At 73.3% G+C, this 56,134-nt stretch carries 51 protein-coding genes and 2 rRNA genes (1 of these 53 cut by a window edge); 15 read left to right on the top strand and 38 right to left on the bottom strand.

Annotated elements, in window-relative coordinates; translation table 11 throughout:
- Positions 1 to 384, top strand: partial view of a DUF402 domain-containing protein gene (locus tag ACIQ8B_RS10255; RefSeq protein ID WP_106414938.1) — the 3' portion only. Its footprint begins 117 nt before the window's first position; 384 of the gene's 501 nt are visible here — the last part of the coding sequence; its start codon lies beyond the left edge, outside the window; it ends in the stop codon at positions 382 to 384.
- A gap of 47 nt (positions 385 to 431) precedes the next feature.
- On the opposite strand, the gene ACIQ8B_RS10250 is transcribed toward ACIQ8B_RS10255, so the two are convergent.
- Positions 432 to 1,052, bottom strand: coding sequence for a class I SAM-dependent methyltransferase (locus ACIQ8B_RS10250; protein WP_403546422.1), 621 nt, complete (start codon positions 1,050 to 1,052; stop codon positions 432 to 434).
- A 139-nt stretch (positions 1,053 to 1,191) separates the two neighbouring features.
- Here ACIQ8B_RS10250 and ACIQ8B_RS10245 point away from each other — a divergent pair, with 139 nt between their 5' ends.
- Both ACIQ8B_RS10245 and ACIQ8B_RS10240 read left to right on the top strand, forming a co-directional pair.
- Positions 1,192 to 1,326, top strand: a complete 135-nt coding sequence (locus ACIQ8B_RS10245) for a hypothetical protein (protein ID WP_106416484.1) — start codon at positions 1,192 to 1,194, stop codon at positions 1,324 to 1,326.
- A gap of 596 nt (positions 1,327 to 1,922) precedes the next feature.
- On the top strand, positions 1,923 to 2,963 hold the full coding sequence (locus ACIQ8B_RS10240; RefSeq protein WP_403546421.1) for a lytic polysaccharide monooxygenase: 1,041 nt from the start codon (positions 1,923 to 1,925) through the stop codon (positions 2,961 to 2,963).
- Between the two features lie 100 nt (positions 2,964 to 3,063).
- Here ACIQ8B_RS10240 and ACIQ8B_RS10235 read toward each other — a convergent pair whose 3' ends face one another.
- Positions 3,064 to 3,927, bottom strand: a complete 864-nt coding sequence (locus tag ACIQ8B_RS10235; RefSeq protein WP_403546420.1) for a lipase family alpha/beta hydrolase — start codon at positions 3,925 to 3,927, stop codon at positions 3,064 to 3,066.
- A gap of 524 nt (positions 3,928 to 4,451) precedes the next feature.
- Between ACIQ8B_RS10235 and ACIQ8B_RS10230 the strand changes: the two genes are divergently transcribed.
- A complete protein-coding gene (locus tag ACIQ8B_RS10230; protein ID WP_403546419.1) occupies positions 4,452 to 5,510 on the top strand; it encodes a DUF3533 domain-containing protein in 1,059 nt (352 codons plus the stop codon).
- A gap of 79 nt (positions 5,511 to 5,589) precedes the next feature.
- Here ACIQ8B_RS10230 and ACIQ8B_RS10225 read toward each other — a convergent pair whose 3' ends face one another.
- The 3 genes from ACIQ8B_RS10225 to ACIQ8B_RS10215 form a co-directional block, all read right to left on the bottom strand.
- The gene (locus ACIQ8B_RS10225; protein WP_403546572.1) at positions 5,590 to 6,636 is read right to left on the bottom strand and encodes a S1 family peptidase; all 1,047 of its coding nucleotides are present in this window, start codon (positions 6,634 to 6,636) and stop codon (positions 5,590 to 5,592) included.
- Between the two features lie 497 nt (positions 6,637 to 7,133).
- Entirely contained in the window at positions 7,134 to 8,039 is a 906-nt protein-coding gene (locus tag ACIQ8B_RS10220; RefSeq protein WP_290008249.1) for a S1 family peptidase, read from the bottom strand.
- Between the two features lie 314 nt (positions 8,040 to 8,353).
- A complete protein-coding gene (locus ACIQ8B_RS10215) occupies positions 8,354 to 9,514 on the bottom strand; it encodes a DUF5685 family protein (RefSeq protein ID WP_403546418.1) in 1,161 nt (386 codons plus the stop codon).
- Positions 9,515 to 9,805: 291 nt separating this feature from the next.
- On the opposite strand from ACIQ8B_RS10215, the gene ACIQ8B_RS10210 reads away from it, so the two are divergent.
- Positions 9,806 to 10,243, top strand: a complete 438-nt coding sequence (locus tag ACIQ8B_RS10210; protein WP_290008244.1) for a cell division protein SepF — start codon at positions 9,806 to 9,808, stop codon at positions 10,241 to 10,243.
- Positions 10,244 to 10,282: 39 nt separating this feature from the next.
- On the opposite strand, the gene ACIQ8B_RS10205 is transcribed toward ACIQ8B_RS10210, so the two are convergent.
- Together ACIQ8B_RS10205 and ACIQ8B_RS10200 are read right to left on the bottom strand one after the other, a co-directional pair.
- Complete coding sequence (locus ACIQ8B_RS10205) at positions 10,283 to 11,473, bottom strand: acyl-CoA dehydrogenase family protein (protein ID WP_403546417.1); 1,191 nt, start codon at positions 11,471 to 11,473, stop codon at positions 10,283 to 10,285.
- A 115-nt stretch (positions 11,474 to 11,588) separates the two neighbouring features.
- Positions 11,589 to 13,454, bottom strand: a complete 1,866-nt coding sequence (locus tag ACIQ8B_RS10200) for an MFS transporter (protein WP_403546416.1) — start codon at positions 13,452 to 13,454, stop codon at positions 11,589 to 11,591.
- Between the two features lie 276 nt (positions 13,455 to 13,730).
- On the opposite strand from ACIQ8B_RS10200, the gene ACIQ8B_RS10195 reads away from it, so the two are divergent.
- A complete protein-coding gene (locus tag ACIQ8B_RS10195) occupies positions 13,731 to 15,011 on the top strand; it encodes a glycosyltransferase family 39 protein (protein WP_403546415.1) in 1,281 nt (426 codons plus the stop codon).
- A gap of 229 nt (positions 15,012 to 15,240) precedes the next feature.
- Complete coding sequence (locus ACIQ8B_RS10190) at positions 15,241 to 16,245, top strand: phosphatase PAP2 family protein (protein WP_290008237.1); 1,005 nt, start codon at positions 15,241 to 15,243, stop codon at positions 16,243 to 16,245.
- Positions 16,246 to 16,309: 64 nt separating this feature from the next.
- On the opposite strand, the gene ACIQ8B_RS10185 is transcribed toward ACIQ8B_RS10190, so the two are convergent.
- The gene (locus ACIQ8B_RS10185) at positions 16,310 to 16,525 is read right to left on the bottom strand and encodes an I78 family peptidase inhibitor (RefSeq protein ID WP_290008236.1); all 216 of its coding nucleotides are present in this window, start codon (positions 16,523 to 16,525) and stop codon (positions 16,310 to 16,312) included.
- A gap of 746 nt (positions 16,526 to 17,271) precedes the next feature.
- Between ACIQ8B_RS10185 and ACIQ8B_RS10180 the strand changes: the two genes are divergently transcribed.
- Positions 17,272 to 18,111, top strand: a complete 840-nt coding sequence (locus ACIQ8B_RS10180) for a hypothetical protein (protein ID WP_290008235.1) — start codon at positions 17,272 to 17,274, stop codon at positions 18,109 to 18,111.
- A gap of 162 nt (positions 18,112 to 18,273) precedes the next feature.
- Positions 18,274 to 18,648 (top strand): hypothetical protein, encoded by a 375-nt coding sequence (locus ACIQ8B_RS10175; RefSeq protein WP_106414924.1) that lies wholly within the window; start codon positions 18,274 to 18,276, stop codon positions 18,646 to 18,648.
- Between the two features lie 71 nt (positions 18,649 to 18,719).
- Here ACIQ8B_RS10175 and der read toward each other — a convergent pair whose 3' ends face one another.
- The 5 genes from der to aroH form a co-directional block, all read right to left on the bottom strand.
- On the bottom strand, positions 18,720 to 20,210 hold the full coding sequence (der, locus tag ACIQ8B_RS10170; RefSeq protein ID WP_403546414.1) for a ribosome biogenesis GTPase Der: 1,491 nt from the start codon (positions 20,208 to 20,210) through the stop codon (positions 18,720 to 18,722).
- A 76-nt stretch (positions 20,211 to 20,286) separates the two neighbouring features.
- Positions 20,287 to 20,934 carry a lysophospholipid acyltransferase family protein gene (locus ACIQ8B_RS10165; protein ID WP_403546413.1) on the bottom strand — a complete coding sequence of 216 codons (648 nt, stop codon included), beginning with the start codon at positions 20,932 to 20,934 and terminating at the stop codon, positions 20,287 to 20,289.
- Positions 20,931 to 21,617, bottom strand: a complete 687-nt coding sequence (cmk, locus tag ACIQ8B_RS10160) for a (d)CMP kinase (protein WP_290008228.1) — start codon at positions 21,615 to 21,617, stop codon at positions 20,931 to 20,933. The genes ACIQ8B_RS10165 and cmk overlap by 4 nt, the downstream gene beginning before the upstream one ends.
- A gap of 137 nt (positions 21,618 to 21,754) precedes the next feature.
- Positions 21,755 to 22,840, bottom strand: a complete 1,086-nt coding sequence (locus tag ACIQ8B_RS10155; RefSeq protein ID WP_403546412.1) for a prephenate dehydrogenase — start codon at positions 22,838 to 22,840, stop codon at positions 21,755 to 21,757.
- Complete coding sequence (aroH, locus tag ACIQ8B_RS10150) at positions 22,837 to 23,199, bottom strand: chorismate mutase (RefSeq protein ID WP_106414919.1); 363 nt, start codon at positions 23,197 to 23,199, stop codon at positions 22,837 to 22,839. The genes ACIQ8B_RS10155 and aroH overlap by 4 nt, the downstream gene beginning before the upstream one ends.
- 192 nt (positions 23,200 to 23,391) lie before the next feature.
- On the opposite strand from aroH, the gene ACIQ8B_RS10145 reads away from it, so the two are divergent.
- Positions 23,392 to 23,799 (top strand): Rieske (2Fe-2S) protein, encoded by a 408-nt coding sequence (locus tag ACIQ8B_RS10145; RefSeq protein WP_365416623.1) that lies wholly within the window; start codon positions 23,392 to 23,394, stop codon positions 23,797 to 23,799.
- Positions 23,800 to 23,821: 22 nt separating this feature from the next.
- Positions 23,822 to 24,565: a DNA polymerase beta superfamily protein gene (locus tag ACIQ8B_RS10140; protein ID WP_403546411.1), complete on the top strand. Its 744-nt coding sequence runs from the start codon at positions 23,822 to 23,824 to the stop codon at positions 24,563 to 24,565.
- On the opposite strand, the gene ACIQ8B_RS10135 is transcribed toward ACIQ8B_RS10140, so the two are convergent.
- The 12 genes from ACIQ8B_RS10135 to ACIQ8B_RS10080 all read right to left on the bottom strand — a co-directional run bounded on the left by ACIQ8B_RS10135 (position 24,491) and on the right by ACIQ8B_RS10080 (position 38,165).
- Positions 24,491 to 25,243, bottom strand: coding sequence for a DNA polymerase beta superfamily protein (locus ACIQ8B_RS10135; protein WP_403546410.1), 753 nt, complete (start codon positions 25,241 to 25,243; stop codon positions 24,491 to 24,493). The two genes, ACIQ8B_RS10140 and ACIQ8B_RS10135, sit on opposite strands and share 75 nt — an antisense overlap.
- Entirely contained in the window at positions 25,240 to 26,268 is a 1,029-nt protein-coding gene (locus tag ACIQ8B_RS10130) for an ADP-ribosylglycohydrolase family protein (protein ID WP_290008218.1), read from the bottom strand. The genes ACIQ8B_RS10135 and ACIQ8B_RS10130 overlap by 4 nt, the downstream gene beginning before the upstream one ends.
- A complete protein-coding gene (locus ACIQ8B_RS10125; RefSeq protein ID WP_290008378.1) occupies positions 26,265 to 26,984 on the bottom strand; it encodes an NUDIX domain-containing protein in 720 nt (239 codons plus the stop codon). The genes ACIQ8B_RS10130 and ACIQ8B_RS10125 overlap by 4 nt, the downstream gene beginning before the upstream one ends.
- A gap of 101 nt (positions 26,985 to 27,085) precedes the next feature.
- Positions 27,086 to 28,201, bottom strand: coding sequence for a pseudouridine synthase (locus ACIQ8B_RS10120; RefSeq protein WP_290008217.1), 1,116 nt, complete (start codon positions 28,199 to 28,201; stop codon positions 27,086 to 27,088).
- On the bottom strand, positions 28,201 to 28,854 hold the full coding sequence (gene scpB, locus ACIQ8B_RS10115; protein ID WP_290008216.1) for an SMC-Scp complex subunit ScpB: 654 nt from the start codon (positions 28,852 to 28,854) through the stop codon (positions 28,201 to 28,203). The genes ACIQ8B_RS10120 and scpB overlap by 1 nt, the downstream gene beginning before the upstream one ends.
- Positions 28,851 to 30,113, bottom strand: coding sequence for a segregation/condensation protein A (locus tag ACIQ8B_RS10110; RefSeq protein ID WP_403546409.1), 1,263 nt, complete (start codon positions 30,111 to 30,113; stop codon positions 28,851 to 28,853). Before ACIQ8B_RS10110 ends, scpB begins: the two co-directional genes overlap by 4 nt.
- An 18-nt stretch (positions 30,114 to 30,131) precedes the next feature.
- Positions 30,132 to 30,638 carry a hypothetical protein gene (locus ACIQ8B_RS10105; protein WP_403546408.1) on the bottom strand — a complete coding sequence of 169 codons (507 nt, stop codon included), beginning with the start codon at positions 30,636 to 30,638 and terminating at the stop codon, positions 30,132 to 30,134.
- A 41-nt stretch (positions 30,639 to 30,679) separates the two neighbouring features.
- Positions 30,680 to 31,816 carry a ParA family protein gene (locus tag ACIQ8B_RS10100; RefSeq protein ID WP_106414910.1) on the bottom strand — a complete coding sequence of 379 codons (1,137 nt, stop codon included), beginning with the start codon at positions 31,814 to 31,816 and terminating at the stop codon, positions 30,680 to 30,682.
- A gap of 413 nt (positions 31,817 to 32,229) precedes the next feature.
- Positions 32,230 to 33,354 carry an alanine dehydrogenase gene (gene ald / locus ACIQ8B_RS10095; RefSeq protein WP_403546407.1) on the bottom strand — a complete coding sequence of 375 codons (1,125 nt, stop codon included), beginning with the start codon at positions 33,352 to 33,354 and terminating at the stop codon, positions 32,230 to 32,232.
- A 136-nt stretch (positions 33,355 to 33,490) separates the two neighbouring features.
- Positions 33,491 to 35,548: a tetratricopeptide repeat protein gene (locus tag ACIQ8B_RS10090; RefSeq protein ID WP_403546406.1), complete on the bottom strand. Its 2,058-nt coding sequence runs from the start codon at positions 35,546 to 35,548 to the stop codon at positions 33,491 to 33,493.
- A gap of 215 nt (positions 35,549 to 35,763) precedes the next feature.
- Positions 35,764 to 36,390 (bottom strand): NUDIX hydrolase, encoded by a 627-nt coding sequence (locus ACIQ8B_RS10085; RefSeq protein ID WP_290008204.1) that lies wholly within the window; start codon positions 36,388 to 36,390, stop codon positions 35,764 to 35,766.
- A 107-nt stretch (positions 36,391 to 36,497) separates the two neighbouring features.
- Positions 36,498 to 38,165 (bottom strand): CTP synthase, encoded by a 1,668-nt coding sequence (locus tag ACIQ8B_RS10080; RefSeq protein WP_106414906.1) that lies wholly within the window; start codon positions 38,163 to 38,165, stop codon positions 36,498 to 36,500.
- Between the two features lie 463 nt (positions 38,166 to 38,628).
- Here ACIQ8B_RS10080 and ACIQ8B_RS10075 point away from each other — a divergent pair, with 463 nt between their 5' ends.
- Complete coding sequence (locus tag ACIQ8B_RS10075; RefSeq protein ID WP_403546571.1) at positions 38,629 to 40,428, top strand: glycoside hydrolase family 15 protein; 1,800 nt, start codon at positions 38,629 to 38,631, stop codon at positions 40,426 to 40,428.
- A gap of 84 nt (positions 40,429 to 40,512) precedes the next feature.
- Positions 40,513 to 42,144, top strand: a complete 1,632-nt coding sequence (locus tag ACIQ8B_RS10070; RefSeq protein ID WP_403546405.1) for a PucR family transcriptional regulator — start codon at positions 40,513 to 40,515, stop codon at positions 42,142 to 42,144.
- A gap of 25 nt (positions 42,145 to 42,169) precedes the next feature.
- Here ACIQ8B_RS10070 and ACIQ8B_RS10065 read toward each other — a convergent pair whose 3' ends face one another.
- The 5 genes from ACIQ8B_RS10065 to ACIQ8B_RS10045 all read right to left on the bottom strand — a co-directional run bounded on the left by ACIQ8B_RS10065 (position 42,170) and on the right by ACIQ8B_RS10045 (position 47,533).
- Positions 42,170 to 43,309 (bottom strand): glycosyltransferase family 4 protein, encoded by a 1,140-nt coding sequence (locus ACIQ8B_RS10065; protein WP_403546404.1) that lies wholly within the window; start codon positions 43,307 to 43,309, stop codon positions 42,170 to 42,172.
- A gap of 207 nt (positions 43,310 to 43,516) precedes the next feature.
- On the bottom strand, positions 43,517 to 45,259 hold the full coding sequence (recN, locus tag ACIQ8B_RS10060) for a DNA repair protein RecN (RefSeq protein ID WP_403546403.1): 1,743 nt from the start codon (positions 45,257 to 45,259) through the stop codon (positions 43,517 to 43,519).
- 192 nt (positions 45,260 to 45,451) lie between these two features.
- Positions 45,452 to 46,357 carry an NAD kinase gene (locus tag ACIQ8B_RS10055; RefSeq protein WP_106414901.1) on the bottom strand — a complete coding sequence of 302 codons (906 nt, stop codon included), beginning with the start codon at positions 46,355 to 46,357 and terminating at the stop codon, positions 45,452 to 45,454.
- On the bottom strand, positions 46,354 to 47,169 hold the full coding sequence (locus tag ACIQ8B_RS10050) for a TlyA family RNA methyltransferase (RefSeq protein WP_403546402.1): 816 nt from the start codon (positions 47,167 to 47,169) through the stop codon (positions 46,354 to 46,356). The genes ACIQ8B_RS10055 and ACIQ8B_RS10050 overlap by 4 nt, the downstream gene beginning before the upstream one ends.
- 7 nt (positions 47,170 to 47,176) lie before the next feature.
- A complete protein-coding gene (locus ACIQ8B_RS10045) occupies positions 47,177 to 47,533 on the bottom strand; it encodes a hypothetical protein (RefSeq protein WP_290008192.1) in 357 nt (118 codons plus the stop codon).
- A 42-nt stretch (positions 47,534 to 47,575) separates the two neighbouring features.
- Between ACIQ8B_RS10045 and ACIQ8B_RS10040 the strand changes: the two genes are divergently transcribed.
- Complete coding sequence (locus tag ACIQ8B_RS10040) at positions 47,576 to 47,923, top strand: sterol-binding protein (RefSeq protein WP_403546401.1); 348 nt, start codon at positions 47,576 to 47,578, stop codon at positions 47,921 to 47,923.
- A gap of 175 nt (positions 47,924 to 48,098) precedes the next feature.
- Here the strand turns inward: ACIQ8B_RS10040 and ACIQ8B_RS10035 are convergent, their stop codons facing one another.
- From ACIQ8B_RS10035 to ACIQ8B_RS10020, 4 genes are all read right to left on the bottom strand, one after another.
- The gene (locus ACIQ8B_RS10035) at positions 48,099 to 48,944 is read right to left on the bottom strand and encodes an ABC transporter ATP-binding protein (RefSeq protein WP_290008190.1); all 846 of its coding nucleotides are present in this window, start codon (positions 48,942 to 48,944) and stop codon (positions 48,099 to 48,101) included.
- Positions 48,941 to 49,978, bottom strand: coding sequence for an iron chelate uptake ABC transporter family permease subunit (locus tag ACIQ8B_RS10030; RefSeq protein ID WP_290008188.1), 1,038 nt, complete (start codon positions 49,976 to 49,978; stop codon positions 48,941 to 48,943). Before ACIQ8B_RS10030 ends, ACIQ8B_RS10035 begins: the two co-directional genes overlap by 4 nt.
- A complete protein-coding gene (locus ACIQ8B_RS10025) occupies positions 49,975 to 51,018 on the bottom strand; it encodes an iron ABC transporter permease (protein ID WP_290008186.1) in 1,044 nt (347 codons plus the stop codon). Before ACIQ8B_RS10025 ends, ACIQ8B_RS10030 begins: the two co-directional genes overlap by 4 nt.
- A gap of 67 nt (positions 51,019 to 51,085) precedes the next feature.
- Positions 51,086 to 52,114: an HAD-IIA family hydrolase gene (locus ACIQ8B_RS10020; protein WP_403546400.1), complete on the bottom strand. Its 1,029-nt coding sequence runs from the start codon at positions 52,112 to 52,114 to the stop codon at positions 51,086 to 51,088.
- 72 nt (positions 52,115 to 52,186) lie between these two features.
- Between ACIQ8B_RS10020 and ACIQ8B_RS10015 the strand changes: the two genes are divergently transcribed.
- A complete protein-coding gene (locus ACIQ8B_RS10015; RefSeq protein ID WP_403546399.1) occupies positions 52,187 to 53,479 on the top strand; it encodes a DUF1015 family protein in 1,293 nt (430 codons plus the stop codon).
- 81 nt (positions 53,480 to 53,560) lie between these two features.
- Here the strand turns inward: ACIQ8B_RS10015 and ACIQ8B_RS10010 are convergent, their stop codons facing one another.
- The 4 genes from ACIQ8B_RS10010 to ACIQ8B_RS09995 form a co-directional block, all read right to left on the bottom strand.
- Positions 53,561 to 54,304 (bottom strand): tetratricopeptide repeat protein, encoded by a 744-nt coding sequence (locus ACIQ8B_RS10010; RefSeq protein ID WP_290008375.1) that lies wholly within the window; start codon positions 54,302 to 54,304, stop codon positions 53,561 to 53,563.
- Positions 54,196 to 55,284, bottom strand: a complete 1,089-nt coding sequence (locus ACIQ8B_RS10005) for a hypothetical protein (RefSeq protein WP_403546581.1) — start codon at positions 55,282 to 55,284, stop codon at positions 54,196 to 54,198. Before ACIQ8B_RS10005 ends, ACIQ8B_RS10010 begins: the two co-directional genes overlap by 109 nt.
- 259 nt (positions 55,285 to 55,543) lie before the next feature.
- Positions 55,544 to 55,660, bottom strand: a 5S ribosomal RNA gene (rrf, locus tag ACIQ8B_RS10000).
- Positions 55,661 to 55,766: 106 nt separating this feature from the next.
- Positions 55,767 to 56,134, bottom strand: a 23S ribosomal RNA gene (locus tag ACIQ8B_RS09995); the annotation flags it as partial.

Genomic DNA, 56,134 nt, shown 5'->3' with positions numbered 1-56,134 from the left:
GTGCGCGCCCCGTGGGCGGGCGAGGGCGTACGCGACTTCGGCTTCGTCCGCTTCGAACCCGGAGACGTCTTCACGGAGCACTACTGGCGGGACCGCTGGTACTCCGTGAAGGAGGTGCGCACCTCCGGGGGCGTCCTCAAGGGCCACTACTGCGACATCACCCGCCCGGCCGAGCTGACCGGGGGCCGCCTGGTCGTCGAGGACCTCGACCTGGACCTGTGGGTCTCCGCCGACGGCACGGACGTACGGCGGCTGGACGAGGACGAGTTCGCGGAGAGCGGCCTGGCGGCCAGGGACCCCGGCGCGGCGGCGGCCGCGGTGGCCGCCCTCGACGAGCTGGACGCCCTGGCCCGCGGGGCCGGTCTCGGCGCCCTGCTCGGCTGAGACACGGCGCCGGCCGGGACACCGCCGGCGGTCCGGCACCCGGCGGTTCAGTCCCGGAGGGCCACCACCGCGTACCGCTCGTCGTCGGTCTCCCGTCCCCACAGCGCCGGGTCCCCGGACAGCCGTTCCACGCGCACCCGCGCGGTGAGCGGGGCGAGGAGGGCGGTGAGCCGGTCCGCCGGTATGCCGACCGGGCTCACCGTCCCCCACACCCCCTCGACCAGCACCAGCCGCCCGCCGGGCCGCAGCAGGTCGCGCCAGTGCCGCAGCACCCGGTCCGGCTCGGGGAGCGTCCAGAGCACGTGCCGGACGAGGACGGCGTCGTACCGCTCACCGCCGACCGGCGGGTGCGCCGCGTCGCCGGTGAGGAACACCGCGTGCCGCCCGGCGAGCTTCTGCCGGGCCAGCGCCACCATGGCCGGGGACCGGTCCACCCCGGTGACCCGGTGGCCCTGCCCGGCGGCGAGGAGGGAGAGGCTGCCGGTGCCGCAGCCGAGGTCCAGGACGTCACCCGGCCGGCCGGGCAGCCAGTCCCGCAGCCGCGCGGCCCAGGCGGCGCGCACCCGCGGGTCACGCAGCCCGTGGTCCGGCTCCTCGTCGAAGGTGGCCGCCCGCGCGTCCCAGTCGGCACCGCCCGTGTCCGTCCCGTCACCGTGCCGCGTGGTCATGGGCTCAGGGTGACACCTGCCACTGACAGCCGGTCCGTGACGGCGGCCACAGACACGACGGGACGGATGGGGAACTCTCCCCCGAAAGGTTCACCGCCGTGAGAACGGGCGACCCGGATGGACCTTCGAGGAGGCAGCCATGCGCCGAGTCACCGTGCAGAAGCCCCCGAGGAAGACGGACACCCGCCAGGTCCGCGAGGAGGCCGACGAGCGCCCCGCGGACCGCCCCGAGATCCGCAAGGACATCGCCCGCACCTGGTGGCCCGACGGCTGAGCGCCCGGCCGCGGGGCTCGGCCGGGGCGCTTGCCCGGGATCCGGCTCCCCACGCACGCCATGACGAGGGCAGTCCGAGCGCCCGTGCCCGGGTCCCCGCGAACTCCGGCGGCAGCCGCCCCCGGCCCGGCGCCCCGGGTGTCGGGCCGGACGGCGACGAGGTCCGGGTACGGGTGGTCCGGGCGCGGCTCCGGCACGACGAGGCCCGTCGGCCGCGCGGGCCCGGCCCCGCCGTCGTCCGGGAGCTCCGCGACGAACACGCGGCCGGCGGCCACGTTCGCCGCGTGGCCGGTCTCCATGGGCACCGGCACGACCCCGACCCGGGCGATGCAGGGCCGGAAGGCCGCGTCGGCCACCGCCCGCGCGTCCGGTACGTCGGCGGCGACGGCCGGCCTGATCCGCGCGTTCCTCATGCGCGCACGGTACCTACCTGATCCCAGCCTGAGCGCTCCCTTAAAGCGACCATAAGGATCTCCCCGCACCGCCCTCACCGGGCGATTTCCGGGTTCCGCGGGGCTAGTTTCTGATCCACCCCCACGGGATCCCCCGGGATCGCCCCCCATGAGATCCGCTGTTCGCCGAGGAGTTGCTGCCCCATGTCCGCACGCCGTAAGGCCGCTGTCGCCGCCGTCGGTCTCGCCCCGCTCGCCCTGACCGGACTGTCCGCCGCGCCGGCCGCCGCCCACGGTTCGATGGGCGACCCGGTCAGCCGGGTCTCCCAGTGCTACGCCGAGGGCCCGGAGAGCCCGGCGTCGGAGGCGTGCAGGGCGGCCGTCGCGGCCGGCGGCACCCAGGCGCTGTACGACTGGAACGGCGTCCGCATCGGTGACGCGGGCGGGCGCCACCGGGAGCTGATCCCGGACGGCAAGCTGTGCAGCGCGGGAAACGAGGCGTTCAAGGGCCTCGACCTGGCCCGCACCGACTGGCCGGCGACCGGCGTGTCCAGCGGCGAGCACACCTTCAAGTACCGGGTGACGGCCCCGCACAAGGGCACCTTCACGGTGTACATCACCAAGCCCGGCTACGACCCGGGCAAGCCGCTGGCCTGGGACGACCTGGACCTGGCCAACCCGGTGGCGACCTCCACCGACCCGGCCGCGTCGGGCGGCTTCTACACCTTCTCCGGCACCCTCCCGGAGCGCTCCGGCCAGCAGTTGCTGTACGCCGTCTGGCAGCGGTCGGACAGCCCGGAGGCCTTCTACTCCTGCTCGGACGTCACCTTCGGCGGTGCGCAGGCGGGCGGGGACGCGGCCGGCGGCGACACGGCGGAAGGCGACAGGAAGACGGACGGCGGTGAGGCCGCTCCGGGCGACACGCCGAAGGGGGCGTCCGCCCCGGCGCCGACGGCCTCCGCCCCGTCCGAGGAGCAGATCGAGGCCGGCGCCGAGAAGTCGACGATCGAGAACCACGGGCACGGCGACGACGACCCCGCCACCACGGCCGACCCGGTCGCGGCGGACGCCGGCACGGGCAACCGGCCGAAGGCGGCCGGCGGCGGTCAGAACCTGGCGGAGACCGGCGGTGACGACAGCACGCCGTACCTGATGGCCGGCGGCGCCGCGGCGCTGGCGCTCGGCTCGGCCGCGCTGTTCGCCTCCGCGCGGCGGCGCACGGCGACCGGACGCCACGGCCGCTGAACCGGCGGCGGGTCCCTGCCCGGCGGCTCAGGCCGGACAGGGACCCGCCGCCGTTCTCCTCGAAGCCTCGAAAGCCTCGAAAGCCTCGAGGCGAGACGTGTCAGCCGATCGCGGAGGCGCAGGTGGTCGGCCTGGCGCGGGCCGGGTCGAGGGCGTTCGCCACCTCGTGGAAGGCGATCCGGTCGATCAGTCCGATCGCCAGGTGTTCGGACAGGTCGACCGCGCAGAGGTCCTGGAGGACCACGTTACGGACGTCCGGCCCGGTCAGGAAGGCGCTGCGGTACGGGGTGACGACCTGGTCGTACCTGGTGGCGATGACGGTGTAGCGGACGCCGGGCACGGTGTCGCCGCCCGCGTTGAGCTTGGTGAGGAAGGCGGAGCCGGCGACCTGGTCGGCGAGGGCGGGTGTGGCCTCGCTCAGCAGGTCCTCGGCGCCGGGGAAGTGCGGCAGCAGCGCGGTGAGACCGCCGAGGGTGGTGCCGTGGTTGCTGGGGGCGATGCCGACCAGGGCGTTCACCTCGGCGGCGCCGCCGAGGAACTTGAGGTAGTAGCGGGGCATCATGCCGCCCTGGGAGTGGCCGACGATGTCGACCTTCGTGGCGCCGGTCGCGGCGCGCACCCGGTCGACGTAGGCGTCGAGCTCTTCGGCGGACTTCTCGACGGGGCCGAGGCCGTGGAAGAAGGGGACACCGGGGAGCCGGCCGTAGTCCAGGGAGAAGACGCAGTAGCCCCGGTTCTTCAGGTAGGGCGCGAGGCCCAGCCAGTTGTCGACGGAGTTGCCGAAGGTGCCGTGGACCAGGACGACGGGGCGGGGATGGGCGGCGGAGGGCTTGCAGGCGAAGTCGTTCCAGCCGGAGCCGGGTGCGGCGGCGGCCTGCGCGCTCGACGCGGCGGGGGCGGTGACGGCGGCCGCGGCCAGCAGGAGCGCGGCCAGCGGTCTGATCACCCGCTTCCAGGGCAGCATCGTGTGATCTCCTTGCGGCTCAAGGGGGAGGGTGGGGTCCTACGCCCTGTGATCCGGATCACGGGATGCTGTTCACCCATCAAGTTACGGGCGAGTAGGAAAGCCGGGAAGTTACGGGTCGGTAAAAACTCCCGCCGATGCCCCACGACCGCCCGCTGCGGCCTGATGGCGCGTCACCGAGCGAGACGCACCGCCCCGCCGGGCGCGGTACGCAGCAACCGCCCCCAGCAGCGGGCGCAGTTCACTCGCCGCCGCGGCTCGCCGACCGCCGGGCCCCACGCCGCCGACACCCCCGGCATCACCGCGCGGTGACCGAACCCGGCCCGCACGCGGTCCGCGCCCCCTCGATCCCGCGCGCCTTCTCGCCCACCGGGCCGAAGGCGAGCCGGCGGGATGCCGGCCCGGCCGGGTCGAACCCCCCGCGCAGCGCCGCCCGCACCCGGGCCCGCTTTCAAATAAATGTGCGACATCCGTTCGGCCCTGTCCCACCTGCGCGAACGCCCGCTCCCCCGGACCGTGGGGACATGACGCAGAGCACCGGCCCCGGGACCCGCCCGCGTTCGTTCCTCGGCGAGGTGCGCGACGCCGTCACCCCGCGGGCCACCCTGCTCGTGCTCGGTGTGATCGCGCTGATGCTGCTGTTCATCACCTCGTACGTGGGCGCCCTGCACCACCCGAAGCTGCGGGACGCGCCCTTCGGGGTCGCCGCGCCCCCGCCGGTGGCCGAGCGGACGGTGACCCGGCTGCAGGAACTGCCCGGCTCCCCGCTGGACCCGCGGGCGGTGGCCGACGAGGAGAGCGCCCGCCGGCAGATCGAGGACCGGGACATCGACGGGGCGCTGGTGGTCGACCCCGAGGGGACGACCGACACCCTGCTGGTCGCCACCGGCGGCGGCACCGCGCTGGCCACCACCCTGGAGCGGCTCCTCACCGAGACGGAGCGCGACGAGCGGCGCACCCTGCGGGTCGAGGACGTCGTCCCCGCCTCCGCCCAGGACTCCAACGGGCTGTCGTCGTTCTACCTGGTGGTCGGCTGGTGCGTGGGCGGCTACCTGTGCGCGGCGATCCTGGCGATCAGCGCGGGCGCGCGGGCGTCCACCCCGCACCGGGCGCTGATCCGGCTCGGCGCCATGGCCGTGGTCGCGGTCCTCGGCGGACTCGGCGGGGCGCTCATCGCCGGGCCGGCCCTGGACGCGCTGCCGGACGGCTTCGCGGGGCTGTGGGGACTGGGCGCGCTGATCATCTTCGCGGTGGGTGCCGCCACGCTCGCGCTGCAGGCCGCTCTCGGGGTCGTCGGGATCGGCGTGGCGATCCTGCTCGTGGTGATCCTGGGCAACCCCAGCTCGGGCGGCGCCCTGCCGACGCCGCTGCTGCCGCCGTTCTGGGCGGCGCTCGGGCCGGCGCTGCCCCCGGGCGCGGGCACCTGGGCGGCCCGCTCGGTCGTGTACTTCCGGGGCAACGACGTGACCGTCCCGCTGCTGGTCCTGTCCGCCTGGGCGGTGGCGGGGACCGCCGTCACCGTGCTGATGTCGGCGCTGCGGAGGCGTCCGGAGCCGGAACCGGGACGTCCGGCCGAGGGCTAGGGCCCGCGGCGCCCTGATACGCGGACGTCCCGCCCCTCCGCGTGGGAGGGACGGGACGCCGTGCTGCCCCGGAGCGGGCTCAGCCGATCTGCGTACCGGTGGCCGACAGGGCCTCGGTCACGGGCTGGAAGAAGGTCGTGCCGCCCGAGGTGCAGTCGCCGCTGCCGCCGGAGGTCAGGCCGACCGCCTTGTCTCCCGAGAAGAGCGAGCCGCCGCTGTCACCGGGCTCGGCGCACACGTCGGTCTCGATCAGACCGTTGACGATGTCGCCGTTGCCGTAGTTCACGGTGGCGTCCAGGCCGGTGACCGTGCCGGAGTGGACCTGGGTGGTGGAGCCGCTGCGGGTCACCTGCATGCCGACGGTGGCCTCGGCGGCGCCGGAGATCGTCTGCGTGGAGCCGTCGTAGAGGTTGACCTCGCTCGGGTGCGCCACGTCGGCCGTGTACGTGACCAGGCCGTAGTCGTCGCCCGGGAAGCTGGACACGGCGGTCTCACCGATGACGTTCCCCGAGGAGTCCGACCAGGCCGGGACGGACTCGGTGCAGTGGCCCGCGGTGAGGAAGTGCGGCTCGCCGCCCTTGGTCACGTTGAAGCCCAGCGAGCAGCGCCCGCCGTTGCCGGTGATGGTGTCGCCGCCCGCGATGAAGGGCTTGAACTCCCCTTTGGTGCGCTGGAGCTCCACCGTGTCGCCGAGCCCTTCGGCGACCTCGGTCAGCTTGGCCCACTCGGCCTCGGAGACCGTGCGGTCCGCCGTGACGACGACCTTGTTGGAGACGGGGTCGGTCACCCAGGACGTGCCCGGGATGGTCGCGTCCTGCCGGAGCGTGGTGCGCGCGTCCTTCAGGTCGGCGAGCGAGTTCGCCACGACTCTGGCCTTCGCGCCGGCCGACTCGACGGTCTCGGCCGCGGTTTCGTCGAGCACGTTCACCACGAGGCTCTCGGTCTTCGTGTCGTAGTACGTTCCCGCCGCGTCGGCGCCCAGGTTCCGGAGCAGCGTCGAGGCGAGGTTTCCGGCCGCCTGGACCGAGAGGGTCCGGGGTGCGGCGTCGGCCGGGATCTCACTGGCGTTCGCAGTCTGGAAGGTGACCGCTCCCGCGGCCAGTGCGGCGATGCCCGCACCCGCCATGACGGCACGGCGCCCGGGTATGCGTCGGTGCTTCAACTCACGTCCTCCTGCGGGGGGACGGCCCGGAGGGGTTGTGGGGACCTCGCCGGACCGGAAGGCGTACGGCCACGGGGGTGGAGCACAGCAGGAGCCACGCCCGCGCCGGTTGATCGCCGCCCACTCTTCCGAACGCCGCGGGGAGCACACAAGGTCGACTTCAGGACGCGCATACGACAACGGCCGGCGCCCCCTATGTCCTGACAGTTCATGGAGACACGGGACGGTTCACATTGCAAACGTCGCACGAGGGTTGCCCACGGCGCGCACCGACCGTTCAGCAGGTGGCTGAAAATCCACCCTCTGCGGCCGGGATCCGTCCGGCGCGCGACGGGCGCCCGGCCGGTCCCGGAACAGGGACGAGCCCCCGCACGCGGGTCGCGTGCGGGGGCTCGTGGGGCTGCCGGCTCCTCGGGGAGCCGTACGGCGGGACCGGCCGGGCGCCCAGGCCGGGGGCCGCCCTAGTAGAGGCTGACCCCGTAGGCGCTCAGGGCCTCGGTCACCGGCTGGAAGAAGGTCGTGCCACCGGTCCGGCAGTTGCCGCTGCCGCCGGAGGTCAGACCGTACGCGACGCCGTTGCTGCCGTAGAGCGAGCCGCCGGAGTCGCCGGGCTCGGCGCAGACCGTGGTCTGGATGAGACCGGAGACGACGTCGCCGCCGCCGTAGTTCACGGTCGCGTTGAGCGCGGTGACCCGGCCGCTGTGCGTGCCCGTGGTGGAACCGTCACGGATGACCGTGGTGCCCACGCTCGGGGTGGCCGCGCGGGTGATGTCCACGCCGTTCGCGGTGCCGGGCCGGCTGACGGAACCGGTGTACCGGACGATGCCGTAGTCGTTGCCCGGGAAGCTGGTGCCGGCGGTCGAGCCGAGGACCTGGGTCCGGCTGGAGTTGCCGTACCACGTGCTTGAGCCCTCGGTACAGTGACCGGCGGTCAGGAAGTACTCGGTCCCGTTGCTGGAGCGGACGTTGAAGCCGAGGGAGCAGCGGCCGGTGCCCGAGTAGATGGCGTCGCCGCCCTGGATGAGCTTGGTGAACTTGCCCGGGGTGCGCTTGACGGTGATCGCCTCGGCGTTCTCCCCGGCCTGCTGCTTGATCTTGTTGATCTCGGCCTGGGAGACGGTGCTGTCGACGGTCACGACGACCCGGTTGGTCTTGCTGTCGACGGCCCAGGCGGTGCCCGGGACGTCGGCCTTCATCACCGAGCTGCTCGCGCTCTTGAGCTCGGAGGAGCTGAAGGTGGTGGGGGTGTCGGCCGCGCTCGCGCTGGGGACCGCGATCGCGGCGGCGGCCACGAGGCCGGTGGAAACGGCGATCAGCCGAGTCCGTCTCGAGATGCCGCTGCGGGGGGTGGTGCGCTTGATCCTCACGTTTCGTTCCTCCACAAAGGAAGTTGGGGGCCCTCGTGGGGTTGTGGGCCCGGTGAGGCGCAGCCAGGGACCGGCGGACCGGATTCCGACCCGACGTGCCCCTGACAATCGCTGCGGCGAGTATTCGGCCGACCGACCGTTCGGCGCAAGGGTGCCTTTTGGCCTACGGATTGGGGACGAGTAGTCGACTTGCTCCCCTCCTGGCACTGCATCACCGGTCGTCACAGCCGGGTGACGACCGGTCGAACAGTGATCGGGATGGCTGGATTCCGCTTACGGGCCGGACCGTGCACACACGCACGCCCGGCTCCCGCTCAGCAGTTGCAGCCGCAGTCGCACCCGCCGCAGCAGCCGTCCTCCCCGCAGCAGTTGCAGCATTCACAGCACTCGCAGCAACTACCGTCGCAGTTTCCGGCGCAGCCTTCCTTGCGCTCCCGCGTCCACGGATCCTCGTAGGTCCCGCAGCACAGCCGGCAGGTACAGGCGAGTCCCAGCCACACGGCGCACCCCGCCAGCAGTCCCCGCCGTTCCCGGCGCGGCGGTTCGGGCGGCGTCGGCGCGCCCGGCGCACCGGGAGCGTGCGGAGGGGCGTACGGATGCGAACCGTGGGCACAGGAGGGCGTACCGAAAGCGCGTCGGACGGAATCGGGGAGTTCATGCACGAGAAGCCGGTGGGCGAGACCGCCGTCCGTGAACTCGACCTCACGCAGCGCCAGCCGGATGCCGTGCACCGCGTCGTCGGCGAGCCGGCGGGCCTCCGTGAGCGAGGTGCCCGTGGCGGTGAGCGGGTTCCAGGCGCCGGAGGCGGCGTCGGCCTCCCGGTCCTCCACGGCGTCCAGCAGATGCGCGAGCCGTCCGAAGAGACGCCCGGCCTCCGCGAGCGGTCCGGCGTTGTGCGGCCGCCCGGCGAGCACCGCGGTGTGCGCGAAGGCCGCCGCGGTCGCCGTCTCGGTCGGTTCGGTCACGGTGAGGATCGGGGTGCCGGGTCCGGCCAGCGACTCGATGCCGGTCTGCCGGTCCACCGCGTCGGCCAGGACCGCGGTGTCGAACCCGACGTCGGAGCCGGTCCGGGCGCCCGCGCGGTCCCAGCTCGCCGCGACCCGGCGCGCGGCGAGCGCGACGGGACGGCGGGCCAGCACTCCGTCCCCGTCGGCGACATGGTCGCGCACCTTGGCGGAGGCGAGCACGAGGGAGACGGCGGCGGCCAGCCGCGCGCCCTCGCCGTGGGCGACGGACGCGGTCCGCATGCCGCGCAGCGGACAGGGGCCGGCGGTACGGCGGCCCCTGCCGCCGCCGGAATCCGACTGAGCCTCCGTCAGAACGGATATCAGCAGTCCGTCGTAGTTGGTGACGATCCGCGCGAGCTGCCCGTGGTCCCCGCGCAGGGCCAGGCACAGCCCGCAGAGATGGGCGATCCACTGGGCGGTGAGTTTCTCGCCCAGCCGGTGACGGCAGGGCCTGACGATCCCGAACACGACGTTCCCCCGTGCATGCGTACGACGTTCAGCTGCGGCATCGTACCGGTCGCGGCGTTCACCCGGATGCGCCCCTCATCACCCGTACGCCGCGTAGAATCATATTTCACTCACAGTCAGCATCCGTTTGCGTCAAGGCCCTTGGGAAACCAGGACTCTCGACGGATCCGCTGTGCACCAGTACCGTCACAAACCCCCCGCGCGGCGTCTATCCACTTGGCGCACCCTCCGCATCATGGACGACCATAGGGATGCGGAAAGCACGAAAGACCGCTGTGAGAGGAGGCGTCCATGGGATCGGTACGCAAGGCGAGTGCCTGGCTTGGCCTCGTCGACGACAACGAAGACGAGCGTTACTACGACGACGACTACTCCGACGGGAACGAGCCCGGGGATGCCTGGGTCACCGATCCGCGGGTCAAGGTGGCCGCGGACGCCGCCGAGGAGCGGGGCCGCCGGATCGGCACGGTCACCCCGGACAGCTTCCGGGACGCCCGCGCCATCGGCGAGCTGTTCCGCGAGGGCGTGCCGGTCATCATCAACCTCACGGCCATGGACGCCGGCGACGCCAAGCGCGTCGTCGACTTCGCGGCGGGCCTGATCTTCGGTCTGCGCGGCACCATCGAGCGGGTCTCCAACCGGGTGTTCCTGCTCAGCCCCTCCGACACCGAGGTGGTCAGCGGCGAGCCGGCCGCGCACCGCACCGACGGTTTCTTCAACCAGAGCTGAGGCGGGGCCGCTCAGCCGGCCCCGCCCCCGCGGGCCGGCCTACCGGAACGCGTCGATCCCGGTGAGCGCCTTGCCCAGCACGAGCTGGTGCATCTCCACGGTGCCCTCGTAGGTGAGCACCGACTCCAGGTTCGTCGCGTGCCGCATCACCGGGTACTCCAGTGAGATCCCGTTGGCCCCGAGAACGGTCCGGGCCGTACGGCAGATCTCGATCGCCTCGCGCACGTTGTTGAGTTTGCCGAAGCTGACCTGCTCGGGACGCAGGCGGCCGGCGTCCATCCGCCGCCCCAGATGGTGGGCGAGCAGGATCCCCTTGTGCAGTTCCACCGCCATGTCGGCGAGTTTGGCCTGGGTGAGCTGGAAGCCGCCGATGGGCCGCCCGAACTGCTCCCGTGACTTCGCGTAGTCGACCGCCGCCTCGAAGCAGCTGCGCGCGGCGCCCATCGCGCCCCACACGATGCCGTACCGGGCGTGCGACAGACAGCTCAGCGGCCCCTTGAGCCCGGTCACCTCCGGCAGCACCGCGTCGGCGGGCAGCCGTACGTCGTCCATGACGAGTTCGCTGGTGACGGAGGCGCGCAGGGACCACTTGTGCGTGATCTCCGGCGCCGAGAAACCCGGGGTGTCGGTGGGCACCGCGAAGCCGCGGATGCCCCCGTCGGTCTGCGCCCACACCACGGCGACCCCGGCCACGGACCCGTTGGTGATCCACATCTTCCGGCCGTTCAGCACCCAGTCGGCGCCGTCCTTCTTGGCGTAGGCGCGCATCGAGCCCGGGTCGGAGCCGTGGTCGGGCTCGGTCAGCCCGAAGCAACCGATGACCTCGCCGGACGCCATCCGCGGCAGCCAGTGCCGCTTCTGCTCCTCGCTGCCGAAGCGGTGGATGGCGTACATGGCGAGGGAGCCCTGCACGGAGACCAGGGAGCGGATGCCGGAGTCGGCCGCCTCCAGTTCCAGGCAGGCCAGCCCGTACTGGACGGCGCTCGCGCCCGCGCACCCGTAACCGTCGAGGGACATGCCGAGCGCGCCGATCCCGCCGAGCTCCCGGGCCAGCTCCCGGATGCCGGGCAGCTCGCCCTTCTCGTACCAGTCCGCCACGTACGGCAGCACGCGGTCCGCCGCCCAGCCGCGCACCGTGTCCCGGATCGCCAGGTCCTCCGGCTCCAGCAGGTCGTCGAGGCCGAGCGGGTCGGCGGGGTCGAACGCGGGCGGCTTCGCGGACGCGGCCATGGGGGCACCCTCCGGGGGCTGGTCATCCGGTACGTCGACTAGCACTGCCAGTCGGGCTCGGGCCGACGTTACGACGCGGTTCCTCCGCCGTCCACCCCGGCCCGTGGTGCGCGCCTCACACCCTCACGCCGGGCCCGTGGGACTCCCGCTGCGCGGGCATGTGCACGGGTCCGCTCCCGGCGCCGGCGCCGGGAGCCGCCTCGGGGCCGGCTCCGGAGCCCGCTCCGTCGGCGGCCCCGGGAACGGCGCCGGTCCCGGAGGCGGCATCGGGGGCACCGGGGGCAGCCCCGGAAACGGCACCCGCGCCGGCCTCCCGGGCGGGTCCAGGACCGGACCCGGCCCCGAGGACCGTCCCGGAGGGGACGTCGGGGGCAGCACCGGATGCGGCCTCGGGGGCGGTCGGCAAGGCGGGTCCGGGGGGCGCCCCCGAGGGGGTCCCCGGGGCGGGGTCGCAGTGCATCAGGCGGGGCAGGCGCAGGGCCATCGCCGCGCCGGCCAGCAGCAGGCCCGCGCTGACCAGGAGCGTCACATGCAGGCCGTGCACGAAGGCGTGGCGCGCGGCGTGGCGCAGCTCCTCACCCGCGGGGCCGCCGAGCCGGGCCGCCACCTCGTACGCCTCGCCCAGCGAGTGCGCCGCCGCGGCGGACGCCGCGGCGGGCACCCCGGGAACCTGGGAGAGGCCGGGCGCGTAGGCCGCGTTCATCACGCTGCCGAGCAGCGCGATGCCGATGCCGGCGCCGAGCTGGTAGGACGTCTCGCCGATCGCCGCCGCCCCGCCGGCCTGTTCCTGCGGCGCCTCGCTGAGCATCGACTCGTACGCGCCGAACAGAGTGGTCTCCAGGCCGAAGCCGAGCAGCACGAACCCGCAGAGCAGCAGCGGGGCGTTGTCCTGGCTGCCCATCGCCGTCAGCAGCAGCACCGCCCCGGCCGTGAGGCAGAAACCGTACGAGACCATGCGCCGGGGGCCGAACCGGCGCAGCATCCGCGCGCCCGCCAGGCCCGCGGCCATCGCCGCGAAGGTGAGCGGCACCAGCCGCAGTCCGGTCTCCAGCGGGGACAGCCCCAGCACGAGCTGGAGGTACTGCGCGGCGATCAGTTCGAGGCCCACCAGGGCGAGCATGGCCAGCACGATGCAGCCGACCGAGGTGCTGAACGCGGGCCGGGAGAACATCCGCAGGTCGAGCAGCGGATGCTCGCGGCGCCGCTGCCGGCGGACGAACAGCACCAGCAGTGCGACCCCGGCGGCCGACGGCACGAGCGTGCCCGGGCCGAGTTCGCCGGTGCCGAGCCGCTTCACGCCGAGGACCAGCGCGAAGAGTCCGGCGGCGGCCGTCAGCGCACCGGCCACGTCCCAGGGGCCGTCGCCGTCGCCCTTCGACTCGGGCAGCAGGATCCGCCCGACGGGCAGACTGACCAGCATCAGGGGGATGTTGACCAGAAAGACCGAGCCCCACCAGAAGTGCTCCAGCAGGAAGCCGCCGAGCAGCGGTCCGACCGCGGCGCCCACGGCGGCGACGGCGCTCCAGACGCCGATGGCGAGCGCCCGCTCGCGGCGGTCGGGGAAGACCTGGCGCAGGATCGACAGCGTGGCCGGCATGATCATCGCGCCGCCGACGCCGAGCAGCGCCCGCGCCGCGATCAGCAGGTGGGCGTCGTCCGCGAAGGCCGCCATGGCCGAGGCGACGCCGAACAGGGCGTAGCCGAGGAGGAGGACGCGTCTGCGGCCGACCCGGTCGCCCAGGGTGCCGAACAGGATGAGCAGCGAGGCGCAGACCAGCGGATAGGCGTCGACGATCCAGAGCAGTTCCACCGCGCCGGGCCTGAGGTCCTCGGTGACGGCGGGGACGGCCACGTGCAGCACGGTGGCGTCGACGGCGACCAGCAGCAGGCTGACGCAGAGGACGACGAGCACCACCCACCGGTTGGCACCGGCCCCGGCCGCCCTACGGCGCAGCGCGGCGGCCGTGGTCGTCCCGGACATGTACGTACCTCCCAGAAGTTCCCTCGCGGTACCGCGGGCGCACGGGGTGGGGGACTCCCCCGTGTCTCGGCCGGAGCGGAGCGGTCGCCCCCGGCCCGCGCGGCGAACGGCGAGTGACACGTCAGAGTACGCGAGTGAACGCTGAGGTCGAGTGGCGGACCTCTCAACCTCGCGGCCGATCGGTGTGGCGTACGCCACTCCCCCGCCCGCTCCTTCCCGCCCGGTGCGCACGCCGTCGCGGGCGGGCCGGTTCCGGGCCGGGTCGATAATCGGCGCGTGACCGATCTCGAGACGCGTGCCGCCGCGGCCCGCCCCGGAGTTCTGCGCCGGGCCGCCCCGGCGCTCCTCGGGTACACCGCCGTGCGCGCCCTGGGCCTGGCCGTCCTGGCCCTGTGGAGCGAGGCGCGCGGCAAGAGCGCGTACACCTTGCTGACCGCCCGCTGGGACTCCCTCTGGTACACGAGGGTGGCCGAGCTGGGGTACGGCTACGAGGTGCGGCTGCCCAACGGCGACGTGCACTCCAACCTGGCGTTCTTCCCGCTGCTGCCGTGGCTGGAGCGACTGGCCGCGGCGGTGTCCCCGCTGTCGTACGCCGACGGCGGGTTCGTGGTGAGCCTGCTCGCCTCGCTCGCCGCGGCCTGGGGGATCTTCGCCGTGGCCGACCACCTGTACGGGCGGCGGGCCGGGGTGTGCGCGGTGCTGCTGTGGGCGGTGCTGCCGGTCGGGGTCGTGCAGTCGATGGCGTACAGCGAGTCGCTGTTCACGGCGCTGGCGGCCTGGGCGCTGTACGCGGTGCTGACGGGGCGCTGGGTGACGGCGGGCCTGCTGGCGGGGCTGGCGGGGCTGACCCGGCCGGTGGGGCTCGCGGTGGTCGCGGCGGTGTGGGCGGCCGGTGTCGCCGCCTTCCTGCGGGAGCGCTCCGGTGCCTCCTTCGTGGGGGACGGCAGTGCGGTACCGGGGGACGGCGCACGCGGCGGCGGCCGCGCCGGTCCGCCGCCGCGTGCGCCGCGTACGGGCGCGCCGGACGGCGCCCCGCCAAGGCCGCGCGCCCCCGGTGTGCGCCTGCGCCGGGTGTCCGGGATGCTGCTCGCGCCCCTCGGAGCCGCCGGTTACGTGCTGTGGGTCGGACAGCGGACCGGGGACGGCCCGCTGGGCTATCTGGACGTGCAGGCCGGCTGGCGCAACGGCTTCGACGGCGGCTACGCCTTCGCCCGGTTCGTCGCCGGCAGGTTCACGTCGTTCCCGTCGGCCCTCGCCGGGATCGCGCTGCTCCTCGGCGTGGCCCTGGTGATCTGGCTCTGCGTCCTCTGCGTACGGCAGCACCAGCCGCTCCCGCTGCTGGTGTACGCCGGCACGGTGACCGCGCTCGCCCTGTGCGCGTCGAGCTACTTCGGGTCGAAACCGCGGCTGCTGATGCCGGCCTTCCCGCTGCTCCTGCCGCTCGCCCTGGCCCTGGCCCGGGTGCGGACGCGCCCGCTCGCGGCGGGGCTGGCGGCGGTCGCGGCGGCTTCAGCGGCGTACGGCGCCTTCTGGCTCAACGGGTCGGGGCCGCCCTGATCCCCCGCACGGCCGGCCGGTGAGCGGCGGGAGAATTGTGTACGAGCCCCGGGTGAACCATTTCGGAAGGCCGATAAACCAGGCGCACGGCATGACCAAAACAATTGCGCGCGGGAGTTCGGATTCGCCGGAAATAAAGGACCGGCTGAGAGGAATGCCACATCACATCGTCATCACAAAGCCGCTGAATCGTCGGGGTTGCGCACTCACTCGCTGTAACGTCGATTGGGTGCGTACCGATCGGAGTCACACCCGTCTGGACCGGGTGTTCGCGAGGCTGGACCGTGAGCCGGAGCGACCGGCCCACGTCGGCATGCCGCGAATGAGCCGGCACCGGATCGTGCTCCTCGGCGCGACCCTGGCCTTCTACGTGGCGATCGTGTGGGCCGTGGTGGTCACCTCCTGGCTGGTCCGTCTGGACTGGCAGCTCATGTTCTTCCGCCCCTACCAGCAGTGGCCGGAGCTGCACGCCTTCGTCGACTACTACGTGGTGCTGGGCCAGCGCGGCCCCACCGCCGTGATGGTCGCCGCCTGGCTGGGCTGGCGCTCCTGGCGGCAGCACACCCTGCGTCCGCTGCTCGCCCTCGGCGTCTCCCTGCTGCTGCTCAACGTCACGGTGGGGGCCGCGAAGTACGGCATGGGGCGCCTCGGACCGCATTACGCGACCGAGATCGGCTCGAACGAGATGTGGCTCGGCGGCGATATATTTCCCAGCGGCCACACCGCGAACGCCGTGGTGACCTGGGGCATCCTGGCCTATATGGCCTCCACGCCACGGGCCCGCCGATGGCTCTCGGCGCTGTCCGCGGTGACGTCCCTGGGCGTCGGCCTGTCCACCGTGTACATCGGCACCCACTGGCTGAGCGACGTGCTGCTGGGCTGGGCGGCGGGCCTGCTGATCCTGCTGGCGCTGCCCTGGTTCGAGCCGCTGATCGCGCGGACCGAGGCGCGGATCCTCGCCCTGCGGGACCGGCTGCTCGACCGCCGCGGGGCCAAGGCGCCGGCGCCCGCCCCGGCAGGCCGGCCCGTCGTGGTCCGGCCGCTCGCCGAGCGCGCCGCCGACACGGTGCACGAGACGGTCCCCGCCGGACGCGCACCCCGGTCGCCGGTCTACCTCGCGCCCGGCCCGCACACCAGCCGCTCCGAGCGCTCCCCGGTGACTCCCGCGGGCAGCAGGCGGCCGCAGCACACCGACCGCCACCCGCGCGGGACGACACCGGCGCAGCGTCCCTGACGGCCTCCCGGACACGTCGACGGCCCCGGATCCTCCGCGGAGGATCCGGGGCCGTCGACGTGTCTCAGCCCTTCCAGGCCCGCGCCACCCGGCCGCCCTTCACCTCGAAGTTCAGCCGGCCCACGCGGTACTCCATGGTGACGATCGTCCCCGGCTCCAGGGCCCGCACCGAGGACCAGCCGCGCTCACGCGCGAGGTGCTCGGCCCGGTCGGCGGCGAGGCCGACATAGGCGTCCGGATCGTCGCGGGGCTCCGTGGGGGGTGTCGGAATGGGTGCCATGCGGCCACGCTATGCCCTGGCCCCGAAACGGGGAAGTCCGCGCCGGCAGCCAGGGGCCAGGACCGTGCGCGGTCACACTTGTGTCACAGGATCACGACGGCTCCGTACGGGCGGCGGTCACCCGAAAGGGCGGTTCCGCTCCTCCGCCCACAGGCATTCGGAGGGAATTCCCGGTACCGGGTCGCCGTCCTGACAAACCTCGTGAGAAATGTGTCGCGTGAGGTATTCCGGCGCGTCTTCGCGGCGCATTCCCGGCCGGGCCCGGCCGGCCTGTGAAGCCCATGTGCACAAGACATGCCCCATTCCGTCACATGATGCGCCGCGCCCTCGGCGGCGGCGGTCGCGACACGGACATCGCGCCGACGGATGCTGTCGGCGCATGCCGGCACGGAGGTCCCGCCCGAGGGCCGGGGCTCATGTCCGGCCCGTCGGCGACACTCGAAGCACCGGCGACTTTCGGCCACCCATTTCATTGCGTGATTTCCTGATTTGTCGACCACACCACCGGGTGAGCCGTGTGCCACTTCACCCGGTCAAACCCCTTTCCCGAGTGGTCAGTTGACACTGAATGTCACGTTCCGCACCGGCTGTGGCCCTGTGTGCTGGATGGTTCGATTCCGTTCGCCGCGAGGCGTGACTCCCGCCACGGATCGTCCGTTGTCTTCTTCATGAGCCGGGGACCCACCCGGACCACGGGCCGGGAGCCACCCGGTCTCGCCACGCACCGCATCCCGAGGGAGCCACCCGTGCCGCGCATGCTCGACGTCAGCGACGAGGTACGCGCCGAGATCGGCGACGAAGAAGCAGCCCGCCTGCTCGCCGGAGAGTCCGCTCCGGGCAGTTACGACTGCACCTCCTGCCGTACCCCGGGCGACTCGGAGCAGGAGCGCACCAGCACCGTCCTGTTCGTCGGCGACGAGACCGCCGTGCTCGCCTTCGCCCACGCCACCTGCCTGCCCTCGCAGGTCGTCCAGGTCACCGAGGAACAGCTCCAGGGCGCCGTGCGGGCCATCGGCGGCACCGGGGCGGAGCCGCAGCAGCAGGCTCAGCAACCGGCCCAGCAGCAGGCCCCGCAGCCGCATCAGCACCAGCAGCCCCCGAACCTCGTGCCCGAACAGGCGGTGCTCGGGGTGACCAGCGGACTGGTGCTCGTCCAGGACGAGCTGCACCCGGCCCTGGTGGTCGAGCCGACCGCCCCGGTCGCCCGGCCCGGCACGCTCGGCCCCGGCGACGACTTCCTGCCGCTGCTGATCGAGCAGGGCTTCATGCCGCTGACCGAGCTGGCCGCCGTGCCGCCGGTGCTGCACGGGTGGTCGGTGCTGCTCGCCGCTGGGCAGCTGCACGCCGTGCTCCAGCCGAACCCGAACGGCGGCCGTCCGGTGGCCTGGTGGCAGGCGCACCAGCCGCTTCAGGTCACCGACGGGTGGCGGGCGGAGGCAAACAAGCACCAGCAGGTGCTGATGTTCGCCGCTCCCGTCGGCTCCATCGGGCGACAGCCCCGTGAGGACCTGATGCGCGATGCGCTGGACAAGGCCGCGGCCAACGGGAAGCTGGTGGCTGCGGCGTTGCCGCTCGCGGGGATCTGATGCGGCGATTCGGCGGCCGTCGCTTCCCGAAGCACGCCGGCTGACGGCGCGCGGGGTCCGGTCGCGCGGTTCCCCCCGCCCCTGACGAGCGGACCGGGGGTGCGGCCTGCGAAAACTCGGGGTGGGCCGCATCCCTTGTGGCACGGGGTCGTTTGGACATACGTGCACGCATATGACGCTCCCCGCCGCCAGTCCCTCGCCTCGGTCCCCGCCCCCGCGCGCCCGGCGCAGGACTCCCGGAGCGGCCACTCGGCCACGCCGATCTACGACGCTCTCTACGCCGAGTACGTCAAGTCCTTCCGCACGCTGCCGGGTGACCGCAGCGGCGAGGAGGACTGGGGCTTCACCGCCTTCGGGAACATCCCGCACAGTACGGGCGCGTACCGGGACCACAGCCCCGGATCGTTCACCGCCTCCCTCAGCCGGCCCGCCGTGGAACCGCCGCAGTGGCAGCGTGTGGGAACGGTCGGTCGCGGGGCGAACGAGATGCACCACGTGCCGGCCGGACTGCCCCCGGCCCCCCGCAGCGGGGTCTGACGCAGCGCGGCAGACAGACCGAGGGGGCGGTCCCGTGGGACCGCCCCCTCGTCACGTCCAGCCGCGGGCGGCTACTTCTTCCGCCCGCGCTTCTCCCGCACCCGCACCGAGATGTGGATCGGCGTCCCCTCGAAGCCGAACTCCTCGCGCAGCCGGCGCTCGATGAAGCGCCGGTAGCCCGCCTCGATGAAGCCGGAGGCGAACAGCACGAACCGCGGCGGCTTGGTGCCGGCCTGGGTGCCGAACAGGATGCGCGGCTGCTTGCCGCCCCGCACCGGGTGCGGGTGGGCGGCGACCAGCTCGCCGAGGAAGGCGTTCAGGCGGCCCGTCGGGACCCGGGTCTCCCAGCCCGCCAGCGCGCTCTCGATCGCCGGGACCAGCTTCTCCATGTGGCGGCCGGTGCGTGCCGAGACGTTGACCCGCGGTGCCCACGCCACCTGGCCGAGCTCCGTCTCGATCTCCCGCTCCAGGTAGTAGCGGCGCTCCTCGTCGAGGGTGTCCCACTTGTTGAAGGCGAGGACGAGCGCGCGGCCCGCCTCGACGGCCATGGTGACGATGCGCTGGTCCTGCACCGAGATGGACTCGGAGGCGTCGATGAGGACCACGGCCACCTCCGCCTTCTCGACGGCCGCGGCGGTGCGCAGCGAGGCGTAGTAGTCGGCGCCCTGCTGGAGGTGGACCCGCTTGCGGATGCCCGCCGTGTCGACGAACTTCCAGGTCTTGCCGCCCAGTTCGATCATCTCGTCGACCGGGTCGCGGGTGGTGCCGGCGAGTTCGTTGACGACGACCCGCTCCTCCCCCGCGACCTTGTTCAGCAGCGAGGACTTGCCGACGTTGGGCCGGCCGATCAGGGCGACGCGGCGCGGGCCGCCGACGGCCGTGCCGAAGGTCTGCGCGGGGGCCTCGGGCAGCGCCTCGAGGACCTGGTCCAGCATGTCGCCGGTGCCCCGGCCGTGCAGCGCGGAGACCGGGTGCGGCTCGCCCAGGCCCAGGGACCACAGGTGGGCGGCGTCGGCCTCGCCGCTCGGGCCGTCCACCTTGTTGGCGCACAGCACGACCGGCTTGCCCGCCTTGCGCAGCAGGCGGACGACGGCCTCGTCGGTGTCCGTGGCGCCGACCTTGGCGTCCACCACGAAGACGACCGCGTCGGCCGCCTCGATGGCGTACTCGGCCTGCGCGGCGACGGAGGCGTCGATGCCGAGGACGTCCTGCTCCCAGCCGCCGGTGTCGACGACCTTGAAGCGGCGGCCCGCCCACTCGGCCTCGTAGGTGACCCGGTCACGGGTGACGCCCGGCTTGTCCTCGACGACCGCCTCACGGCGGCCGATGATGCGGTTCACCAGGGTCGACTTGCCGACATTGGGGCGGCCGACGACGGCGAGCACCGGGAGCGGGCCGTGGCCCGCCGCCTCGATGGCGCCCTCGACGTCCTCGAGGTCGAAGCCCTCCTCCGCGGCGAGCTCCATGAACTCCGCGAACTCGGCATCGCCCAGCGCCCCGTGATCGTGCTCGTGCGCAGCGTCGTGCGCGTCCGAGCCGTCGGGCTCGATGTGGTCGTTCATGAAGTCCGTACCTCGTCGTTCATCGTGGTGATCGGTGGAACCCCCGCGGGACGGAGATCCACTACTCAAGTGTCGCTCAGCGGCCGGTGAGACGCCTGGCGTTTTCCAGGTGGGCCGTGAGCTGCTTCTGGATGCGTTCCGTGGCCTCGTCCAGCGCCTTGCGCGTACGTCTCCCGCTGCCGTCGCCCGCGTCGAACGGGTCGCCGAAGACGACGTCGACGCGGGAGCGCAGCGGGGGCAGTGCCTTTATCAACCGGCCGGGCCGGCCGGAACTTCCCAGGACGGCGACCGGCACGATCGGCGCCCCGCTGCGCACCGCGAAGTACGCGAGCCCGGCGCGGATCGAGGCGAAGTCGCCCTCGCCGCGGGTGCCCTCGGGAAAGATGCCGAGGACGCCGCCCTGTCCCAGCACGCCCAGCGCCCGGGAGATCGCCGTGCGGTCGGTGGTGTCCCGGTCGACCTTCACCTGGCCGATGCCGGTCAGGAACGGGTCGAGCGGGCCGACGAACGCCTCCTTCTTGATCAGGAAGTGCGTCGGCCGGGGCGCCACGCCCATGACCATGGGCCCGTCGATGTTGTGCGCGTGGTTGACGGCGAGGATCACCGGGCCGGCCGAGGGGACCCGCCAGGAGCCCAGCACCCGCGGCTTCCACAGCCCGTACATCAGGCCGACGCCGATGCGCCGCCCGACCTCGGCGCCCCGCGGCGAGGGAACGTCGGTCACTTCCCCGCCCGCTTCTCCTCGACGAGGGTGACGACGCATTCGATGACCTGCTGCAGGGTCAGGTCGGTGGTGTCCACCTCGACGGCGTCGTCGGCCTTGGCCAGCGGGGAGGTCTTGCGGCTGGAGTCGGCCGCGTCCCGCTTGATCAGGGCCTCGCGGGTGCTGTGCAGGTCGGCGCCCTTGAGCTCGCCGCTGCGGCGGGCGGCGCGGGCCTCCGGGGAGGCGGTGAGGAAGATCTTCAGGTCGGCGTCGGGGAGCACCGTGGTGCCGATGTCGCGGCCCTCGACGACGATGCCGGTGACGGCGGACGCGGCGATGGCGCGCTGCAGCTCGGTGATCCGGGCGCGCACCTCGGGCACCGCGCTGACCGCGCTGACCTTGGAGGTGACGTCCTGCTCGCGGATCGGTCCGGCCACGTCCACGCCGTCGACGGTGATCGTCGGCTCCGTGGGGTCGGTGCCGGAGAGGATGTCGGGCTTGGCGGCCGCGGCGGCGACCGCGGACGCGTCCGCTATGTCGACGCCGTTGTTCACCATCCACCAGGTGATCGCCCGGTACTGGGCGCCGGTGTCCAGGTAGCTCAGGCCGAGCTGCGCCGCCACGGCCTTCGACGTGCTCGACTTGCCCGTGCCGGAGGGACCGTCGATGGCGACGATCACGGGCTTGGCGGCGCCGTTTTCCACGGAGGAACACCTTCCTGGTGCGGTGGGGTGGGGTGTGCGGGGCGCGGACACGCCCCGCACCAGATTACTGGCTCCCGGGAACCCCTCCGACATGCGGACGCCCTCCCCCGCCCGGGGGACGGGCGGGGAGAAGGGCGTCACTGACGGATCGCCCAGCCCCGCTCCCGCAGCGCGGCCGTGAGGACCGGCGCGGCCTTGGGCTCGACCATGAGCTGGATGAGGCCGGCCTGCTGTCCGGTGGCGTGCTCGATGCGGACGTCCTCGACGTTGACCCCGGCGCGCTCGGCGTCGGCGAAGATGCGGGCGAGCTGGCCCGGCTGGTCGTCGATGAGCACCGCGACGGTCTCGTAGACGCGCGGGGCGGAGCCGTGCTTGCCGGGGACGCGGACCTGGCCCGCGTTGCCGCGGCGCAGCACGTCCTCGATGCCGGTGGCGCCCTCGCGGCGCTTGTGCTCGTCGGAGGACTCCAGGGCGCGCAGGGCGCGGACGGTCTCCTCCAGGTCGGCGGCGACGTCGGCGAGCAGGTCGGCGACCGGTCCGGGGTTGGCGGAGAGGATGTCGATCCACATGCGCGGGTCGGAGGCGGCGATCCGGGTCACGTCCCGGATGCCCTGCCCGCACAGCCGTACGGCGGCCTCGTCGGCGTGTTCCAGGCGGGCGGCGACCATGCTGGACACCAGGTGCGGCATGTGGGAGACGAGGGCCACGGCGCGGTCGTGGGCGTCGGCGTCCATGACGACCGGCACGGCCCGGCAGTGAGAGACCAGTTCCAGGGCGAGGTTGAGGACCTCGGTGTCGGTGTCGCGGGTGGGGGTGAGCACCCAGGGGCGGCCCTCGAAGAGGTCGCCGGAGGCGGCCAGCGGGCCGGACTTCTCCCGCCCGGACATGGGGTGGGTGCCGAGGTACGGGGTGAGGTCGAGCCCGCGCGCCTGCAGTTCGCGGCGCGGTCCGCCCTTGACGCTGGCGACGTCGATGTAGCCGCGCGCCAGGCCGCGCCGCATGGCGTCGGCGAGCACGTCGGCCACGTGCGCGGGCGGGGCGGCGACGACGGCGAGGTCCACCGGCCCGTCGGGCGCCTCGTCGGTGCCGGCGCCGAGGGCGGCGGCGGTACGGGCCTGCTCGGGGTCGTGGTCGGCGAGGTGGACGGCGACGCCCCGCCGGGACAGGGCGAGGGCGGCGGACGTGCCGATCAGTCCGGTGCCGATGACGAGGGCGGTTCTCACTGGGCGATGTCCTTGCGGAGGGCGGCCGCGGCGCCGAGGTAGACGTGGGTGATCCCGGAGCGGGGCTTGTCGGACTCGACGTGCGCGAGGAGGCGGACGACGCGGGGCATGGCGCCCTCGACGGCGAGTTCCTGGGCGCAGATGAGGGGCACGTCGACGATGCCCAGCTTGCGGGCGGCGGCGGCCGGGAAGTCGCAGTGCAGGTCGGGCGTGGCCGTGAACCAGATGCTGATCAGGTCGTCCGTGTGCAGCCCGTTGCGCTCCAGCACCGCGGTGAGCAGGGCTCCGACCTGCTCCTCCATGTGACCGGCCTCGTCCCGCTCCAACTGGACGGCCCCCCGGACCGCGCGTACCGCCACGACGATGCTCCTTGCTGACGTGCGTAAAGGCTGTTCGGTCGTCCAGCGTAGTCAGGGGCGGTCCGGACCGGCGTGGGGCGACCGCCCGCTGAGACGGGTGGTATGCACCGCGGGTGACGTTTCGCCGGTATCGCTTCTCCTGTGCCGTGTTCGGTGTCAGGATGCGGCGACGGCGATCCAGGGAGTGACGAGATGACCACACGGGCGACGCGGCGCACCGTCCTGCTCGCATCGGGCGCGGTGGCGCTCGCGGCGGGCTGCGGTTCGGGCGACGGCGGGGGCGGCGAGTCCCCGGACGCGGAGGGGTCCGCCGGGCAGGAGCTGCTGCCGGCCGCGGACGTCCCGGTGGGCGGGGGCCGGATCCTCGGCGCGGAGAAGATCGTGGTCACCCAGCCCGAGCAGGGGGTCTTCAAGGCGTTCTCGGCGGTCTGCACCCACCAGAACTGCCTGGTCTCCGACGTCTCGGACGGCACGGTCAACTGCGCCTGCCACAACAGCCGCTTCAGCATCACGGACGGCTCGGTGGAGCAGGGCCCGGCGACCGAGCCGCTGCCCGAGGAGCGGATCACGGTGGACGGAAACACGATCCGCCGGGCGTGATCCGCCGCGTACGCTCCCGGGCATGCGCCCCGAGAGCCTGGTCACGGACCACACGATCTACGCCTGTGTCATGGGCTCCCGTGCCTTCGGTCTGGCCACGGAGGACAGTGACACCGACCGGCGGGGCGTGTTCCTCGCGCCCACTCCCCTGTTCTGGGGTTTCGAGAAGCCGCCCCCGCACGTCGAGGGACCGGCCGAGGAGCAGTTCAGCTGGGAGCTGGAGCGCTTCTGCGAGCTGGCCCTGCGCGGCAACCCGAACATCCTGGAGTGCCTGCACTCCCCGCTGGTGGAGCACGCCGACGCCACCGGCCGCGAGCTGCTGTCGCTGCGCGGCGCGTTCCTCTCCCGCACGGTCCACGACACGTTCGTCCGGTACGCCCACGGCCAGCGCCGCAGACTGGACGCCGACGTCCGCACCCACGGCGCCCCGCGCTGGAAGCACGCCATGCACCTGCTCCGCCTCCTGATGACCGCCCGCGACCTGCTGCACACGGGCGTCCTGACGGTTGACGTGGGCGACCGCCGGGAGGAACTGCTCGAGGTGAAGCGCGGCGAGGTGCCCTGGCCCGAGGTGGAGGCCCGTATGAACCGCCTGACCGCCGAGGCGGAGCGGGCGGCGGCGCACAGCCCCCTTCCGGAGGAGCCGGACCGCCGCCGGGTGGAGGACTTCCTCGTCCGCACCCGCCGCGCCTCAGCCCTCCAGGCGTACCCGCACGAGGAGGTCGTGCAGGGCGTCGTGCCCGCTGGGGGCGCCGGGGAGGGCTGACGCGGCCTGCGCGGCGTCCAGCACCCCGTGCAGCCGCTCCACGTCGGCCCGCGTGCGGTCCCGGTCGACGCCGGCGCTCCCGTGCTCCCGCTCCGCCTTGGCGGCGACCAGCTCCGCGAGGTACGCGGGCGCCTCGGCCACCTCCTCGGCGAGGGTGGGCAGGTGCGCCTGCACCTCGCCGGCCCGCATGAGGTGGATGCCGGTGAGCAGCACGCGGAAGGTGTGGAGCAGCGGTTTCAGCTCGCCGTTCTTCTCGAACAGCCGCCACTGGGTGCTCGCGAAGCCCCGGTAGTGGTGGGCGTGGTGGCTGGTGAGCACCCCGGGTGCGAGCGCCGTCAGCTCCCGGTGGGCTCCGGTGGTGTGCACGACCAGCGGGGACAGCAGCTGTTCGAGGACGTAGCCGTTGCGGCGCAGCATCAGGCGGACGAACTTGCGCAGGTCGTGGGTGACGAGGTCCATCTCGACGCCGTCGCGGTCCCACATCCGGGACCGGGTCTCCTCCGGTTCCCGCAGTCCGACGAGGGCGGCGGCCGGGAGGAGGTGGGCGCCGCGCAGGTCCACGTCGGAGTCGCGGGAGGGGAAGCCGTAGAGATGCGCGCCGGAGACCGTGGCGAACAGCACCGGATCGGGCTGCTGCTCGATCACCGGGCGCAGGTCGGGACCGAGGGTGCCGGTCACCGGCCGGCGTCCCAGAGCGTGCCGAGGGAGAGCAGCTCGTCGCGGTACTCGATGCGGTCGGCCCAGTCGGCGGGCCAGGCGTCCACGCCGAGGTACGCGCCGGCGAAGGCGCCCGCCAGGCAGGCGAGGGAGTCGGAGTCGCCGGCGGTGCAGGCGGCGCGGCGCAGGGCCGTCACCGGCTCGTCGACGAAGAGGAGGAAGCAGAGCAGGCCGGTCGCCAGGGCCTCCTCGGCGATCCAGCCCTCGCCGGTGGCCCGGCACGGGTCGGTCTCCGGGGAGACGGTCCGCACGGCTTCCTGGAGGCGGCCCAGGATCTCCAGGCACTCGTCCCAGCCGCGGGCGATGAAGTGCTCCGGGGAGGGGTCCTGGGAGCGGGTCCACAGGTCGCCGAGCCAGGACTCGTGGTAGCGGGTGCGGTTCTCGTAGGCGTAGGAGCGGAGCAGCCCGATCAGGCCGGTCGGTTCGGCGCCCTCCGCGAGCAGCCGTACGGCGTGCGCGGTGAGGTCGGAGGCGGCGAGCGCGGTGGGGTGTCCGTGGGTGAGGGCGGACTGCAACTGGGCGGCGCCTGCGCGCTGTTCGTCGGTGAGGCCGGGGGCCAGCCCGATGGGGGCGACGCGCATGTTGGCGCCGCAGCCCTTGGAGTGGATCTGGCTGGCGTCCTGCCAGGGCCGTCCGTCACGCGACAGCAGGTGGCAGGCGCGCAGGCAGGTGTTGCCGGGGGCGCGGTCGTTCTCCGGGGAGCGCCACCACTCCACGAACTCCTCGCGCACCGGCCGCTCCAGGCGCTCCGGGGTGAGCGTCCCGCGGTCCATGGCGGTGCGCAGGCCCCGCCCGAGGGCGAGCGTCATCTGGGTGTCGTCGGTGACGATCGCCGGCTTCGGCAGCTCCAGGGAACGCCAGTCGCCGTGGGCGGCGAGGATCGAGGGGACGTCCTTGAACTCGGTGGGGAAGCCGAGGGCGTCCCCGAGGGCGAGTCCGGTGAGCGCTCCGGTCGCGGCGCGCTTGGTGACGGTGGTCGTGGTCATGCGGGACGTCCTTCCGGAGTGGGCCGGAGCAGCGGCGGGTGGAGGGCGGCGGCGGCGCCCGCGCGGTACAGCGCGGCGGGCTTGCCCCGGCCGCCGGTGAGGCGCGCGGCGCCGGGGACGGCCTCGACGAAGCCGGGGGTGGCGAGGACCTTGCGCCGGAAGTTGGGGCGGTCCAGGGTCGTGCCCCAGACGGTCTCGTAGACCTGCTGGAGCTCCCCGAGGGTGAACTCCGGCGGGCAGAACGCGGTGGCGAGACCGGTGTACTCGAGCTTCGCGCCGATCCGGTCCCGCGCGTCGGCGAGGATCCGGTCGTGGTCGAAGGCGAGGTCCCGTGCCGTGTCGTACGGCGTCCAGCGGGCCTGGGCCGCGTCGCCGCCGCCGTGCGCCTCGGGGGCGTCGGGCAGCAGCGCGGCGAAGGCGACGGACACCACGCGCATGCGGGGGTCCCGGTCCGGCTCGCTGTAGGTGCGCAGCTGCTCCAGGTGCGGTCCGGTCACGTCCGTCAGGCCGGTCTCCTCGCCCAGCTCGCGCCGGGCGGCGCGCTCCGCGGACTCGTCGGGCCGCAGGAAGCCCCCGGGCAGCGCCCAGCGCCCCGCGTACGGCTCCTGGCCGCGCTCGACGAGCAGGACGTGCAGGGCGCCCCCGCGGATCGTGAACACGGCGAGGTCGACGGTCACGGCGAAGGGCTCGAAGGCGTGCTTGTCGTAGCCGTCCACGACGACCCCCACCCCCTTTAATAGTCGGTGTGACTATTAAAGGGGGTGGGGACGTGGAAGCACAAGCCCTCGCAGGGCGGACCGTGCGGCTCAGAGGCCGACTAGAGGTCGACCTCCTGCATCAGCATCCCGACCTCGGTGTTCGACAGCCGCCGCAGCCAGCCCGACTTCTGGTCGCCCAGGGTGATCGGACCGAACGCGGTGCGCACCAGCTTGTCGACCGGGAAGCCGGCCTCCGCGAGCATGCGGCGCACGATGTGCTTGCGGCCCTCGTGCAGGGTCACCTCGACGAGGTAGTTCTTGCCGGTCTGCTCCACCACCCGGAAGTGGTCGGCGCGGGCGTAGCCGTCCTCGAGCTGGATGCCGTCCTTGAGCCGCTTGCCCAGGTCGCGCGGGATCGGCCCGACGATGTGCGCGAGATAGGTCTTCTTCACCCCGTACTTCGGGTGGGTCAGCCGGTGCGCCAGCTCGCCGTGGTTGGTGAGCAGGATCACGCCCTCGGTCTCGGTGTCGAGCCGCCCGACGTGGAAGAGCCGGGTCTCGCGGTTGGTGACGTAGTCGCCGAGGCACTGCCGCCCTTCCGGGTCCTCCATGGTGGAGACGACCCCGGCGGGCTTGTTCAGCGAGAAGAACTGGTACGACTGCGTCGCCACGGTCAGGCCGTCGACCTTGACCTCGTCCTTCTCCGGGTCGACCCGCTTGCCCTGCTCCAGCACGATCTCGCCGTTGACCTCGACGCGCGCCTGGTCGATCAGCTCCTCGCAGGCGCGCCGGGAGCCGTAGCCCGCCCGGGCGAGCACCTTCTGCAGCCGCTCGCCCTCCTGCTCGGCGCCCGGGAAGGTCTTGGGCAGCTTGACGTCCTTCCTGCCCGCGTACCGCTCCCGGTTGCGCTCCTCGGCCCGCGCCTCGTACTCGCGGGACGTCGCCGGGACCGAGCGGCCCCGCTGCAGGGGCTTCTTCGGCCCGCCCTTGGCGCCGCCGCGCGCCCCGGGCCCGCGGCCCGACTTGGGTCCCTCCTGGGAGGCGCCGGGGCCCACGTCGTAGCGCCGCTCCTCCGGGCGCGGCTTCTTCGGACGACCGCCCTGCCGGTCGTCGCGGTTGTCGCCGGCACCGCGGTGGTTGCCGCGGCCACCGCCACTCCCGCCGCGGCCGCCGCTGTTGCCACCACGGCTCCCGCCGTTGTTTCCGCTGCTGTTCCTGCCGCTGCTGCTTCGCATCAAAGTTCCGTCTTGTCGTCTGCGTCCTCGGAATCCGGGGCGTCCGGATCGAACGACGGCACCCCTTCCCGGGTCTCGGCCTCGATCGCGTCCGCCTCCGGGAGGAAGGGCGCGAGCTCCGGGAGCTCGTCCAGACCGCGCAGGCCCATCCGCTCCAGGAAGTAGTTCGTCGTCGTGTACAGGATCGCACCTGTTTCGGGTTCCGTGCCCGCCTCCGCGATCAGACCCCGCTGCAGGAGGGTGCGCATCACGCCGTCGCAGTTGACCCCGCGCACCGCGGAGACCCTGCTGCGGCTGACCGGCTGCCGGTACGCGACGACCGCGAGGGTCTCCAGCGCGGCCTGGGTGAGGCGGGCCTGCCGGCCGTCCAGGACGAAGCCCTCGACGGCGGCGGCGTACTCGGGGCGGGTGTAGAAACGCCAGCCGCCCGCGACCCGGCGCAGCTCGAAGCCGCGGCCCTGGACGGTGTACTCGTCGGCCAGCTCGGCCAGCGCGTCGGCGACCTGGCGCCTCGGGCGTTCCAGGATCTTCGCCAGGTGCTCCTCGGTCGCGGGCTCGTCCACGACCATCAGCACGGCCTCCAGGGCCGGCTTCAGGTCGAGCTCCGCCACCGCGCGCGCCCCGGCCGGGGCCCCGCTCGTCTCCTCGCTCACGGTGTCCTCTCCTCCTGGGGCTGCTCGGGCGGCCGGTCGAACTCGTCGGTGACCGCGGGTACGGCGTCCCCGTCGCCGCCGGTCCAGCGGACGGTCAGCTCGCCCAGCGCGCTCTCCTGGTCGAGGGCGACGGCCTTCTCCCGGTACAGCTCCAGCAGGGCGAGGAAGCGGGCCACGACGGTCAGGGTGTCGTCGGTGTCCTCGACGAGCGCCCGGAAACCGGCCTCGCCCAGCTCCTTGAGCCGCGCGACGACGATCCCGGCCTGCTCCTGCACGCTGACCAGCGGGGCGTGGATGTGGTCGACGTACACCTGCGGCTCGGGCCTGGGCTGCATGGCCCTGACGGCGAGCTCGGCGAAGCCCTCGGGACCGATGCTGAAGACCACGTCCGGCAGCAGCTCCGCGTGGTGCGGCTCCAGCCCGACGGTACGGGGGAAACGGCGGGCCTCGTCGTCCAGCCGCCGGCTGAAGATCTCCGCGACCTGCTTGTACGCGCGGTACTGCAGCAGCCGCGCGAACAGCAGGTCGCGGGCCTCCAGCAGGGCGAGGTCGGCCTCGTCCTCCACCTCGGCGGCAGGGAGCAGCCGGGCCGCCTTCAGATCCAGCAGGGTGGCCGCGACGACCAGGAACTCGGTCGTCTCGTCCAGGTCCCAGTCCGGCCCGAGCGCCCGGATGTACGCCATGAACTCGTCCGTCACCTTGGACAACGCGACCTCGGTGACGTCCAGCTTGTGCTTGGCGATCAACTGCAACAGCAGGTCGAACGGCCCCTCGAAGTTCGCCAGCCGAACCTTGAACCGCCCGTCCCCGCCGTCGCCCTCCCCCTCGGACGCGCCGCCCGGCGAGCTCGCCCCGCCCGGCACGCCGGCGTCGTCGGCAGGCGCGTCCCGCCCTGCCGTGGACCCGACCGGCGCGGGCGCCGTCACGGACGGCCGCACGCCGGCGTGGAGCGGCGCGGCCGTGCCCCGCTCACCGGCCCCGGCACGCGGCGCGGTGAGCGGCGTGTCGCTGCCGCCGTGCCCCGCGGCCACGCCGTCGGACGCCCCCCGCTCACCGGCGGGCGCGCCCTCCCCGGCGGCCGGCTCGGGCTGCGCGACCGCGTTCTCGGGAGCGGGGGCCACCGCAGCGGTGGAGGCGCCGGCGTCCGCGGACGACCGTCCGGCCGCCGCAGGGCCGCGGGCGGCGGCCCCGCGGCCCAGGGGCCGACGGCGGGGCGGGCCGGCGCCGGGCGCGGGGGCGGCTGCGTCGTTCGAGGTCATGGCCCCCGCAGGCTACCGCTACCGTCCCCGCAGGCGTCGTACGAGGATGCTGGCGTCCCCGCGGCTCTCCAGGTCCGCGAGGACCACGGCGACCGCCTCGCGGACGATCCGGCCGCGGTCGACGGCGAGACCGTGCTCGCCGCGCAGCACGAGGCGGGCGTGCTCCAGATCCATCAGCTCCTCCGCGGACACGTACACGGTGATCTTCTCGTCGTGCCGCTCGCGGCCGCTGGGCCTCCGTGCCGCGGGCCGTCCCCGCTTGCGCGGCGGCGCGGCGGCCGCACCGTCGGCCGTCGCCGCCGCACGCCGTCCGGCGCCCGCGGCGCCCCGGCTGCGGGACTCCCCGGCCCCGGCCGGTTCCACGTCCGCCGCGGCGTGCTCCGCGCCCTCGCCGTCACCGCCCTGCACGGGCACCGACTGCGGCGCGTCCTCGTGGGCGGACGCGGCCGCGTCGCCCTCCCCCGCGGGAGCGGGGACCCGGGCGTCGCCCCCGGCGCGCCGGGGGGTGGACGCCTGCAGCGCCATCCCCCCTGTCGTACGGAAGAGTTCGTCGGCCCCCGGCAGACTCACTCGGCGTGACACCGGGCGAGCACCTCCCTGGCGAGCTGACGGTAGGCGGCGGCGCCGACGGAGTTGGACGCGTACGTGGTGATCGGCTCACCGGCGACCGTGGTCTCCGGGAAGCGGACCGTGCGTCCGATGACCGTGTGGTAGACGTGGTCGTCGAACGCCTCGACCACCCGTGCGAGCACCTCACGGCTGTGCACCGTGCGCGAGTCGTACATGGTGGCGAGGATGCCGTCGAGCTCCAGCTCCGGGTTGAGCCGCTCCTGCACCTTCTCGATGGTCTCGGTCAGCAGGGCCACACCGCGCAGCGCGAAGAACTCGCACTCGAGCGGCACGATCACCTTGTGCGCCGCGGTGAGCGCGTTGACCGTGAGCAGGCCCAGCGAGGGCTGGCAGTCGATGACGATGTAGTCGTAGTCGTCCATCAGCGGCTTCAGCGCCCGCTGCAGCGTCGACTCGCGCGCGACCTCGCTCACCAGCTGGACCTCGGCCGCCGACAGGTCGATGTTGCTGGGCAGCAGGTCCATGTTGGGGACCGCGGTCTTCAGCAGCACCTCGTCGGCCGCCATGCCCCGCTCCATGAGCAGGTTGTAGACGGTGAGGTCGAGTTCCATCGGGTTGACGCCGAGTCCGACCGACAGCGCGCCCTGCGGGTCGAAGTCGACGAGCAGCACCCGGCGTCCGTACTCCGCGAGCGCGGCGCCCAGGTTGATGGTCGACGTGGTCTTGCCGACGCCGCCCTTCTGGTTGCACATCGCGATGATCTTCGCGGGTCCGTGGTCGGTCAGCGGGCCCGGGATCGGGAAGTACGGCAGCGGGCGCCCGGTCGGGCCGATGCGCTCACGGCGCTGGCGTGCCGCGTCGGGCGCGAGCGTGGCCGCGTACTCCGGATCGGGCTCGTACTCGGCGTCGGGGTCGTAGAAGTGCCCCTCGGGCAGTTCGTCGTAGTCGGCGAAATGGTTGTGGGGCGCGCCACTTCCGTCGCCGGCCATGGCGTTCACGTGATGGCCATCCATGCTCTGGTGTGCTGGGCGAGTCACTCCTGGAGTTCCGTGACTCTGGTGGGCTGCGAAGGTGCGCACAGCGACGGAGCCGACAGCAGCGAATCCCGCGGACCCCTGGCCCGGCGCAGGCATTCCTGGTTGACCACCCCCGGGAGTAAATGTCGACTCATTCACAAGTCGTCTTACCTCCTTGGTGACCAGGAAACTTCTAGACAGGTCAGCGTGGCACCATGCCGACGGTTGGCGACTCTATGGCGTGTCGGCCGTCCGCAGCAACACAATCCGCCGGACCCGGCCCGATGTGTCGGCATTGGAACACCCCTCTGTCAAGGGCGTACGGCCGTCGCACGGCAGGATTCATGGGTGTACGAATCGGTAGAAGGGTTACGTTCGAGGCGAGTTGCCCTCGAACCAGGACGTGACCATACACACATCCGGCCGGACCTTGGCGCGCAAGGTCCGGCCTGGTGCGAGGCGTTGACGTCCCGAGTTGACGTATCGCCTTTGCGGGTCCGTGACTTGGTCGACTTACCGCCCTGTGCGGATCAGCCGAGCAGCGAGGCGAGTTCCACGTGCTCCAGCCCGTGCGCCTCGGCGACCTCCTTGTAAACGACCTTGCCGTCATGGGTGTTGAGGCCCTTGGCGAGCGCCGGGTCCCGGCGCAGCGCCTCCACCCAGCCGCGGTCGGCGAGTTCGACGATGTACGGCAGCGTGGCGTTGGTGAGCGCGTAGGTCGAGGTGTTGGGCACCGCACCGGGCATGTTGGCGACGCAGTAGAAGACCGACTCGTGGACCGTGAAGGTCGGTTCGGCGTGCGTGGTCGGGCGCGAGTCCTCGAAGCAGCCGCCCTGGTCGATCGCGATGTCGACAAGGACACTTCCGGCCTTCATCCGGGAGACCAGCTCGTTGGTGACCAGCTTCGGCGCCTTGGCGCCGGGGACCAGCACGGCGCCGATCACGAGGTCGGCCTCCAGGCAGGCCTTCTCCAGCTCGAAGGCGTTGGAGACGACGGTCTGGACGCGCGTGCCGAAGACCTTGTCGGCCTCCTTGAGCTTGTTGATGTCCTTGTCGAGCAGGGTCACGTGGAAACCCATGCCGACGGCTATCTGCGTGGCGTTCCAGCCGGAGACGCCGGCGCCGATGACGACCGCGCGGCCGGCCAGCACACCGGGGACGCCGCCGGGCAGCACGCCGCGGCCGCCGTGGGCGCGCATGAGGTGGTAGGCACCGACCTGGGTGGAGAGCCGGCCCGCGACCTCGGACATCGGGGCGAGCAGCGGCAGCGCGCGGCTGGGCAGCTCGACGGTCTCGTAGGCGATGGCGGTGGTGCCGGACGCCAGCAGGGCGTCCGTGCACTCCTTGGACGCGGCCAGGTGGAGGTAGGTGAAGAGGGTCTGGTCCTTGCGCAGGCGGTGGTACTCCTCCGCGACCGGCTCCTTGACCTTGAGCAGCAGGTCGGCTGTGGCCCAGACCTCGTCGGCGGTGTCCAGGATCCGGCCGCCCGCGGCGATGTACTCGCCGTCCGGGATCGAGGAGCCGGCGCCGGCGCCGCGCTCGATGACGACCTGGTGGCCGTGGCGCACGAGCTCGTGCACACCGGCGGGGGTGATGGCCACCCGGAACTCGTTGTTCTTGACCTCGCGGGGGATGCCGACCTTCACGTGGATCACGGTCCTTGGCTCAGAGGGTACGGGGATGTCACTACACATACCCGGGCACACACGGGCACACCGGGAGAGACCGCAGGAGATGGTGCGGCAGAGCCAGTCTAATGAAGGTGTTCCCGCTGTCTAGCCTTCCATTGCATCAATCTTCAGTGGAAGTGCTGCGGATTTCGCAGGCGTTAGCTCCGTGTTCCGGCTCGGAGTCGTCCTCCGTGGCCTCCTCGGCCAGCATGCGCTCGGCCGTGCTCCGGTGCAGCGCGGCGGACGCGGGGTCGCCGAGACGCGCGAAGGAGTCGGCCAGCCGCAGGTGCAGCGCGGCCTGCAGCCGGGTGTCCTCGGCCCGGCGCGCCCACTCCACGGCCTCCCGGCAGGTGCGCAGCGACTCCTCCGGCCGCCCCGCGTACTCCTGCACCCGCCCCAGTTCGCTCAGTGCCCGCGCCTGCGCGGCCACGTCGCCCTCCCGCCGGTGCCCGGCGACGGCCGCGCGCCAGTTGCGCAGCGCCTCGCCGTAGCGGCCCGCGTAGGTGTGGGCGGCGCCGATGCGGCCGTAGAGCCGGGCCGCCTCGGAGCGCTCGTCGCGGGCCAGCCGCTCGGCCAGGGCGCGGCCGAACCAGTCCGCCGCCCGGTCGTAGTCCCCCAGCTCCAGGTGCGCGCCGCCCACGGATTCCATCGCCCGGCCGGTGGCGTACGGGTCGTTCGCCTCGCGTCCGGCGTCCAGCGCGGCCCGGTAACGCGCCAGCGCCTTCGCGGTGCGGCCGGTCCGGGCGTCGAGGTCGCCGAGGTTGAGCAGGGCGGCGGCCCGCTCGCGGGGCAGGTTCCGGCGCTCGGCGACGCCGAGGACGAGGTGGTGGATGTCGTAGAGGTCGCTCGCGGCGGCGCGGGTGCCGACGTGGGCGACCATGGCCCGCACCAGCTGGGACATGAGCCGCCGGGCCAGGGTGTCCAGCTCCCCGTCGGCGACCGCGAGCCGGGCGGCGGCCAGCAGGGCGGGCCGGCGCAGGCGCAGCCAGTCGGCGGCGGCGCGGGGCGTGGGGAAGCGCAGGGGGCGCGGCAGGGCGAGGAGCTTCGCGCGGGCCTCGGGGCTGTCGGTCTCGGTGATCGCACGGCAGGACTGGAGCAGCCGCACGGTCCGCTCCAGCATGCGGGCGCGGGCGAGCCGGAGCTCGGCGGGCCGCTCGTGGTCCTCGGCGAGCCGGCGCAGCTCGCGGTGGAGGCAGCCCGGCACCCGGTACTGCGGCAGGGCGGAGCCCACCGAGTGCAGCAGGCCGTGGGCGGCGAAGTCGTCGAGCGTGGTGTGCGCGGCCTCCACCGAGCATCCGGTGAGCGCGGCGGCGGTGTGCGGGTCGACGAGTCCGGCCGGGGCGAGGGCGAGCAGGCGCAGGGTGCGGGCGGCGGTCTGCGGCAGCGCGTCGTGCACCAGCCGCAGCAGCCGGGCGGTCACGGGTTCGGCGCCGGCGTCCGTGTGCAGCTGCTGGGCGAGGTCGGCGACGGCGGCCTTGGGGCGTGCGGCGAGCCATCCGCCGGCCAGCACCAGCGCGGCCGGCTGGCCCTGGCACTGCTCGGCGAGGCGCTCGGCGGCCCGGGGGTCGACGGTGATGCGCACGGATCCGGTGAACCGGGACAGCAGTTCCACCCCGGACTTGGTGTCGAGGCCGCCGAGGGTGCAGGGGCGGACGTCGGCGATGCCGGTGAGCGGGCCGGAGGAGACGGTGACGGCCAGGCAGTCGGGGTTGTCCGGGAGCAGGGCGTCGACCTGCTCGGCGTCGGCGGCGTCGTCGAGCAGGAGCACCGCGCGGCGCTCGGCGAGGGCGGTGCGCAGCGCCTCGCCGAGTTCGTCCTCGGGGGCGCCGGCGGGGGCGGGTTCGCCGAGCGCGTCGAGCAGGTCGCGGGCGGCGGACCCGACGGGCACGGGCGTGCCGTCGGGCTCGCTCAGCCGGGTGCGCAGCACCCCGTCGGGGTAGGCGCCGGCGACCTGGCGGACGAGTTCCTCGGCGAGCGCCGACCGGCCGGTTCCGGGCCGTCCCGCGATGAGCAGCACACGGGCGCGGGGGGCCTTGCGGCCGGAGAGGGTGTCGAGCCCGGCGCGCTCGATGTCGGCGCGCAGTTCCTTCAACTCCCTGGTACGGCCCAGGAATCGACCGTCCGGATGGGCGTCCCGAGGGAGCCGCGCACCGTTCGGGTCCACTGCCTGATCCGTCACGGGCCACACTCCCGTCCCACCGCACGCGCCGGCCCGCCGGATCTCCGGTACGGGCGTTTTCCAGAGCCTAGTTCACGCTCTGCGACGTTCCGTGAGGAGCGCGGCGCGGTGGGCGGGACTCCCTCGATCGGATCAACAGATCGTAGGATTCACACCCCTGACGGGCGCCCCGTACGCCGGAGGGCTTCACGTCCCAGGCGGCTTCGGCCGCCGGCTCACGCCTCGAACGGCCGGGCCGGCCACGGCGCCTCCGCCGGGCGCAGCGCGTCCAGGCCGTCGCCGGAGCGGGCGGCGACCAGCGACAGCACGCCCACCACCAGGCAGTTGTTGTGCAGGTCACCGGCGAGCACCCCGCGCACCAGCTCGTCGACGGGGACCCGGGACAGCTCCATGTCGGCCTCCTCGTCCTCCACCGTGAAGCGGTCGCCCTCGGCCTCGGACAGCCCCCGGGCCAGGAAGATCCGCACGGCCTCGTCGCAGCCGCCGGGCGTGGTGTAGACGTCGGACAGCACCCGCCAGTCCTCCGCCTTGACGTGCGCCTCCTCGTACAGCTCGCGCTGGGCGGCGTGCAGCGGGTTCTCACCGGGGACGTCGAGCAGGCCGGCCGGGATCTCCCACAGCTTCTGGCGCACCGGGTGCCGGTACTGGCGCAGCACCACGGCCCGGTCCGCGTCGTCGAGGGCGAGGACGGCCACGGACCCCGGATGGACCTGGTAGTCGCGGCTGACCACGGCGCCCCCCGGCATGACGACCTCGTCGGTGCGCACGGAGGTCTTCTTGCCCACGAAGGGAGTCCGCGTCCCGCGGATCTCCCACTCCTCCGCGGTGTCCTTGATCGTCATGCCTGTCCTTCCGAACCGAAGCGGTGGTACCCGGCCTGCCCGCCACGACGCGGCCGGGGAGCGAGCCGTCGAAGGTCCGCACCCCGGCAACCGTACAACCGGGCGTGCTACTTCGAGATCTTCCGCTCGACCGCGGCCTTCACCAGCCCCGCGAAGAGCGGGTGCGGACGGGTCGGACGCGACCGCAGCTCCGGGTGCGCCTGGGTGGCGACCAGGTAGGGGTGGACGTCACGCGGGTACTCGACGTACTCGACGAGCTTGCCGTCGGGCGAGGTGCCGGAGAACACCAGGCCCGCCTTCTTCTCCAGCTCCGCGCGGTAGGCGTTGTTCACCTCGTAGCGGTGCCGGTGGCGCTCCTCGACGTACTCCTTGCCGTCGTAGACCTCGCGGACGATGGACCCCTCGGCCAGCTTGGCCGGGTACATGCCGAGCCGCATGGTGCCGCCCATGTCGCCCTCGCCGGCGACGATGTCGAGCTGCTCCGCCATGGTGGAGATCACCGGGTGGGCGGTGGCCGGGTCGAACTCGGTGGAGTTGGCGTCGGAGATGTCCGCCAGGTTCCGCGCGGCCTCGATCACGATGCACTGCAGGCCGAGGCACAGGCCCAGCAGCGGGATCCGGTTCTCGCGGGCGTACTTGATCGCGCCGACCTTGCCGAGCACGCCGCGGTCGCCGAAGCCGCCGGGGATGCAGATGCCGTCGACATCGGCGAGCTGCGCCTGGGCGCCCGCCGGGGTCTTGCAGTCGTCGGACGTGACCCACTTGATCTTGACGCGGGCCTTGTTGGCGAAACCGCCGGCGCGCAGCGCCTCGGTGACCGACAGGTAGGCGTCCGGCAGGTCGATGTACTTGCCGACCAGGGCCAGGGTGATCTCGTGGTCGGGGTTGTGCACCCGGTCCAGCAGGTCGTCCCAGGTGGTCCAGTCGACGTCGCGGAAGGGCAGGTCCAGCTTGCGGACCACGTAGGCGTCCAGGCCCTCGCCGTGCACGGTCTTCGGGATGTCGTAGATCGAGCGGGCGTCGGGGCAGGCGACCACGGCGGCCTCGTCGACGTCGCACATCAGCGAGATCTTCCGCTTGATGGCGGTGGGCACCTCGCGGTCGCAGCGCAGCACGATCGCGTCGGGCTGGATGCCGATGTTGCGCAGCGCCGCCACCGAGTGCTGGGTCGGCTTGGTCTTCAGCTCACCGGAGGGGCCGATGTAGGGAAGGAGAGAGATGTGGACCACGAACACGTTGTCGCGGCCGACCTCGTGCCGCACCTGGCGGACCGTCTCCAGGAACGGGAGCGACTCGATGTCGCCGACCGTGCCGCCGACCTCCGTGATCACGACGTCGACCTCGTCGGTCGCCATGCGCCGGATGCGGTGCTTGATCTCGTTGGTGATGTGCGGGATGACCTGGACGGTGTCCCCCAGGTACTCGCCGCGCCGCTCCTTGGCGATCACCGTGGAGTAGACCTGACCCGTGGTGACGTTGGCGGAGCCGTCGAGGTCACGGTCGAGGAAGCGCTCGTAGTGGCCGATGTCCAGGTCGGTCTCGGCGCCGTCGTTGGTGACGAACACCTCACCGTGCTGGAAGGGGTTCATCGTGCCCGGGTCGACGTTGAGGTACGGGTCGAGCTTCTGCATCACGACGCGCAGACCGCGGGCCTTGAGCAGCATGCCGAGGCTGGAGGCGGTCAGCCCCTTGCCGAGAGAGGAGGCGACACCCCCGGTGACGAAGATGTGCTTGGTCGTCGAAGCTGTGCTGTTTCGGAAAGCAGCGGGCGGCATGGCCAAGAGGGGGCTCCCGTGGTCGCGGTCTGTGGGTGCGGTTCCGGGGTTTCTCGCCCACCGGTCCACGGGCTACCAGCGTATCAGCGCCGCGGGGGAACGGCTCACGGCCACGTTCCGCGCACGGGAGGCCACGCAGCATGTACCACACACAGGACCCTCACCCGAGGCTCACTCGTTCGGCGGGGCCGCGTTGCCGCGAGCGGCACACAGATCATCTGCGTGCGTCGTATCCTGCTCGGACATTCGCTGCCGAGCCCGGCCGGCCGAACGGCACCACCCCCGCCCGTAAGTCCCGGAACAACGTGGGCTCGTCAGTTCGTTGAGCAGAGATCGGCGCTTTGCATGAACGGCTGAGCGACTGCTTTGCTTCACAGCTCAACGACATTTTGCAAGACCCCCCTTGACCGCACTAGCGACAGCCCCCTCGCGGGGTGACGTGGCCGTTCGACTGGAGATGCACGTGGCCGGGCGCATCGAAGACTACGCACTCATCGGAGACATGCAGACCGCGGCGCTGGTCTGCCGGGACGGCACGGTCGACTGGCTGTGCCTGCCGCGCTTCGACTCGCACGCCATCTTCGCCGGGCTGCTGGGAACCGAGGAACACGGCTTCTGGCGGCTGGGCCCCGCGCACCCGGACGCGGAGCCGCCCGCGGCGGCCCGGCGCCGTTACCGGGGCGACTCCCTGATCCTGGAATCCGAGTGGGACACCCCCCGCGGCACGGTCCGCGTGACGGATTTCATGCCCCCGCGCGACGGCGCCCCCCAGCTCATCCGCATCGTGGAAGGCGTCTCGGGCCGGGTGCCCATGCGCTCGGCGCTGCGCATGCGCTTCGCCTACGGCCGGGTGGTGCCGTGGGTGCGCCGGCACGAGGGCCGCACGGTCGCCGTGGCCGGCCCCGATTCCGTGTGGTTCGACACCGGCGTCGAGACCTACGGCGAGGACCTGACCACGTACTCGGACTTCACCGTCGCGCCCGGCGACCGGGTGGCGTTCACCCTCTCCTGGGAGCCGTCGCACAAGCAGCCCCCGGCGCTGCCCGAGCCCGAGCAGGCCCTCGACGCCACCGAGGACTTCTGGAGCGAGTGGGTCGAGCACTGTACGTACCACGGCCCCTACCGCGAGGCCGTGATCCGCTCCCTGATCACGCTGAAGGCCCTCACCTACGCCCCGACCGGCGGCATCGTCGCCGCGCCCACCACCTCCCTGCCCGAGGACATCGGCGGCGTCCGCAACTGGGACTACCGCTACACCTGGCTGCGGGACGCGGCGATCACCCTCTCCTCGCTGCTGCGCACCGGCTACCGCGAGGAGGCCCGTGCCTGGCGCGAGTGGCTGCTGCGCGCGGTGGCGGGCGACCCGGAGAACCTGCAGATCATGTACGGCATCGCCGGCGAACGCGAGCTCGGCGAGGCGGAGCTGGACTGGCTGCCCGGCTACGAGAACTCCGCCCCCGTCCGGGTGGGCAACGGCGCGGCCCACCAGCTCCAGCTCGACGTGTACGGCGAGGTCACCGAGGCCCTGCACCTGGCCCACATGACCGGCCTCGCGCGCAACGACTACGCCTCGCTGCTCCAGCTCAAGCTGATCCAGTACCTGGAGAAGCACTGGCAGGAGCCGGACGAGGGCATCTGGGAGGTGCGCGGCCCGCGCCGCCACTTCGTGCACTCCAAGGTGATGGCCTGGGTGGCCGTCGACCGCACCATCAAGCTCATCGAGTCCGGCGACGCCCACGGCCCGCTGGAGCAGTGGAAGCGGCTGCGCGACGACATCCACCGGGACGTGTGCGAGAAGGGCTACGACGAGGAGCGCAACACCTTCACCCAGTCGTACGGCTCCCAGGAGCTGGACGCGGCCCTGCTGCTGATCCCCCAGGTGGGCTTCCTGCCGCCGGACGACAAGCGGGTGATCGGCACCGTCGAGGCGATCCAGCGCGAGCTGTCCACCTCCGACGGCTTCATCCTGCGCTACCCGACCGAGGGCAAGGACGAGGGCGTCGACGGCCTGCCCGGCGACGAGGGGGCGTTCCTCGCCTGCTCGTTCTGGATGGCCGACGACCTGGCCATGATCGGGCGCGTGGACGAGGCGCGGAAGCTGTTCGAGAAGCTGCTGTCGCTGCGCAACGACCTCGGTCTGCTGGCGGAGGAGTGGGACCCGCGCCTGCAGCGCCAGGTGGGCAACTTCCCGCAGGCGTTCAGCCACGTCCCGCTCATCGACACGGCCCTGCGCCTGACGGCGTCGGGGGCGTACGGAGGCTGACGGCACCGCGCCGCCCCCGGCCGGTCCGGGGGCGGCGCGGGCCGGACGTGTGACGGGGACACGCCTGCGGGTAGCGTCCGCTGCATGAGCACCGCCGGCACACCCCCGCCCACGGGCATCACCGTGCAGCGCGCCCTGGAACTGCCCGGACTGCGCGGCGGCCTCCCCGAGGTCCTCGCCGGCGCCGAGCGGCTGGGGCGCACGGTGCGCTGGGTGCACGCGGGCGAGGTGCCCCACATCGCCTCCCTGCTCAAGGGCGGCGAACTGCTGCTCACCACCGGCTACGGACTCGGCGCCCGCCCGGCCGACCAGCGGGCGTTCGTGCGCACGCTGGCCGACCGGGGCATCGCGGCCCTGGTGGTCGAGCTCGGCCCGCGCTTCCCCCGGCTGCCCGCCGCCCTGGTCGACGCGGCCCGCTCCGCCGGGCTGCCGCTGGTCCAGCTCCATCGCGAGGTGCCGTTCGTCACGGTCACCGAGGAGATCCACACCGAGATCGTCAACGGGCACTACGCGCTGCTCCAGCGCGCGGAGGAGGTGCACCGGCATTGCACCGAGGCGCTGCTGGCCGGCGGGGGCGTGCCGCAGGTCCTGGAGATCCTCGCCGGGTTCACCGGAAACCCCGTGTTCCTGGAGACCGCCGACGGCCGGTTGCTGTACGCGGCCGGGGAGGGAGCCGAGGGCGCGGACCCGCTCCAGGTGTGGGAGGGGCTGCGCGACCGTCGGCGGGACGATCCGCCGGCCGGCACGGTCCTGGTGGACGTGCCCGGCGGGGGGCCCGGCAGCGGCGGCGTCCGGGCGCGGCTGGTGCTGCTGCCGGTGCGCTGCGCGCCGGAGCCGGTGCACCGGATGGCCGCGGAGCGGGCCGCGGGCGTCCTCGCCGTGGTGCTGATGCAGGCCCGCCAGGAGGAGGAGCTGGCGGCGCGTGGCCGCGGCGACTTCCTCACCGACCTCGCCGAGGGCCGGGTCAGCGCCCAGGACGCGCCCGCCCAGGCCCGGGTGCTGGGCTTCAAGCCGGGCCGGGGGCCGCTGCTGCCAGTGGTCATGCGGCTCGGCGACACGCTGTCCCCGCAGGGCGGCGGCTGGGCGGTGCTGGCCCGCGCGGTGGGCGAGGAGCTGTCCTCGCTCGGCGTGCCGGTGCTGCTCGGTGTGCGGCCGGTCGAGGGACGGGTGCCGCTGCTGCTCGCGCTGCGCGCGGACACGGACCGGCCGTCCGTCGCGGACCGGGTGGCGGCCGCGCTGCGCGCCGGGGTGGAGCGCGCGGGGAAGCTGCGGCCGGGCGGCCGGCCGCCCGTGGTGGTGGTCGGGCCGGCCGGCGACTGGGCGGCGGTGCCGGCGGGGCTGCGGCACGCGGTGGAGACGGCCACGGCGGCGCAGGGGCTGCCCGAGCGTCCCTGGTACGACGCCCGGCGGCTGGACATCGACCTGCTGCTGTGGCGGCTGCGCGACCATCCGGACCTGGCGGACTTCGTGGACCGGGCGATCGGCCCGGTGCTGGACCACGACCGGCGCTCCCGGCCCGCGCTGCTGCCCACCCTGGAGACGTACCTGGCGCACGCCGGGCGCAAGGCGGAGACCGCGCGGGAGCTGCATCTGAACCGGCAGACGCTCTACAACCGGCTCGCCCGCATCGGGGAGTTGCTGGGCACCGACCTCGACGACCCCCGGACGGTGCTGACGCTGAGCCTGGCCCTGCGGGCACGGCGGCACGTGCCCTGACCGGCGAGCGGGACCCGCAGGGGGTTCAGATCAGTGGCCGGAGCCGGGTCAGCTCGTCGTAGACGCTGAGGACCTGGGCGACCGTCTGGTCCTCGGTCGGCCAGGTCGCGGCCTGCCGTACCCCCCGCCGCACGAGCGACTCCCGGTGCTCCGGGTCCGTCAGCAGCCGGATCACGGCGTCGGCGAGTGCCCGCGCGTTGCCGTGCGGCACGAGTTCCGCCGCGTCGCCGACGAGTTCGGGAATGCCGCCCACCCGGGTCGCGACGAGCGGCACGCGCGCGTGGAGCGCCTCTTGGGCGAACAGGGAGCGCCCCTCCTCCCTGCGACTCGGCAGCACGGCCACGTCGGCCGCGGCCAGCAGGTCCGAGGCGTCCTCACGGCGGCCGAGCAGCCGCACCGGGAGGTCCTGGGTCTCGACGGCACGGCGCAGTTCGCCGTGCAGCGGCCCCTCCCCCGCGATCACCACCAGCGGCGCCGGGTCGAGGCGCTGCCAGGCGTGCGTGGCGTCCAGCAGGACGTCGTGGCCCCGGTGCCGCTCCAGGGAACCGACGGCCACGATCAACGGGCGGTCCACGGCGCCGAGTTCGGCGCGCACCTTGGGCATGCGCCGCTCGGTCTCCTCCGGCGCCGGCGCGCTGCGGGGTCCGGGCAGGGAGACCGGGGCCAGCCGGGCGTCACGCGCCCCGCTGCGGCGCGCCCGGTCCACCAGCGCGGAGGTCGTCCCCAGCACCACACCGGCCGCCCGCGCGACCCGCCGCTCCAGCACGCGCAGGAAGTGCGCGCGGGGGCCTTCGGCGTGCGTCCGGTCGTGCCAGGTGACGACGAACGGGGTGCCGCGTCCGCCGAGCGCCAGGGACGTGCGGAACGAGGCGTGCAGACCGTGCGCGTGCACCAGGTCCGCGTCCGAGCAGGCGGCGCGCAGCACGGCCACCGACCCCGGGTCGCTGCTGCGCGGCACGTGGACGTGCTCCGCCCCGGCCCCGGTGAAGTCGTAGGCGCGGTCGGCCTCCTCGGGGGCGCACACCGTGACCCGCACCCCCCTCGCCACGAGTCCCGCGGCCAGCGAGCGCACGTGCGCGCCGCTCGCGGCGTTGCCGCCGCCCAGCACCTGCACGGTGCGCAGCGGCGACTGACCGTGCGGTGCGTGGCTGCTCACGGGGGTCACGTGGCCGGGCTCCTGGTTCGGGTCGGACGGTCACGACGAACGTACCGAAGGATCCCGCGGAGGGGTGGGCCGCGCGGCTTCCTCCGCGTACACCGTCAAGCATGCCAGCACGCCCGGCAGTTCCGGGAAACGCGCCGGCGTACGCCGGGGTCCACACCTGACGGCACATCACCCGTACGAACGACGGAAGATCCTCTTCCGGCAGGGTCAGACGTCCACCCGCGCCGCCGCCAGCAGCTCCTCCGCGTGCGCCCGCGCCGTCTCGGAGTCCTCCTGGCCGGCCAGCATCCGCGACAACTCCCGTACGCGGTCCTCGCCCTCCAGCACCTTCACGCCGGACCGGGTGACCGAGCCGTCGCTGGTCTTCTCCACCAGCAGCTGCCGGTCGGCGAACGCGGCCACCTGCGGCAGGTGCGTGACGACCACGACCTGCGCCTTCTTCGCCAGACGGGCGAGACGCCGTCCGATCTCCACCGCCGCCTTGCCCCCCACGCCGGCGTCCACCTCGTCGAACAGGTACGTCGGCACCGGGTCGGTCCCGGCGAACACGACCTCCACGGCCAGCATCACGCGCGACAGCTCACCGCCCGAGGCGCCCTTGGCGATCGGCCGGGGCGGCGCCCCGGGGTGCGGAGCCAGCAGCAGCTCGACCTCGTCCACACCCGACGGCCCGTACGCCACCGTGCGCCCGTTCACCTCGACACCGTCGGGGTCCTCGGTCTGCCGGATGTCGAACGACACGCGCGCGTGCGGCATGGCGAGCGACGCCAGCTCCTCCGTCACGGCCGCCGCGAACCGCTCCGCGGCCTCCGCCCGCGCCTCCGACAACTCCTGGGCCAGCGCACCCAGTTCGGCGCGGAGCGCGTCACGCTCGGCGGTCAGCTCGCCGATCCGCTCGTCGTCGCCCTCCAGCTCCGTGAGGCGCGCGGCGCTCCGCTCCGCCCACGCCAGCACCTCGGCGACGTCCTCGCCGTACTTGCGGGTCAGCCCGTTCAGCGCCGCCCGGCGCTCCTCGACCGCCGCCAGCCGCAGCGGGTCCGCGTCCAGGTCGTCGGCGTAACCGGCCAGCTCGCCCGCGACGTCACGCAGCAGGATGCCGATCTCCCCGATCCGGTCGGTCAGCGCGGCCAGCGCCGGGTCGTGCGCCCGCACGGCGTCCAGGGCCCGCTGGGCGCCCGCGACGAGCGTCCCGGCGTCCACGCCCTCCGGGTCCTCCAGGTTGCCCGCCAGCGCGGCGTGCGCGACCGCGGCGGCCGACCTCAGCGCCTCGGCGTGCCCGAGCCGCTCCGCCTCCTCCGCCAGCTCCGTGTCCTCGCCCGCACGCGGCTCGACCGCGGCGATCTCCTCCAGCCCGAAGCGCAGCATGTCGGCCTCCTGGGCCCGCTCCCGCGCACGGGTGGTGATCTCCTCCAGCTCCGCGGTGACCGCCCGCAGCCGCTTGTACGCCTCCGCGTACGCGCCGAGCGGCACGGCGACCGCGTACCCGGCGTACCGGTCGAGCGCCTGCCGCTGCCGGGACAGCTTCAGCAGACCCTGCTGGTCGCTCTGCCCGTGCACGGCCACCAGGTCGTCGGCGAGCTCCGCCAGCAGCCCCACGGGCACACTGCGCCCGCCCAGGTGCGCCCGCGACCGCCCCTCGGCCGAGACGGTACGGCTGACCAGCAGCGTCCCCTCGTCGAGCTCGGCCCCGGCCTCCTCGGCGCGCACGACGGCCGGCGAACCCTCAGGCACGGCGATCCGCCCCTCGACCACGGCGTTGCGCGCGCCGATCCGCACCAGCGCCGCGTCCGCGCGCCCGCCGAGCAGCAGGCCCAGGCTCGTGACCACCATGGTCTTGCCCGCGCCGGTCTCGCCGGTCACGGCGGTGAAGCCGGGCGACAGCTCGACGACGGCGTCGTCGATGACACCGAGCGACCGTATCCGCATCTCCTCCAACACCCTCCAGACCATACGAGGTCCCACAGGTGTTGTGCGACGCCACCCCGCCCCGCGGACGCTGTGGCGGACCGCGGCATGCCGGGACATCACTCGTTGAACGGGTGTTCCCGCCCTCGCGGGGACGGTCCGGCCGTCGCCGTTCCCGACGACGTCCGGATACGGTGCTCCCCGCACACGCGGGGACGTGGCGCGGCGCCGCGGGCCCTACTGCGGCGCCCCCCGCCACCCCGACACCGGGAGGGCGAACTTCGCCACCAGGCGGTCGGTGAAGGAGGCGTGGTGCAGCCGGGCCAGCCGTACCGGCACGGCTCCCCGCCGCACCTCCACGCGCGCCCCGGCCGGCAGCTCGACCGTGCGGCGCCCGTCGCACCACAGCACGCCCGGCGGGACGTGCGGCAGCACCTCCACCGCCAGCACCGAGTCCGGCGAGGTCACCAGCGGTTTGGCGAACAGCGCGTGCGCGCTGATCGGCACCATCAGCAGCGCCTCGACCTCCGGCCACACCACGGGCCCGCCCGCGGAGAACGCGTACGCGGTGGACCCGGTGGGCGTGGCGCACACGATGCCGTCGCAGCCGAAGCCGGTCACCGGCCGCCCGTCGATCTCCAGGACGACCTCCAGCATCCGCTCGGCGGACACCTTCTGCACGGCCGCCTCGTTCAGCGCCCAGTCGGTGTGCACGATGTCGCCGTTGCGGTGCACCACGACGTCGACGGTCATCCGTTCCTCGACCTCGTACGCCCGGCTCACCACCCGGTCGACGACCTTCTCCAGGTCGTCCCGCTCGGCCTCGGCGAGGAAGCCCACACGGCCGAGGTTGACGCCCAGCATCGGCACCCCGGACGCACGGGCGAACTCGGCGCCGCGCAGCAGTGTGCCGTCACCGCCGAGGACGATCAGCAGCTCGCAGTCGTCCAGGCACTGCGGGGTGGCCTCCTTGACCGTCTCCACGTCGTCCGGGAGCGGCAGGTCGCGGGCCTCCTCCTCCAGGACCCGCACCCCGAGTCCCGAGCGCAGCAGGCCCCTGACCACGAGCTCGGCGCTGCGGATGGCCGCGGCCCGCCCGGTGTGGGCCAGCAGGAAAACAGTACGAGCACGGTTCTGTGTCAACGCGGCCCCTCCGCCACAGCACGGTCAACGTCGGCCGGGTCCAGTTCCGGTGCCCCGGCCCGCAGCCACAGGAAGTATTCGACGTTCCCGGAGGGTCCGGGCAACGGACTGGCCGTCACGCCCTTCGCCCCGAGCCCCAGCCCCCAGGCCCTGGCGGCCACCTCCCGGACCGCTTCCGCGCGCAGTTGCGGGCTGCGCACGACACCGCCGCTGCCCAGCCGCTCCTTGCCCACCTCGAACTGCGGTTTCACCATCATCACCAGATCGGCGTCCGGCGTCACGCACCGCTTCAGAGCGGGCAGCACCAGTCCGAGCGGGATGAACGACAGGTCCCCCACGACAAGATCCACTGGCTCCCCGTCGATGGACTCGAGCGTCAACTCCCGCACGTTCGTACGGTCCTTGACCGTGACGCGTTCATCCTGCCGGAGAGACCAGGCGAGTTGTCCGTATCCGACGTCCACCGCGACCACGTGCGCGGCCCCCGCCCGCAGCAGCACGTCGGTGAAACCGCCGGTGGAGGCGCCCGCGTCGAGGGCCCTCCGTCCCTTCACGACCAGCCCCCGCGGCACGAAGGCGTCCAGTGCCCCGGCCAGTTTGTGACCGCCGCGGGAAACGTAGTCGGGGTCAGCGGCGTCCTCGGCGACCACGATCGCGGCCGCGGTCTCCACCTGGGTGGCGGGCTTGGTCGCCACCGTCCTGCCCACACTGACCCGCCCGGCGGCGATCAGCTGGCTGGCGTGCTCGCGCGAGCGCGCCAGCTTGCGGCGGACCAGCTCCGCGTCGAGACGGCGGCGTGCGACTCCTGCCACGTTCGGTTCAGCTCCTGTGTCCGTGTGCCGACTGGGACGGGCGCCCCGACGGACCCCGGTGCGGGGCGGCGGGCGAGGGACCCGGGCGGGCGTCGAGCGCGGTGAGCGCGTCGCGCAGCCCCCGGTGTACATCCTCGTACACCTCGAGGTGGCCGTCGGTGGTGAGGTGGTCGGCGTCGGCCAGCCGCTCCACGTGGGCGTCGACCTCGGCGTTCCCGGTGGGGGTGCGCGGCACGCCCAGGGGGGCGGGCCCGGCGGGTCCGTCGTCGTACGGCGGCTGCGGCGCCCCGGACGCGCCCGGCCCCTCCTGCGGGTCCCCGGCGTCCGGCCCCGCGTCCGCCGCCTGCGGCACTGCGTCGTTCATGCCCCGACGCTACCTCGAACGGCTGGGGTACCGTCGTGCGCGATGGCCACGATCGAGGAGTGCCGTGCGGCACTCGACAAGCTTGCGGACAGCATGGGGAACGCCGAGGGCGACGTCCGCGCGGCGGCGTCGATGGAGCGGTCGGTCAGCTGCCACGTCACGGACCTGGACGTGACCTTCGCGGGCCGGCTCACCGGCGGCCGGATCGCGGTGCGGGACACCTTCCCCGGGCCGCCGCGCGAGAAGGCGCAGATACGGCTCGCCATGACGGGCGACGACCTGGTGGCCCTGGTGGACGGGACGCTGCACTTCGCCCGTGCCTGGGGGTCGGGCCGGGTGCGGCTGGAGGCGGGGCTGCGCGACCTCTTCCGGCTCAGGAAGCTCCTGTGACGGGAGTCACCCGGGTGCGCGAGGCGTGCGGGAGCGGCCCGACAGGCCGGCCGGCCCGGCGCACCACGGCGGCGCACAGCTCGGCGAGCGCCGGCTCGGCGGGGCCGTCGGGCGACACGGCGGGCGCGGCGCGCGCCTCCTCGGCGTGGCGCACGGCGTCCCTGCCGCGCCCGCCTCACCCCTTCGCGGCCCCCGCCCGGGACGCGCGGGCCGCCGGAACCACCAGCGGGGTGCCCGTCTCGGGGTCGTCGATGACCTGGCAGCGCAGCCCGAACACCTCCTCCACCAGCTCGGCGGTGACGATGTCCTTCGGGGCGCCCTGGGCGATGACCCGGCCGGCCCGCAGGGCGATCAGATGGGTGGCGTACCGGGCGGCGTGGTTGAGGTCGTGCAGGACGGCGACGAGGGTGCGGCCCTGCTCCTCGTGCAGGTCGGCGCACAGGTCGAGCACGTCGATCTGGTGCTGGATGTCCAGGTAGGTGGTCGGCTCGTCGAGCAGCAGCAACGGCGTCTCCTGGGCCAGCGCCATGGCGATCCACACCCGCTGCCGCTGCCCTCCGGACAGCTCGTCGACGTAGCGGTCCGCGAGGTCGGCGACGCCGGTGCGGGCCATGGACTCCCGGACGACCCGCTCGTCCTCGGCGGACCACTGGCGCAGCAGGCTCTGGTGCGGGTAGCGGCCGCGCGCGACCAGGTCGCCGACGGTGATGCCGTCGGGCGCGATCGACGACTGCGGCAGCAGGCCGAGGGTGCGGGCGACCTTCTTGGCGGGCATCGCGTGGATGGCCTGCCCGTCCAGCAGCACCCGGCCCTCGGTGGGCCTGAGCATGCGGGACAGGGCGCGCAGCAGGGTGGACTTGCCGCAGGCGTTGGGGCCGACGACGACGGTGAAGGAGTGGTCCGGTATCTCCACCGACAGCTGTTCGGCGATGACCCGCTGGTCGTAGGCCAGAGTGACGTTCTCGGCGGACAGGCGGTTCACGGTGCTCCTTCGGGTGTTCTTCCGGTCGGCGCGCCTCATATCCGGCCCGCCCTGCGCTCGGTGACCAGCAGCCACAGCAGGTAGACACCGCCGAGCACGCCGGTGACCACGCCCACGGGCAGCTGGTCGGCGCCGAACGCCCGCTGGGAGACGAAGTCGGCGAGGACCAGCAGGGCGGCGCCCATGCACATCGAGGCGACCAGGTTCGGGCCCGGCGAGCGGGTCAGGCGCCGGGCGAGCTGCGGCGCGGTGAGCGCGACGAAGCTGACCGGTCCGGCGGCGGCGGTCGCGGACGCGGTGAGCAGCACGGCGGACAGCATCAGCACCAGCCGGAGCCGCTCGACGCGCACGCCGAGGGCGTTGGAGACGTCGTCGCCCATCTCCGTCATGCGCAGGGCGCGGGAGTTGGCGAGGACGACCGGGACGAGGACGGCGCACAGCGCGAGCAGCGGCCACACCTGGTCCCAGTCCCGCCCGTCGAGGGACCCGGTCATCCAGACGACGGCGCGGGCCGCGTCGACGATGTCGGACTTGGTGAGCAGATAGCCGTTGACGGCCGTGACGACCGCCGCGACGCCGATGCCGACCAGCACCAGCCGGTAGCCGTGCACACCCCGCTTCCACGCGAGGACGTAGATGGCGGTGCCGGTGAGCAGGCCGCCGGCGAGCGCGCCGAGGGCCACCTGGTTGGCGCTGCCGGAGAACAGCACGATCACGGTGAGCGCGCCGGCCGTGGCGCCCTGGCCGAGGCCCAGGATGTCGGGGCTGCCCAGCGGGTTGCGGGAGATGGACTGGAACAGCGCGCCGCCGATCCCGAGGGAGGCGCCGACCAGCAGCCCGACCAGGACCCGCGGCAGCCGCAGCTCGGTGACGATGAACTCCTGCCCCTCGTCGCCCTGGCCGACGAGGGCTGCCAGCACGTCGGAGGCGGACATCGGGAAGTCACCGGTGCCGATGAGCAGCACGCTCGCGCCGAGCGCCAGCAGCATCAGCAGCACGACGACGGTGAAGGCACGCACGTCCAGCCGGACCGAGAGGCCGCCGGGGACGCGCACCGCACGGTTGGTCTTCACAGCTGGGCCGTCCTCCGCCGTCGTACGAGAAGAATGAAGACCGGGCCGCCGATGACCGCGGTGACGATGCCGACCTGGAGTTCGGCCGGACGGGCCACGATCCGGCCGAGCACGTCGGCGCCGAGCAGCAGCACGGGCGACAGGACCGCCGCGTACGGCAGGATCCAGCGCTGGTCGGGCCCGGTGAAGGAGCGCACCACGTGCGGCACCATCAGGCCGACGAAGACGATCGGCCCGCACGCGGCGGTCGCCGCGCCGCTCAGCATCGTCGCGACCAGCATGGACAGCGCGCGGGTGCGGTTGAGGTCGGCGCCGAGGGCCTTGGCGGTGTCGTCGCCCATGGCCATGGCGTTCAGCGGCCGGGCGAGCGTCAGCGCCAGCAGACTGCCGACGACCAGGAACGGCGCCACCTGCATGACGGCCTCGTCGCTGCCGGAGGCGAGCGAGCCGACCGTCCAGAAACGCATCCGGCCGAGCGCGGCGTCGTCGAGGATCATCACGGCCTGGAGGTAGCCGTAGAGGGCGGCGCTGATGGCTGTGCCGGCCAGCACCAGCCGTACCGGGGTCGCGCCCCGGCGGCCGCCGAGGAACCACACGATCGCGCCGACGGCGGCCGCACCGAAGAACGCGAACCACACGTACCCGGACAGGGAGGTGACGCCGAAGAAGGTGATGGCGGTGACGACCGCGGCGGAGGCGCCCGCGTTCAGGCCGAGGAGTCCCGGATCGGCCAGCGGGTTGCGGGTCAGCGCCTGCAACACGGCCCCGGCGAGACCGAGGGCGGCGCCGGCGAGCAGGCCCAGCAGGGTGCGGGAGAGCCGGTCGGCCACGACGGTGTCGGTGTAGGTGCCCGACGCGTCGAACAGCCCGTGCCAGACCTGCTCCAGGGACAGTTCCTTCGCGCCGACCGCGATGCTCGCCAGCGCGACGAGCGCCAGGACCGCGAAGGACACCAGCAGACCGAGCGCGCGTATCGCCCGGCGGCCGCGGGGCGCGGAGGCGGTCTCCGCGCGCTGTTCGGGGGGACTCTCGACCAACACCCGGTTAGGCTAGCCTATCCTCCACTCGGCACAAGATCCGGAAGCCGCTCCGCCCCCGTCAGGGCCGTCACAGCCCCAGCCGCGCCAGCGCCTTCCCCGCGTCCAGGGCGCACGCCTCGTCGCCCGCCGCCGTCCAGGCCGCCGCGCACAGCGCCCGCAGCCCGTCCACGGGAGTGCCGTCCCCGTCCAGCTCCAGCCGCCCGGCGACGGCCGCCGCCGTCCAGCCGCCGCACCGGAACCCGCCCCCGGCCTCAACGACCTCGGGCTGACCGGTGAGCAGCCCCCGCAGATCGGCGTCCACGTACGTCGGCCGGTGGTGCGGCGGCGCCGCGAGGAGCCGCGCGCCGTCGGTCACCCCGGTGAGCACCAGCAGCGAGTCCACCCCGCCGTTGAACGCCCCCTCGATGTCCGTGTCCAGCCGGTCCCCCACCACCAGCGGCCGCTCGGCGCCCGTGCGCAGGATCGTCTCGCGGTGCATCGGCGGCAGCGGCTTGCCCGCCACCTGCGGCTCGGCGCCGGTGGCGATCCGTACGACCTCGACCGCCGCGCCGTTGCCGGGCGCGATGCCCCGGCCGCTGGGGATCGTCAGGTCGGTGTTGGACGCGAACCACGGCACTCCGCGCGCCACGGCGTAGCTCGCCTCGGCGAACCGGCTCCACGGCAGCTCCGGACCGCCGTACCCCTGCACGACCGCCACCGGGTCGTCGTCCGCCGACTCCACCGGCACCAGCCCGCGCTCCTGTAGCGCCACCCGCAGGCCCTCGCCGCCCACCACCAGCACCCGCGAGCCCTGCGGCACCTGGTCGGCGATGAGCCGCGCCACCGCCTGCGCGGAGGTGATCACGTCACCGGCCTCGGCCGGTACGCCCAGCTCGGTCAGGTGGGCGGCGACGGCGTCGGGCGTGCGCAGCGCGTTGTTGGTCACGTAGGCGAGACGCATCCCGCCGTCGCGGGCCGCGGCGAGGGAGGGGACCGCGTGCTCGATGGCGTCGCCGCCCGCGTACACCACTCCGTCGAGGTCGAGCAGCGCCGTGTCGTACGCCTCGCTCAGGGCCTGCCCACTGCCCTCGGGCCTCGTCCTGACGCTCCGGCTCATTCCGCATCGCTCCTCGTTCGACGGCTTTCCCCCGATCATCCCCCATGGGGCCGGCACCCGTACGATGCCGGGATGAATACTGCAGGTCACTCGAAGGCAACGGCGCCCCGAGGGCTGGAACTCACCCCGTTCCGCGGCCTTCGGTACGACCCCGACCGGGTCGGCAGCCTGGCCGCCGTGACATCCCCGCCCTACGACGTCGTGGTCCGCCCCGACGGCCTGCACCACCTCCAGTCCGCCGACCCCCACAACATCGTCCGCCTGATCCTGCCCGAGGCCGCCACGCCCGCGGAGCGCAACGCCCAGGCCGCCCGGACGCTCCGCCGCTGGCGCGCCGAGGGCGTCCTCACCGCCGACCCGGAACCCGCCCTGTACGTCTACGAGCAGCGCGCCGGCGACGGCCTGGTGCAGCGGGGCGTGATCGGCGCACTGCGCGTCTCCGACCCGGAGGAACGGCTGGTGCTGCCGCACGAGGAGGTCATGCCGCACATCGTCGCGGACCGCGCGGACCTGATGCGGGCCACCAGCGCGAACCTGGAACCACTGCTGCTCACCTACCGGGGCGACGGCACGGCCACCGCGACGGCCGCTCTGATCGAGCGCACGGCCGGACAGCCGCCGCTCCTGGCGACCACCACCGAGGACGGCGTCCACCACCGTCTGTGGTCCGTCACCGACCCCGCCGACCTGGCGGTGGTCCGCGGTGAGCTCTCCGCCCACCAGGCCCTGATCGCCGACGGCCACCACCGCTGGGCGACCTACCGCCGGCTGCGCGCGGAGCACCCCTCCCCCAGCCCCTGGGACCACGGCCTGATCCTCCTGGTCGACACCGCCCGCTATCCGCTGCGGGTCCGCGCCATCCACCGCCTGCTGTACCACCTGCCGGTCGCCGAGGCACTGGAGACGCTCGACGGCTCCTTCCGCGTCCGCCGCCTGGACGGACCGCTGCCGAAGGCGATGGACGCGCTGGCCGAGGCGGCGGCGGAGGGCAACGCCTTCCTCCTCACCGGGGACGACGGCGCCTTCCACCTCGTCGACCGGCCCGACCCCGCACTGCTGGACCGCACGGTGCCGGCGGACCGCCCGGAGGCCTGGCGCACCCTCGACGCGACGGTCCTGCACGCCACGCTCCTCGACCACGTCTGGCGCGTCCCTGACGATCCCGCCCACATCGCGTACATCCACGACACGGCGGCCACGGTGGACAAGGCCCAACGGGACGGCGGAACGGCGGTGCTGATGCACCCCGTCCACGAGGACGTGGTCCGCGACCTGGCCCGCCAGGGGGTCACGATGCCCCGCAAATCGACGTCGTTCGGCCCGAAGCCCGCGTCGGGTCTGGTGCTGCGCGCCCTGGACCTCTGAGGTCCGGGAACGCGAAGAGGGGCGGGCCCCGGCTGTGTGCCGGGACCCGCCCCTCTTCATCTGCGCTGCACCGCGCGGACGTCAGTCCTCGTCGTCGTCCCGCGCGCCCTGCTCGTCACGGCCGGTGGCGCTCTCGTCCTCGTCCTCGACGAGGGCGTCCATGAACTCCACGCCGTCCAGCTCGGCCAGCCGGTCGGAGGCGTCCGTGCTGCCGTCCCGGTCGGCCTCGACGGCCTTGGCGAACCACTCGCGCGCCTCGCCCTCACGGCCGGCCGCGAGCAGCGCGTCGGCGTACGCGTACCGCAGACGCGCGGTCCACGGCTGCACGGAGTTCGACGCCAGCTCGGAGCTCTGCAGGGTGACGATGGCCGCGTCCAGCTGGCCCATGTCACGCCGGGCGCCGGCCGCGACGAGACGCATCTCGACCTGACCAGCCTTGTCCAGCTTCTGCACCTCCGGGGCGCCGGCCATGTCCAGCGCCTTCTCCGGCCGTCCGAGCCCGCGCTCGCAGTCCGCCATCAGCGGCCACAGCTCCACGGTCCCGGTCATCCGCCGAGCGGCCCGGAACTCGGCGAGCGCCTCGCTGTACTTCTGCGTCGCGTACGCGGCGAACCCGGCGGCCTCCCGTACGGCGGCCACGCGCGAGGCGAGACGCAGAGCGATGCGGGAGTAGGCGTAGGCGCCCTCGGGGTCCTCGTCGATGAGACGGGCGACCATCACCAGGTTCTTGGCGACGTCTTCGGCGAGCGTCTTGGGCAGGCTCTGCAGCTCCTGCCGGACGTCCTTGTCGATCTCCTCGCCGGTGACGTCCTCGGGGATCGGCAGCCGCTTGATGGGCTCGCGGTCACGGTCCCGCTCGTCACGGAACCGGCCGCCACCGCCCTGACGGTCGTCGCGCCCACGGAACCCACCGGGACGGCCGCCCCGGTCGTCGCGCCGCGGCCCGCGGCCACGGTCGTCGCGGCCACGGAAGCCGCCACGGTCCCGGTCGTCCCGACGGAAGCCGCCACCGCGTGAGTCGCGGTCACCGCGGGAGTCGGTACGGCTGTCGCCATCGCGCCGGAAACCACCGCGGTCGCCGCGCTCGGGGCGGTCGTCGCGACGGAAGCCGCCCCGCTCACCCCGGTTGTCGTCCCGACGGAAGCCACCGCGGTCCCGGTCGCGGTCGCCGCGCTCAGGACGGTCGTCCCGACGGAAGCCGCCCCGCTCACCCCGGTTGTCGTCCCGACGGAAGCCACCCCGGTCACCCCGGTTGTCATCACGGCCGCGGTAACCACCACGGTCCCGGTCGTCCCTACGGTCGTCGTCGCGACGGAAACCGCCGCGGTCCCGGTCGCGGTCGCCGCGCTCAGGACGGTCGTCCCGACGGAAGCCACCCCGGTCACCCCGGTTGTCATCACGGCCACGGTAACCACCACGGTCCCGGTCGTCCCGGCGGTCGTCGCGCCGGCCGTATCCACGGTCGTCGTCGCGACGGAAACCGCCGCGGTCCCGGTCGCGGTCGCCGCGCTCGGGGCGGTCGTCGCGCCGGAAGCCACCCCGGTCACCCCGGTTGTCGTCCCGACGGAAGCCACCACGGTCACCCCGGTTGTCATCACGGCCACGGTAACCACCACGGTCCCGGTCACCGTCGCGCCGGTCGTCCCGTCGGTCGTCCCGTCGGTCGTCGCGCCGGTCGTCCCGCCCTCGGTACTCGCCGCGCTCGCCCCCACGGTTGTCGTCCCGCCCACGGAAGCCGCCACGCTCGGGCCGGCCACCACTGCGGTCGCGGTCGTCACGACGGAAGTCCCGGTCGCGGTCGTCACGGCGGAAGGGGGGACGGTCGCCGTCCCTGCGGAAGCCACGGTCGCGGTCGTTGCCGCGCCGGAGGCCGCCGCGCTGGCCGCCACGGTCCCCGCGGTCCGAGCGATCACCACTGTCCCGTCGCCGCTGGTCGCGCTCCGGTCGGTCGTCGGGAGAGTTGGTGGACATGGGTGACTCCTGTCTCGGGTACTGCAAGCATAAATACAAAAAGGACCCCTGGCCCCAGCTGAACGCTGGCGACCAGGGGTCCTTCCAAAAATTGTTCGGCGGCGTCCTACTCTCCCACAGGGTCCCCCCTGCAGTACCATCGGCGCTGTAAGGCTTAGCTTCCGGGTTCGGAATGTAACCGGGCGTTTCCCCTACGCTATGACCACCGAAACCCTAATGGTTTCGAGCGAACAAGCACACTCTTCTGTTGTATGTGTTCTGCTCAAAGCCGACAACGGTCGTTGTCTCAGAACTAACACAGTGGACGCGAGCAACTGAGGACAAGCCCTCGGCCTATTAGTACCGGTCAACTCCACACGTTACCGTGCTTCCATATCCGGCCTATCAACCCAGTCGTCTACTGGGAGCCTTACCCCATCAAGTGGGTGGGAGTCCTCATCTCGAAGCAGGCTTCCCGCTTAGATGCTTTCAGCGGTTATCCCTCCCGAACGTAGCCAACCAGCCATGCCCTTGGCAGAACAACTGGCACACCAGAGGTTCGTCCGTCCCGGTCCTCTCGTACTAGGGACAGCCCTTCTCAAGACTCCTACGCGCACAGCGGATAGGGACCGAACTGTCTCACGACGTTCTAAACCCAGCTCGCGTACCGCTTTAATGGGCGAACAGCCCAACCCTTGGGACCGA

Source organism: Streptomyces sp. NPDC096105, from assembly GCF_044763335.1.
In the GTDB taxonomy this organism is placed as follows: Bacteria; Actinomycetota; Actinomycetes; order Streptomycetales; family Streptomycetaceae; genus Streptomyces.
This window is presented reverse-complemented; position numbering and strand designations above follow the sequence as displayed.

Coding starts and splice junctions, on each gene's coding strand:
- ACIQ8B_RS10250 (WP_403546422.1), bottom strand. CDS start 1,052: ATGACCACGCGGCACGGTGACGGGACGGACACGGGCGGTGCCGACTGG.
- ACIQ8B_RS10245 (WP_106416484.1), top strand. CDS start 1,192: ATGCGCCGAGTCACCGTGCAGAAGCCCCCGAGGAAGACGGACACCCGC.
- ACIQ8B_RS10240 (WP_403546421.1), top strand. CDS start 1,923: ATGTCCGCACGCCGTAAGGCCGCTGTCGCCGCCGTCGGTCTCGCCCCG.
- ACIQ8B_RS10235 (WP_403546420.1), bottom strand. CDS start 3,927: ATGCTGCCCTGGAAGCGGGTGATCAGACCGCTGGCCGCGCTCCTGCTG.
- ACIQ8B_RS10230 (WP_403546419.1), top strand. CDS start 4,452: ATGACGCAGAGCACCGGCCCCGGGACCCGCCCGCGTTCGTTCCTCGGC.
- ACIQ8B_RS10225 (WP_403546572.1), bottom strand. CDS start 6,636: ATGGCGGGTGCGGGCATCGCCGCACTGGCCGCGGGAGCGGTCACCTTC.
- ACIQ8B_RS10210 (WP_290008244.1), top strand. CDS start 9,806: ATGGGATCGGTACGCAAGGCGAGTGCCTGGCTTGGCCTCGTCGACGAC.
- ACIQ8B_RS10205 (WP_403546417.1), bottom strand. CDS start 11,473: ATGGCCGCGTCCGCGAAGCCGCCCGCGTTCGACCCCGCCGACCCGCTC.
- ACIQ8B_RS10200 (WP_403546416.1), bottom strand. CDS start 13,454: ATGTCCGGGACGACCACGGCCGCCGCGCTGCGCCGTAGGGCGGCCGGG.
- ACIQ8B_RS10185 (WP_290008236.1), bottom strand. CDS start 16,525: ATGGCACCCATTCCGACACCCCCCACGGAGCCCCGCGACGATCCGGAC.
- der (WP_403546414.1), bottom strand. CDS start 20,210: ATGAACGACCACATCGAGCCCGACGGCTCGGACGCGCACGACGCTGCG.
- ACIQ8B_RS10145 (WP_365416623.1), top strand. CDS start 23,392: ATGACCACACGGGCGACGCGGCGCACCGTCCTGCTCGCATCGGGCGCG.
- ACIQ8B_RS10140 (WP_403546411.1), top strand. CDS start 23,822: ATGCGCCCCGAGAGCCTGGTCACGGACCACACGATCTACGCCTGTGTC.
- ACIQ8B_RS10130 (WP_290008218.1), bottom strand. CDS start 26,268: ATGACCACGACCACCGTCACCAAGCGCGCCGCGACCGGAGCGCTCACC.
- ACIQ8B_RS10120 (WP_290008217.1), bottom strand. CDS start 28,201: ATGCGAAGCAGCAGCGGCAGGAACAGCAGCGGAAACAACGGCGGGAGC.
- ACIQ8B_RS10110 (WP_403546409.1), bottom strand. CDS start 30,113: ATGACCTCGAACGACGCAGCCGCCCCCGCGCCCGGCGCCGGCCCGCCC.
- ACIQ8B_RS10105 (WP_403546408.1), bottom strand. CDS start 30,638: ATGGCGCTGCAGGCGTCCACCCCCCGGCGCGCCGGGGGCGACGCCCGG.
- ACIQ8B_RS10100 (WP_106414910.1), bottom strand. CDS start 31,816: ATGCCTGCGCCGGGCCAGGGGTCCGCGGGATTCGCTGCTGTCGGCTCC.
- ACIQ8B_RS10085 (WP_290008204.1), bottom strand. CDS start 36,390: ATGACGATCAAGGACACCGCGGAGGAGTGGGAGATCCGCGGGACGCGG.
- ACIQ8B_RS10080 (WP_106414906.1), bottom strand. CDS start 38,165: ATGCCGCCCGCTGCTTTCCGAAACAGCACAGCTTCGACGACCAAGCAC.
- ACIQ8B_RS10070 (WP_403546405.1), top strand. CDS start 40,513: ATGAGCACCGCCGGCACACCCCCGCCCACGGGCATCACCGTGCAGCGC.
- recN (WP_403546403.1), bottom strand. CDS start 45,259: ATGGTCTGGAGGGTGTTGGAGGAGATGCGGATACGGTCGCTCGGTGTC.
- ACIQ8B_RS10045 (WP_290008192.1), bottom strand. CDS start 47,533: ATGAACGACGCAGTGCCGCAGGCGGCGGACGCGGGGCCGGACGCCGGG.
- ACIQ8B_RS10040 (WP_403546401.1), top strand. CDS start 47,576: ATGGCCACGATCGAGGAGTGCCGTGCGGCACTCGACAAGCTTGCGGAC.
- ACIQ8B_RS10035 (WP_290008190.1), bottom strand. CDS start 48,944: ATGAGGCGCGCCGACCGGAAGAACACCCGAAGGAGCACCGTGAACCGC.
- ACIQ8B_RS10020 (WP_403546400.1), bottom strand. CDS start 52,114: ATGAGCCGGAGCGTCAGGACGAGGCCCGAGGGCAGTGGGCAGGCCCTG.
- ACIQ8B_RS10015 (WP_403546399.1), top strand. CDS start 52,187: ATGAATACTGCAGGTCACTCGAAGGCAACGGCGCCCCGAGGGCTGGAA.